The following is a 56,939-nucleotide window of genomic DNA, read 5'->3' as shown; positions in this document are numbered from 1 at the left end:
TTCGGGGCATCCTACGATGGGAGCAAGATACACTTGTGGTGAAATCATTGAACTTGAGTCAAGCCTCTCTAAGAGACTTGGTGGCGCTCTTCTCTCGATACGAGATACCAATGAATCAGCTTGCCCAATTTAGAAATGCCAGAAACGAAGCATGGTTTGCGTCTCCGCAGATGTACTGGCACACAAGAGTTTTTGGAAAGGCTGGAACCGGCCATCAGTAGACCTAAAGGGCGAGGTCGCACAATTTTCATGAAACGTTGGAGATTAAAATGTCTGTCGGGTTGCGCCCATTCCTCATGCTTGTTTCGCTCTCGTTGGCATTGGCATCGATACTATGTCCATTGATCGCGCTAGCGTGTAAAGATCGAATCTATCCGACGACGTTTCCTGCCGTAGAGCTTCAAGCTTATGAGCATGTGTATGTGATTCGGGTGGACCAATTGATTTATGCAGCTTCGTCGGGAGAAGGCCGATATGCCAAGCCTTTCAGCTTCGGGGGGGAAGTCATTCGTGTAATCAAAGGAACGAAGCATGCAGGCGATGTAATTCGCGGAGCCACCAGCACCGGTGAGGAAGCTCATGCGCGCTGCCCAATTTCTTTGGAGTCTGGGAAAACATATTTGTTGATGCTCAATGGCAGCGGATTGACCTACACATTGCCGCGCTACGGATCGCTCTACGTCGCGTCTGACAGGCCCGAGTTTAAAAGCTATCTCTCTGACCTGACAAAGAAATCGCGATAGGTGCTGCATGAAAGTCCCGATTCGGCCAGCAGCAGCCGTTCGAATATTGCTTAACTCACCCATTATCGAAAATAGTGCCGGACTGAATATCCGAAAATAATGAAAAAATCTGCTCGTCTTAATCTTGCACTACAGGCTTTTGAAACCGTCCCTCTCGCCAACAATCCCACACAAGCAATGCTGCAGCTTCGAAATGCGCTTGAGCAGACTGAGCGTCTTCACTCGGGCCTACCAGACTATAAGCTGGACTATGGGTATGCCGGGAATCAGCTTCACGTGTTCTCTTATCATAGCGACAGCCCGTTCTGGAGAACGAGCGATACAGGCAGGCTTATTTGTCAACTGACATCTCACTATGCGGTCTTTGAACCAGACGGTTCCGTAATTATTTTTACGCGAGACGGAGATAACGGAGGGCAGCACGTCTTTTCAAAACCAGCGCTAGCACTACCCTTTCCGAAGAATTTACCGCTTTGGTAGAGTCGTTAATATCCATTTTTTCCAATCATCGTAGTTTGCTCAATAAAAAACCTCCGCTTTGGGACGGTACCGGCCCAGTATGAGATTTATAAGTTTTGCAGATGAGCAAACTGCTATCCTGAAAACCTTCGGCCGTGTTCGGCCAGGAACGGATATTCATGGAAAACATTTGCAGGCCGCGATGACTAAGAAATTGTACGGTGTGGTATTTGGCTCTGCGGCAGACGAAGAATATGAGGGCTTGGCTCATGTCTGGGTGCGTGACGCGAATACTGGATACTGGTTTTCCATGTCTCGTGCTGTCGAATCCGACTGCATTGAAGTCATGGTTTCGGACCAACTCAGCTGTTATGATGAGGTTGACGTAACACTCTCAAAAACTGGAATTCTCGTTCGGCTAAACGATGTAGGAACACAATCGCTCGACGGCCATCGTGAATATGCTATCGAATTTCATCTCGAGAGCGTGGACATAGCTGAAATTAGAGAGACTTTGGAAGTTATTTTCAGGGGGAAATCAGGATTGCTGCTACATGTCTGAACATCACCGCCGCAACCGGCCACAAGCAGACATTGTAGTCGCCGAAATCGCTTTGCTAGAATTTCTTCCATTTAAAGATGTAAGGACAGTTTTATGAGTGAGTTCAAATTTTTGGCAGATGATGTATTTACCATTTGGAACAGGGGTATCGTATTTCGAGGCAAGGTCGTGAGTGGGAGCATTTCTACCGGAGCGCGGGTATTGATTCAATCCCGAAATGCTGAGCTTGAGGCAACAGTGGGGCTAATTTCAGTAGACAGGAATATCGTATCCACTTCAATAACCGGCTCGGAAGTCAACCTGCTTCTGACGGATTTCGAACGTGAGTCGATTAACGAGCGCATCCGGTTACATGCGGATGAATCAGATTGGGACAACGTGCCTTCCATGGAGTGTGACCTCGATATAGATTTGCCCGTCGTTCTCCAGATAAAGGGTGGATGAAAAATCTGTCCGCAGTATCGATGTCTGCCAAAAAGTAAGCGATGTTGGATTCTACCTGTTCCTTCGTGCGCTTGAGCTTAGCCGAGCGTTAGCCACGATGCCCTCCCTTGAATTTCTCCGATAAATTTTTTTAAGGAAGATTACCGCACTACCGCTCTGTAAAATTCTTTTTACAAACGTCGGCTGAGTGGTAGGCAATTTTGCAGGTAATGTCGTTTTTTTGAAGCCGACGCGAGGACGTCCGATTTGGGGCGACTCCCGCCCAGCGTGACAATCGGTGAATTTTTCACACGGGCAAGATGCTATCCTGAGTGCTATTGGCCGAGTTCGGCCAAAACCAGACATCTGCAACTGCATTACTCATAGACCCTCACTAATCAAAAACTGATGACAACAGTTCTTCAAGACGTAGTTAATACCGCGAGACGGGCTGTAGACACCTTTCATGACCGGTCGGGCGGCAGTTTAGATTTCTGTGAGAGTAGTCTTTCAATGGTGGAAGATATGCTCGCGGAAGCCTCAAGCTACATCAGCGAAATGTCCCAGCCTGAGATTTCGAGCTTGGTTCAGCTCCTTGGCTGCTACGTCCTTGAAGTTGCACGCACCACGCATGGAGGCGAGTACGCGTGGCTCGACGAGGCGAGAGGCCCAGTGCTTATTGTCGGCGAACCTACGACGCACATTGCCATTGCCACCTGGGTAAAAGTACGTGGTCGTTTGAGCGGTGACCTTGCCGATAACATCCCGTTTTTCTACCAAGGCTTTGCGGACATGGCCAGTACGCTACCTGCTGGAAAACGTACGCTGTTCGTCTGATTCTACTGCCGTCGAATGACGGCTTCGGGGCGAAAGCGGCCGATCGCCATATTCGGGAGACCTTGAATATCGTGCCAAACTTTATTATTCATCCACACTTATATTCGTGCCGTCTTCGTCACGGCGCCTGGCTCTGAACGCCAGGCGCTCTGCAACCTTACAGCGCCTTGGAGCACAGGCGGAAATCCGGATCATCCTCGTACGGCCGGATCTGGAATCCCAAACTGGCCATCAATTTCAGCATGCCGCTGTTCTTGACCAGCACCAGGCCGTTGAGCTCCTTCAATCCCTTATCGCGCGCCACGTCCATGATCGCCAGCATCAGCCGCGTGCCCAGGCCCTGGCCGCTGAAGCGGTCGTCCACTACCAGCGAGAATTCGCCGCTGCTGTCGTCCGGGTTGGCGATGTAGCGCGATACGCCCAATATCCGTTCGGCTTCGACGAAACCGCCATCGGCGCCCGGAGTGCGCAGGGTTTGCACGGCGACCAGCGCCATTTCGCGGTCGTAGTCGATCAGTGTGTACTTGGCCAGCATCGGCACCGACAGTTCGCGCAGCGATGATGCGAAGCGGTAGTAGCGCGACTTTTCCGACAGGCCGCGCACGAATTCCTGCAGCATGAAGGCGTCGTCGGGCTGCACCGGCCGCAGCGTATATAAACCGCTGCCGCGCAGCGGCCATTGTTGGGTGTAGGCGGCCGGGTAGGGCAGGATGGCCAGGTGGTCGTATTTGTGCGACGACGGCGGCGCGGCATCGATGACGATGCGCGCATCGACTGCCAGCGCGCCGTATTCATCGACGATGAGCGGGTTGATATCGACTTCACGCAGCTGCGGCAGCTCGCACACCATTTCCGATACGCGCAGCAGGATATGTTCGATCGCCTCGCGCTGGGCCGGCGGTGCGCCGCGCCATTCGCCCAGGGTATCGGCGGCGCGCACGCGGCCGATCAGGCGCTGCGCCAGGAACTGGTTCAAGGGCGGCAGCTCGGTGGCGCGGTCGGCGATCAGTTCGATCATGGTGCCGCCGGCGCCAAAGCTGATCGCGGGGCCGAACAGGCGGTCGGTGGACACGCCGATGAACAGCTCGCGGCCATGGCGCTTGCCGGCCATTTTCTGCAAGGTCACACCGTTGATGGTGGCGTCGGGACGCAGGCGGCGCACGGTGGCGAGCATGTCGTCGTAGGTGTCGCGCACGCCGGCGGCGGTGAGCACGTTGAGCGCCACGCCCTGCACGTCGGATTTATGGCTGATGTCGGGCGAGTCGATTTTCATCGCCACCGGGTAGCCGAGCTGGCTGGCGATCAGCACCGCTTCGGTGGCGCTGCGCGCCAGCATGGTGGGCGTGATCGGGATGTGGAACGCAGCCAGCAAGGCTTTCGATTCCATTTCGGTCAGCACCTTGCGGCGTTCGGCCAGCACGCTTTCGATCAAGAGGCGGGCGCCGTCGAGGTCGGGGTCCGCCAGTTGCGACAGCGGTGGCGGGGTTTGATGCAGCAGTTGCTGGTTCTGGTAGAACGACGCGATGTTGGAAAAACCATCGACCGCCGCTTCGGGCGTGCGGAATGTTGCCAGGCCGGCCGTGTTGATCACCTGGCGCGCTTCGATCACCTGGCTGTCGCCCATCCAGCAGGTGAGCAGCGGCTTGCCGAGACCGGCGTTGAGCGCGCTGACGGCACGCGCCACGCCGGCCGGATCGCCACCGAGCTTGGGCGAATAGATGACCAGGATGCCATCGACCTGGCTGTCGCGCGCGCAGGCCAGCACCGCTTCGCGGTAGGCGTCGGCGCTGGCGTCTTCGCCCAGGTCGAGCAGGTTCGACAGCGTGGCGTGCTCCGGCACCAGCGGTCGCAGCGCATCGACGCTGGTGGTGGACAGGTGCGCCAGTTGCAGGCCCAGTTCGTGGATCCAGTCGGCCGCCAGCACGCCGGGACCGCCGCCGTTGGTGACCACGGCCAGCCGTGGCCCCACCGGGCGGTAACGCGACGCCAGGCACTTGGCGGCCGAGAACAGCTGGACGAACGATTTCACACGTACCGCGCCGGTGCGGCGCAGCGCCGCATCGAACACCACGTCGCTGAGCACCATCGCACCCGAGTGGGTCAGCGCCGCCTGCGAGGCGGCGGTGGCGTTGCCCGCCTTGAGCACGATCACTGGCTTGGTATTGGCCGCGCCACGCAGCGCCGACAGGAAGCGGCGCGCATTGGTGAGCCCCTCCATGCAGATCACGATGCTGTGGGTAGCCGGATCGGTGGCGAGAAAATCCAGCGTTTGCGCCAGGTCCACCGCCGTGTTGGGGCCGAGCGAAACGACCGCAGACAACCCCACGGCGTTCTTGTCGGCCCAGTCGAGAATGGCGGTGGTGAGCGCGCCCGATTGCGAGATCAGCGCCAGGCTGCCGGGACGGGCCAGCGGCCCCGCCACGCTGGCGTTCAGGTGCAGGCGCGGGCGCTGGTAGCCGAGGCAGTTGGGACCGAGCAGGTGGATCTCGTGGCGCTTGGCGATGGCGACCAGCGCCGTGGCCAGCGCCGGATCGACGCTCGACGACAGGATCAACGCCGCGCGGCACTGGATGCGGCCGGCCACCTCGAGCGCAAACGCCAACTGGTCGTGCGGCAGCGCGATCACGGCCAGGTCGGCGCGCGACTGCGCCAGGTCGGCCAGGGTGCCGGTCATGCCGATGTCGAGATAGCTGACCGGGCCGGTGAAGCCGCCTTGTTCCAGCTGCGCGCGGATGCTGCGGCCGTACGTGGTCTGGCTGTCCGGCTGGTCATCGCGGCCGGCAAAGACGACGATGGACTTGGGAGCGAACAGCGGGGTGAGGTAGTGGTTATCCATGCGGCGATGATAGCGCAAAAGCCCATAAAAAAACGCCACCCGGTGGGTGGCGAAATCGCTGCGGAGAGGAACTCGCCGGGTACCCCGGCACTACCAGGGAATTATTTTGGCATCAACACGGTGTCGATCACGTGGATCACGCCGTTGTCGGCCGCGATGTCGGTCTTGGTCACGTGAGCCTTGTCGACCATCACCTTGTCGCCCTTGACGGCCACCTTGACCGAGGCGCCTTCGACGGTCTTGACGTCGCCGGACTTCACATCGGCTGCCATCACCTTGCCCGGCACCACGTGGTAGGTCAGCACCTTGGTCAGGGCGGCCTTGTCTTTCAGCAGTGCGTCGAGTTTGGCTTTAGGGATCTTGGCGAACGCCGCATCGGTTGGCGCAAACACGGTGAACGGACCCGGACCTTTCAGGGTGCTTTCCAGGCCGGCCGCCTGCACTGCCGTGACCAGGGTGTTGAAGGAACCGGCCGCTTTCGCGGTATCGACGATGTCTGCTGCCTGGGCGGCGCCGAATGCCATGGTGAACGCTGCTGCCATCAAAAATTTCTTCATTTTCCTGCTCCTTGGAGTGGTGGTTGAACCGGTCTTTGAACCGGCATGTGTGTCAATTTATCCATCAAACTGTGGCATGTATACCGTGCGCAGGGTGAGGATGTGCCGATATCGGTTCAAAGGCGGTTCGATGACTGTTGCAAACTCATCCTATTGCCAATGGGAAAAATGGGTCTTTTCGTTTATATTGGCCGTCTCACCTTATTCGGAGCAAGTCATGGCAAGTGCAGGCATCACCTTCGACGCCGTCGCGGCAGCGGCGGCCGGTTTGCAGGGCAACGGTCAGCCGGTCACCATTGAGACCGTCAGCGCCGCGCTGGGCGAGCCGGCGTCGATCGGCCTGCACAAGCACCTGGCGGCCTGGCGCAGTGCGCAAGCGCAATCTGCGCCGGTGCCCGCGCCGGAAATGCCGGCCGAGCTGGTGGCCGCGCTGGCCGGTTGGGCCAAGCAGTATGCGGACGAGGCGGGCGCCGCCAATCGCGCCGGGCTGGAGCAAACCGGCGGCGACCTCGACGCCTTGCTCGACGCCAGCGCCCAGCTCGAAGCCGAACGCGACACCGTCACCGCCGCCCGCGACGAGGCGCTGGAAATCCTCGCCGAGCGCGACGAACAGATCGAACGCCTGCAGGCCGAACTGCGCAACGCGCGCCAGATCGCCACCGACGCCCTGGTAGGTAAAGCCAAGGATCACCTGGCCATCGAAGGCAAGGACAGCCAGCTGGCCGACCTGCGCGCGCAGCTCGAGCGCAACGTGGCCGCCGCCGCTGCCGATTCCGACCGCCGCCTGGTAGCCGAAATGGAACTGGTGGGCGCGATCACCGCACGCGACAACTTCGCTGCCGAGATCCAGGAACTGCGCGCACGGCTCGATGCCCGCCAGGTACGCGGCATAGGTTAAGACTCCCTTCATCTTCGATCCTCACACTCGCTTCCATGCGCATCCTGTTAGTCGAAGACGACACCTCCCTTGGCGAAACCATCCTGGCCTGGCTGCGGCTCGACCAGCACGCGGTCGACTGGGTGCGCCGGGGCGACTCGGCGCAAACTGCGCTCATGACGCACCGCTACGACTGCGTGCTGCTCGACCGCGGCCTGCCCGGCATCACCGGCGACGCCCTGCTGGCCGAGCTGCGCGGCGCCGGCAACCGCGTGCCCGTGATCCTGATCACCGCCTTCAACGCCCTGGCCGACCGCGTCGAGGGACTGGATCTGGGCGCCGACGACTACCTGGTCAAACCGTTCGAGCTCGAGGAGATGTCGGCCCGCATCCGGGCCGCCGTGCGGCGCGGCGCCGACCAGGTCAGCAACGCGCTGGTGCACGACGACCTGGCGCTCAACCTGGAAACCAAGCAGGCCAGCCTGGCCGGCCAGCCGGTGGCGCTCACCGCGCGCGAATACAACGTGCTGTACGCGCTGATGCTGCGCAAAAACAGCATCGTCTCGCGCGCCCAGATCGAGGAAACCCTGTACGGCTGGGGCGACGAGGTGGAGAGCAACGCCATCGAGGTCTATATCCACAACCTGCGCAAGAAACTCGGCGGCGAGCGCATCGTCACCGTGCGCGGGCTTGGGTACCGGCTCAAGCACGATGGCGACTGAACCGCCGGCCGGAGCCCCGCCAACTGGTACTCCGGCGGCCGGCGCTCCGGCGGCCGGCGCTCCGGCGCCAGCACCAATGCCGCCGCAGCCACCGCAGCGTCCTTGGTCGCTGCGCCGGCGCCTGCTGGCCGCCATCGTGGCTGCCAGCACCGTGCTGTGGCTGGCCAGCCTGGGCATCGTCACGTATATCGCGTGGCACGAAACCAACGACGTGTTCGACGATGCGCTCGAAGAATCGGGCTATATGCTGCTGGCCGCCACCACCGACTGGAACGAGCGCGGCCTGCTGTCGCGCGCGCGTGCAGGCGGCACCAGCGAGCGCAAGGTCGATATGCAGTACCAGATCGTGGTCGATGGCCGCGTCCTGCAACGCACCAGCGGCGCGCCGGCCACACCGTTCGTGGCCGGCTTCGACGACGACCACGGCTTCGCCGACCCGCGCCTGGGCAAGCAGCGCTGGCGCGTGTTCGTGGTGCGCGATGACGAACGTCGCTTCGAAGTACAGGTGGGCCAGTTGCACAAGAAGCGGCTCGACATCCTGGAAGAACTGGCGGAACACCTGTGGCTGCCCGTCGCCGGTTTCCTGGTCTTGCTGGCGCTGGTGTGCTGGCTGCTGATCCACCGCGTGCTCAAACCGTTGCGCCGGACCGCTTCCGCGATTGCCGCCAAGACGCCGCACGACCTGGCGCAGGTGGCAACCGCTGGTCAGCCGCGCGAACTGCTACCCATCGTGCAGGCGCTCAACGGCGTGCTGGGCCGGCTCGATGCTGCCTTGCAGGCCGAACGCCGCTTCACCGCCGACGCTGCGCACGAACTGCGCACGCCGCTGGCCGGCCTGCACATGCACGTGCAGCTGTTGCAGCGCCAGCACCCGGATACCGCGCTGGCGGCGCCGTTCAAAAAGCTGCGCGACGACATTTCCCGTGTGACGGCGCTGGTGGACAGCCTGCTGGCGCTGGCGCGGCTCGACCCGGTCACGCGCGAACAACTGGCGACCGAGGCAGTGCCGCTGGCGCCGCTGTGCGAACAACTGCGCGCCACGCTGGCCGATACCGCCGCCCGGCGTGGCCTCACGCTGGTGCTGCGCTGCGCCGACGCAGTGGCGCAGGCCAATCCGGCCATGCTGCAAATCGCCGTGCGCAATGTGCTCGATAACGCGGTGCGGTATTGCCCGGACGGCGCCCGCATCGAGCTCGATGCCGTGCAGGCGGCCGGGCGTATCGTCATCACGGTGCGCGATAACGGTCCCGGCGTCGATGCGGCCAGCCGCCAGCGCCTGTCCGAGCGGTTCTTCCGCGTGCTTGGACATGAAGCAGGGCAGGGCGGCAGCGGGCTCGGACTGTCGATCGTGCAGCGCATCGTCGAGCTGCATGGCGGCACGCTGGGCTTCGGAGCCGGCCTGGATGGACTTGGCCTCGGGGTGACGTTCGATGTGCCGGCGCATTAAAGGAACCTCGAAAAACCTACTGCGCGGTCCGCTATCGCCGTTCCGTTGCTCAGCGTACCTCCGTACGCTTCCGCTACTCGCGACGATAACGAACCGCTCGCTACGGTTTTTCGAGGTTTCGTTAAGATACGGTTAATGTCCAGTCGGTGTAATGCGTCCAAGCCCATCACGAAAGGACCACACCATGAAACGCTTCATTCAAGTTACCTGCCTGACCGCACTGCTCGCCGGTTCGACCTTCGCCATCGCCCAGTCCGGCGGTTACACCGGCCCGACGTCCAAGCCTGCCGCTACCGGCTACACCGGCCCGTCCAGCGTAGCGATGACCACCGCCAAGGAATTGCTGGCCAACGGCAAGGACGACCAGTACGCCAAGCTCAAGGGCAAACTGACCAGCCACAAGGGCGGCGAAGACTACGAGTTCACCGACGCCAGCGGCAAGATCACGGTGGAAATCGACGCCAAACACTTCCCGCAGGGTGTCAACATCGACCAGAACACCGTGGTCGAACTGACTGGCGAATTCGACAAGGAAACCTTTGGCGAATCGACCTTTGACGTCAAACAGGTCAAGATTGCTCAATAATTGCCAAGAATTTGAGCGGAAACTGTCTCATTTTGACATCAAAAACCGGAGCGCCCGTGCGTTCCGGTTTTTTTTCGCACCCCGCAAAAGCCCGGTTTTGCACGGAAACGGTGCGAAAGACCCTATTGAAATAGTAGTTTCGGTATCGGAGCGCGCAAAAATTTGATTGGTTCAGAAAATCCGCGCTCTCTAAGATGGCACCGGTTGCATTGGGTCATCGGTCCAGTGCACCAACAAAAAAATAGAACACTGGAGAGAGATATCATGAGCGCACACCCAACCGGGCGGCACGCAGCGTCCCCACGCATGCAAATCAAACTGACCGTCGCCATCCTGGCCGGCGCCGGCATCCTGAGCAGCGCTTCGGTCTGGGCGCAGAACGCCCAGGTCGTCGCCGAGCAAGAAGCTGCCGCACCGGTGAGCGCGGTGACCTCGGTCACCGTTACCGGCGTGCGCCGCGCGGCGCAGAGCGCCCAGAACATCAAGAAAAATGCCGACGACGTGATCGACTCCATCGTCGCCGAAGAAGCCGGTAAATTCCCCGACAAAAACGTCGCCGAAATTCTTGGCCGCGTGACCGGCGTGCAGGTCCTGCGCGCGGGCGGCGAGGCCAGCTCCGTGATCATCCGTGGCTTGCCCGGCCTGACCACGCTGCTCAACGGCCGCGAAGTTTACACGGCCAACAACCGCAACCTCTACCTGGCCGATATTCCCACCACCATGCTTTCGCGCATCGACGTCTACAAGACGCAAAGCGCCGAGATGGTGGAGGGCGGTACTGCCGGCGTGATCGACGTGCGCACTGCGCGCCCGTTCGATTTCGCCGGCTTCTCGGGCAACCTGGCCGCGCGCGTGGAAGACCGCGACAAATCGAACACCCGCGACCCGCAGGTATCGGGCATGGCCTCGAACCGCTGGAAAACCGCGTACGGCGACTTCGGCGCGCTGTTCGGCCTGTCGTACCAGCTGGGACGCTACCACGACGAAGCGACGTGGAGTTCGCCACCATCGAATACCGTGACCAGCGACCCCACCATCACCGGTCCGTTCGACGTGGGACACACCAACGGCCGGGGCGAACGGACCCGCTACACCGGCAACTGGGCGTTCCAGTGGCGGCCATCGAACACCGTTGAACTGTACGCGGAAGGCTGGTCCACCCGCATCGATCACGACATGGAACGCCAGTTCATGATCAGCGGCCTGGGCTGGAACGCCGACAGCAAGTACACGCTGTTCCCCGGCACCAAGCAGGTCGATACCGTAACCTCGACCGGCAACCTGAACGCGCTGAGCTCGAACCAGACGCCGCAGGACGATTCGGAAACCCACCAGGCCGCCATTGGCGGACGCTGGAACGTGTCGCCGTCGCTCAAGGTCAGCAGCGAATTCGTACACACCTACAGCAAGTGGAAGCAGGACATGCCGATCATGGAGATGAACGCGCATCCCACCACGATCACGGCCAGCACCTACAAGGACGGCGGCGCTTATTACAACTACCCTGGCTACAACATGCTGGATCCGAACAACTACACGCTCGGCGCCTTCATCGATAACTGGCAGCGCTCGGGCGGCAGTTCGAACGACTGGCGCGGCGACGTCACCTGGAACGCCGGCGAAGAGCACTTCTTCCGCGAGTTCTCGGGTGGCGTACGCCTGGCCAAGCGCAAATCGTCATACCAGCACGAGAGCAACAACTTCCTGGACGTGCCAAGAGCAGGCACTCCGCCAGTCTCAACCTTGCCAGCCGTTTCATCGTTGCCAGGACTGACCTGCCCGTCAATGCCGCTGGCCAACGATTACGGCATGAACCGCTGGCTGGTGATCTGTGAGCAGTACCAGCACGCCAACATCGACGCCTGGCGCAAGCTGTACGGCCGCGAACAGGCCGGCCGGAGCCCTGCCGATCCGTACTCGCTCTACACCAACAGCGAAGACACCAGCGCGTTCTACGGCAAGACCCGCTTCGGCTTCGACGCCGGCCCGGTACCGATCGAAGGTACGCTGGGTGTGCGCGTGGTCAAGACCGACCTCGACGTGAATGGCTTCAGCAACATCGGCGGCAAACAGGTGGCCGTACACCGCAACGTGTCGGACACTGACGTGCTGCCCAACCTGACTCTCAAGGCCAGCCTGACCGACAAACTGATTGCCCGCTTCAACGCCGGCAAGGCGATCCAGCGTCCCAACTTCGGCGATTTCAACCCCGGCGTCTCGCTGGGCACGATCAAGGATAGCCAGGGCAATCTCGCCGGCAGCGGCGGCAACCCGGACCTCAAGCCGGTGACCGGCAAGAACGCCGACATCGCGCTGGAATGGTACTTTGCGCCGACCGGCAGCCTGACCGCCACCGTGTTCAAGCACAAGTTCGAGAACTACATCATCCCCGCGACGGACCTGGAGATGATCGACGGCCAGCCATATCTGATGACCCGTCCGCGTAACGTCAACAAGGGCCAGCTCGAGGGTGTGGAATTCGGCTACCGCCAGTTCTTCGATTTCCTGCCTGGCTGGCTGGGCGGCTTCGGCATGGAAGCGAACTACACGTACCTGAAGGGCCACCTGGTCGATCAGGGCGTGGAAAAGCCGTTCCAGGGCCTGTCCAAAAACTCGTACAACATCGTTGGCCTGTATGAACGCGGACAGTGGTCGGCACGCCTGGCCTACAACTGGCGTAGCAAGTTTGTCGATGTTTTCAACTATCGCAACCTGCCGGCCCCGGTGGGCCCGCTGGACCTGATCGTCGATCCGATCAAGACCGCCGATGCGTCGATCTCGTACCGCGTGACCGACAACCTGGGCTTCACGCTGGACGTGGAAAACCTGCTGAACCGCACGTACCACGACTACCATGGTATCGCCAGCAACCCGCGCGACATCCGCCGTTATGACCGCGTCGTAGGTCTGACCATGCGCCTGAAGTTCTAAGCAGTCATCAGCGTCAAACCAGCGCACTGTGCGGCCTCCAGCCCACAGTGCGTTTTAATTTGCTTGCCACTCATCCACTTTTAAATGATAATAGTTCTCATTTAATTCTGGATGGGCAGGGCCGATAGTGGATGTCAGTGTAGAAAGTTTGTATCGCGAGCACCGGCCGTGGCTGACCGGCTGGCTGCGCGCGCGCCTTGGACACTGCTCCGACCGCGCTGCCGACTTCGCGCAAGATACTTTCGTGCGCATCCTGCAATCGGGCGCCTGCGTGGCCGACGTGACGCAGCCGCGTTCCTATTTAGCCACCATCGCGCGCGGCCTGATGATCGATCATTTTCGCCGCCACGACATCGAGCAGGCCTACCTGGCCGAGCTGGCGCTGGTGCCGCCCGCGCTGCAACCATCGCTCGAAGAACGCGCCATCCTGCTTGAAACTTTACTCACCATCGACCGCCTGCTGGCCGACCTGGGCCCCAAGGTGCGCCAGGCGTTCCTGCTGGCGCAGGTGGAAGGGCTGGACCAGGCCACCATCGCCGCGCAGCTCGGAGTGTCGGTGAGCAGCGTCAAAAAATATATGCAGCAGGCGGTGGTGCAATGCCTGAAGTGTCTGTGATGACGTCAGCGCCGTCCATCGCCGCCGCTGCCGACTTGCCGCTGGAAGCGGCGGCCGACTGGTTCCTGCTGTTGGCCGAGGATGACTCGTCCGAGAACCGGCGGCGCTGGCAGCGCTGGCACGACGCGGATCCGTCCAATCGCTGGGCGTGGGAAAAAGTGGAAAAGCTGCAAAGCCTGCTGGCAGCGGCGCCGCGCCAGGCGCCGCACGTATTCCAGCAAACCGACCGCAAGCAGGCCGAACGCCAGAGCCACAGCACCCGGCGCCAGGTCCTCGCCATGCTGGGCGTGATCGCCACCGGCGCCATCGGCTACCGGCTGGCGTCCAGCTGGCAGGGCGCGCCGGATGTGCCGCACATCGAATGGATCGTCGCCGCCAAAGGCGAGCGGCGCGAAATGGCCTTGCCTGACGGCGGCCGCCTGTGGCTCGCGTCCGGCACCCGGGTGGGAATCGCCTACGATGCCAATCACCGCGACCTGTACCTGACCGCCGGCGTGCTGCAACTGACCAGCGGGCGCGATCCGCAGGGCCGCACGCTGCGCATCCTGGCGCGCGACGGCGTGATCCGGCCGCTGGGCACGCGCCTGACCGTGAGCCTGTTCGATACCCACACCGTGCTGGCAGTGCAGCAAAGCGCGGCCGAGGCGCAACCGCTGTCCGGTTCGCGGGTGCGAGTGGAAGCGGGGCAGCGCGTGCTGTTTTCAAAAACCGCCAGCGGCCGCCCGGAAACCGCGCTGTTCCCGGAAGACGCCTGGACCCGGGGTCTGCTCACCGCGCTCAATATGCCGCTGACCGAATTTGCCGAGCGCTTCGCGCTGTACTCGGGGCAGCGCATCGAGGTGGCGCCGGCGCTGGCGGTGCGCCGTGTTTCCGGCACCTTCCGCATCGACGCCGCCGAGCGCTCGCTGCACACCCTGGCCGACGGCCTCGGGCTGCGCCTGGACCAGGCCGGCGACGGCTGGCGCCTGCGGCCCAGATAGGCTTGCCCGAAGGGCGCAAAAAAATATTTTGCAAAAAGACGGTACTTTTTGACTGGTGATCCGGCCTACAGGGAAGTCGATCACTTTTCCATAAAAAATGAACCTTGTCCTCCAGAGTGCCGTAACAGGCCGAGCGCGCAATCGTCAACTGCGTATCCGCCCCTTGCTGGCCGCCTTGCTCAGCGCCGGCATCCTGCTGCCGGTCACCGTGGCGATTGCTGCCGATGGCGATGCCTTGCGCAGCCAGACCGCCAAAACCTACGCCATCGCTTCCGCGCCGCTGGCCGATGTGCTGAACCGCTACGCCGCCGAAGCGGGCGTGGTACTGGTGTTCGACGCCGGCCAGCTCGGTGGCGCCCAGTCGAAAGGCTTGCAGGGCAAGTACGATGTGCAGGGCGGCTTCCAGGCGCTGCTGGCCGGTACCAAATACGATGCTGTGATGAACAAGTCGGGCGGCTTCGTGCTGCGCGAACGCCCGGCCGCTGCCGCTGCGCGTGGCGACAAGACGGCTGGCGCCGAACCCGAATCGACGCTGCAGCCGATTCACGTGCAGGCGTCCTCGCTGGGGACGGTGGAACGGCTCGACCGCGAAATGATCAGCAATGCCGCCGCCGTCAACGGCGACATGACCAGCATGCTGCGCATCAATCCGAACGTGCAGTTCGACGACGCGCTGCTGTCATCGGCCACCGGCGGCGAGATTGCGCCGGCCGAGATCAGCATCCACGGCGCCAAGGCCTACCAGAACGAAATCCTGCTCGATGGCGTATCGATTTCCAACGATATCGACCCGGGCAACAAGATCACTACCACCAGTCCCGACCTGATACCGGGTTCGGCCCAATCGCTGGCGGTGGACGCCAGCATCCTGTGCGAAATCGAAGTACTCGACTCGAACGTTTCGGCCGAGTATGGCCGTTTCGTCGGTGGCGTGGTCAAGTCTCGCATCTGCTCGGCGCGGAAGCAATTCGGCGGCAAGGTCGCTGTGGGCTATACCTCGTCGAGCTGGAGCAAACTGCTGATCGATCCGGCGCGCGAGCAGGACTTCGAAGAGTCGTCGAACGCCGACCTGCAGCCGCGTTTCAAGAAATGGACCTATAAAACCACGGCGGAAGCCCGGTTTGGCGACGCCTGGGGTGTGTTGGTGAGCGGTGTGCGCCGCACTTCCGAAATTCCTCTCAACCGCTTCACCACCAGCAACGAAGGCACCACTGTCAGCCGCGAAGTGACGCAAAAGCGCGAGCAGGATACGCTGGTGGTCAAGGCCGACTACACACCCGCGACCGGTATCCACAAGGGTGAAATGACGCTCGCTTATGCGCCGTCGAACAACAGCTATTTCATCGAAAACTACCGCGACAGCGACTACACCATCAAATCGGGCGGCCTCAATCTGAGCGGACGGATCGAATCGCGCTACGACCTGGCGACCGTGACCAACCAGCTGTCCTGGTCGCGTAACAAGCAATCGCGTCGGGGCGAAGCGGACACCTATATGAACTGGCGCTGGTCGGCCGACAAGAACTGGGGCGACCCGACCCTCGGCATCAACCCGATGAGCGGCGAGGGCGCACAAGGCGATGTGGACCAGGAAATCAAGACCGCCGAATACAAGCTGCGCGCCGCCTTCACGCCTTTCAACACCGGACCGATCAGGCACCGCGTGGCCAGCGGCCTGGAGCTGCGCAACCAGGAAGGCACGTATGCGCGCCTGAAAACCCAGTATAACTATTCCACCGTCTCGGTCCTGCCGGCCACCGGCATCATGGCGCGCTGCCTGGGCACCGATGGCATCACCGATACCGTGGCTTGCTCCGCCGCGCCCACCCGGCAAGGCGTGGGACAGTACTTCCGCACCGAGCTTGTCTACAACGTCGGCGCCATCGACGTCAAAGCCCACTCGTCTTCCGCCTATCTCGAAGACGAAGCCACGTGGGGCGACTTTTCGCTGCGGGCCGGCGTGCGCGGCGACCGCGACTCACTGATCGGCAAGACCAACATTGCACCGCGCGTCAAACTGGGCTGGCAGGCCAGCGACGTGCTGGCGCTGGACCTGGGCGCCAACCGTTATTACGGCCGTAACCTGTTTGCTTTTGCCATGCAGGAAAAGGTTAATGCGCTCAAGACCCAGCGCACCCGCAGTTCGTCGTCGCTGGTCTGGGGCGCTCCGACCACCACCAAGCCGTCGAACCGCCTCGAGGACATGGATTCGCCTTACGACGATGAGCTGACCGCCGGCCTGACTTACGAGTCGGATTTGCTGGCCGGGCCGCTGAGCGTGCGCTATACCCACCGCGACGGCAACGACCAGATCGTGCGGGTGTCGAGAACCAACCAGTCCGACTGCGCCAACAACAGCTGCTTCATCTTCACCAACAACGGCCAGAGCACCACCAAGGACATCACGGTCAGCTGGTCGAACGCGCGCGCATTCAAGATACTCAAGAGCGCCAATCGGTTTTGGGTAGCTGTCAACAAGAGCGATACCAAGGCCAACTACTCGACCTATGCGGCCAGCTACAGCACCGCCATGCTCAACGACGCACTGGTGATGTATGACGGCACCGTGATGCGCTATTCGGATATTCCCGCGGCCAACTACAACCGCCCGTGGACCGCCCGCCTGGGCGCCATGACCACCTTGCCGGCGCAGCACCTGAGCATCAACAATATGCTGCGCGTGCGCGGCGGTTTCGAGCAGATCCTGCAACGCGGTTCGGCGGTGGTCGATGGCGTGAGCCTGGTCAATTTCGAGCGCACCAATATGCCGCGCTCGGTGGCGCTGGATACGGTGATCCGCTGGACGCCACGCATCTACAAGCGGCAGGAACTCGAAGTGAAACTGACCATCGAAAATATTACCAACCACAAGAACATGATCGCGGTAAACGATACCTATGCGAGTTACGAACGCGGCCGCACCATCGCACTGGAGATCGGCTATGACTTCTAAATTCAAACTGTTTGCCGTCGTCGGCCTGTGGTTCACCATGTCGGCTGCCACGGCGGCCGAAGCGTTCCGCTGGGACGAACGCGTGCAGCGCGGCCAGCTCGATAACGGCTTTACTTATTACATCGTCGATGGCAAAACCATGGGCAACACGGTTTCGCTGCAACTGGTCGTGCGCGCCGGTTCGCTCGACGAGCGCGACGACCAGTCCGGCGTGGCGCATATGGTCGAGCACATGGTGTTCAAGGCGTCTGCCGCCCACCCCGAGGGCGTGGGCAAGTACATGGAAAGCCAGGGCTGGCGCATCGGCAAGCACTACAACGCGCAGACCAATTTCGAGCGCACCCTGTACCAGCTGATGGCCGATAAAAAGCCGGACACGATCGCGGCCGGCGTGAACGCGCTGGCGCAAATCGCCGGCGGCGCGCAAATCCCGGCCGATGCGCTCGAGCGCGAACGCCAGGTGATCCTGGAAGAGTGGCGCGGCAAGCTCGGTGTGCGTGAGCGCATGGACCGTCAGCGCCGCGCCATGCTGCGCGAAGGTTCGCTGTATCCGCAGCGGCCCACCATCGGTACCGAAGCAAGCATCCGCACGCAGCCGGCCGAATCGCTGCGCAAGTTTTACCAGGACTGGTACCGTCCCGGCAATATGGTGCTGGTGGTCGTGGGCGACGTCGATGCCAAGACCCTGCGTACGCAAATCGCAGCCGCCTTCAACGGCTTGAAGCCGGCCGCGCTGCCCGCACGCAATCCCGCCGATCCGGTGTTGCGCGACCAGTTGCAAATCCTGCGCCTGCAGGATTCGGAAAGCGGCACCAGCCAGGTGGGCTTCGTCAACCGCTTTGCGGTGGACAAGCGCCAGGACGACGAAGGTTTGCGTGCACGGCTGGTGGACCGCGTGGCCGAACGCAGCCTGCGCGCACTGGTGCGCCAGGCTGCAGAGAGCCTGCCGGCGGGCGTGTCGTCGCTCACCAGCAGCAAGGGCGAGCTGGGCGAAGCCACGGCGTCGCTGGGCTTTGCGTCCAGCGTGGCAGTCGGCAGCCACCAGGCCGGCCTGCGCCAGATCCTCGTGATGCGCGAGCGCGTGCGCCGCGATGGCCTGCGTGAGGACGACATCCGCAGCGAGATCGCCGAGATCCGCCGCCTCAACGCCAAAGGCCCGCAGCAGCAGGCCGCGCGCGATTTCCAGGGCTGGCAGCAAATGCTGGTCGGCGCGGTGCAGGCCGAGCGCGTGCTGCAAGACCCGCAGCAAAAGCAGGTGCAGATCGCACGCATCGCCGATGCCATCACGCCGGCCGAAGTGAACGCACGCGTGCGCCAGTGGATCGATGCCCCCGACCGCGCCGTGTTCATGCTGGCGCCGGGCCTGAGCCCGCTCACCTTGCCGACCGCAGCAGAAGTACTGGCGGTGCAGAAGACGCTGGCTGCGGAACCGTTGCCGGCACTGGTGAAGGTGAACAAGGAGGCGCAGGCCGCCTTGCCGGCAGTGGTGCTGCCCGAGATCGAATCGTCGGGCGCCGTGGTGCGCCAGGACGACCTGGGCGAGGGCGTGCAACGCTGGAGCCTGGGCAATGGCGACGTGGTGGTTTGGCGTCACACGCCGAACGACACGGTGATGCGGTTTGCCGCCCAGTCGGGCGCCGGCTACCGGATGCCGGGTGCGCCCGGCTGGCAATGGCAGCTGGCTGCGCAACTGGGCAACGCCGCCGACCTCGAAGGCCAGGAGCGTGGCGAGATGGCGCGCTGGAGCACGGCCAACAAGGTGCGGCTGTCGCAACAGCAGACCGAAACCCAGCTGACCTACACGGCGCAAGTGCCGGCGGCGCAGCTGGACGACTTGTTGCTGCTGTACGCGGCGGGCCAGGCGCAGTCCGAGATATCGCAGGCGGCCCTGAGCGACGCCAGCGAACAACTGGCGCGCGTGAGCGCACGCCGCCCCGACAGCGCCGGCGACCGCGCCAGCCGCGAAATGAGCCGCCTGCGCTATGGCGAACGGCTGCCGGCCGACGCCATGCCGGACGTGGCGGCGGTGCAGGAACTCGACAGCCAGGCCGGCTTGCAGCTGGTGCGGCGCCAGTGGCAGCAGCTGGGCGCGCTGCCGGTGACATATTTCGTCAGCGGCCCGGCCGATGCCGCCACCGTGAAAGCGCTGGTGGAACGCCGCTTGGCCGGTATTTCGCGCCAGGCTGTATCAGCGTCTGCCACGGCGATGCAGCAGGTGGGCGGCTACCGCGAGAGCCGGCTGGCGATCGGCATCGAGCCGCAGGGTAGCGTGCGTGCGCACGGCAGCCAGCCCCTGGCGTGGTCGCCGGAGCGGGCCATGCGCACGGCCATTGTTTCGCGCATCGTATATCGCCAGCTGCGCACCGAGCTGCGCGAAAAAGAGGCGGGCATCTATCGCCTGAACTACAAGCTGAGCCTGGAGCCGCAGGGCCGCCTCACCAGCGAACTGTCGTTCACCGCTGCACCGGAACGGCTCGATGCGCTGTGGGCGTCCGCCAGGGCGGTGCTGGAAAAATTGCCAGCGCGGATAGACACCGCCATGCTGGAAGAAGAAATCCGCCAGATGCGCAGCGACGAAAGCACGCGCAAGACCGACGCCACGGCCCAGTTCAATCGCCTGCAACTGAGTTACGCGCGCTACGGCGACGCCCGGTACCTGAAAGACAGCCAGCAACTGGCCGTTGGCCTCACGCCCGAGAGCGTGCGCGCACTGGCGCAGGAGTTCAAGCTGGCCGGCGACCTGGTGGTGGTGAAGGTACTGCCGAAGGATGCAGTACCGCAGTAAGCTGCCAGTGTGCGGCGGGGCGCGTCCGGTTGGGTTGGCCAGGCGCGCTTCTGCGCCGAATCATGGTCAAATCATCGTATCGGGTTGATACGGGAGCGGCCATGAAGCACGCATTCAAAGTCGGCGACAAGGTGCAATGGGAATCGTCGCAGGGCACGGTGCACGGCACCATCAAACAGAAACTGACCGCGCCGACGGACATCAAGGGCCACCACGTGGCGGCGTCGGCCGCGCACCCTGAATACCTGGTGGTGAGCGACAAGACCGGGGCAGAGGCGGCGCACAAGGCGCAGGCGTTGAAAAAGGTGTGAGGATGACGCTACCGCTGCCCGGCGATGGTGGCGTCCAATATGCCGATGATTGTATGTTGAAATTTCTCGGCTTCTTCCTGGTGTATTTGATGGCCTGAATGCTCGAACAGGAATAACTGCTTGTTCGGAGCGCGGAGCTTTTCAAAATACCCGGTCGTGATACCAGCGGAAGTCTGGATATCGTTCTTGCCGACGAAGAAATACACCGGGCACTGAACCGCTGGTAAAGTCTGGCGCAGATCGATGCGCATCACGTCGGTCCACACCGGCGTCCAGGTCTTCGCCCATTCGCCAAAAAAGGCTTTGAATTCCGGGTCGAATACGAATTTCTTACCTTCTTTGTAGAACAGCCATTTTCTGAGGTAAAACAGATCCTGCTCGGTAGCGAAGGGAGCGGCTACCTGAGCAAGTTCCTTGCTGGCGGCGGGATTATCCTTGAGATGAAGTTTGAGCGTTTGCAGCAGTTCATTTTCACTGTCCATCTGGCTGACGACGGGATTGACTGCAAGGTAGGCATGCAGCCATTCCGGGTGGTTTTTCACCATGTCGAAACCCAGTACGTTGCCCCAGGAACTGCCCAATAAATAGATCTTTTCCTGGTGCAGTGTTTTCCTGATGAATTCGACCACCTGGCGCGTATCTTCTGTCATTTGCGCCAACGTTGGCTGGTCTGGAGACGGGTTGAGCTTGAGCGTTTTTCCGGCATCGCGCTGATCCCATTGAATAATGGTGAACCTGCTTTTTAATATTGTGGTGAACGCATCGGCGTTCTTCATCATGGAGCTGCCGGGGCCGCCGGACAGGAATAGCAGCACGGGCTTGCGCGCATCGTCCGTTTTGATCTCGATCGCCTGCTTAATGCCGCCGATGTCGGGCGTCAGCAATACGTCCATTTTTTCCGCCTTTACCGTTTCTTGCGCCAGGCAGGCAGCATTGACCAGGGCCAATATCAACATCAGCAGGTATTTTTTGATCACGGGGGGACCTTGTTAGCGGGACAGGCGGGGTGCCCGGCAGCCGGGAATATTATCAATATACCAGCAATTTCAAGTGGCAGCGGTCTTAGCAGGTGCGTCCGTCGAACAGCATAGGATGGCCCTGGTCGTTCGACCAGCCGGATACCCGGAACAGAATCATGCCTTGTTTGCCAGCCAGTGCGCCGCCATCGGCAGCCGGAATTTGCACGACCTCGGCTTTGCCCCAGCGTCGCTGCAAGAAGTCGATCAGGTCGCGCGCCGGGGACAGTATTTTTGGATTATCCGGACTCTAGTGCCGCGACATTGGAGAGTGTTCCATTGCTTCTGCGGGCGCACCAGCCCGCCGACACCGCTCCGAGCAATACTTCACCTGCGCCCAATCACGCTCCCACTTCTTGCGCCACGTAAAAGGCAGCTGGCAATGCGCACACAGCTTGGTCGGCAGCTCCGATTTTTTGCGCATTTTCGCCATGCGATGTTCTCCTTAGTTGCTCTTGCCGAGCTCCTTCTTCAGGAAGGTTTCCAGGCCTTCCAGCGACTTGCCCCTGGTTTCCGGCAGACAGGTCGTGACAAAAATCAGCGATAGCACATTGATGCCGGCAAACACGAAGAACGTCGCGCTGCCGAAGTGCGCCATGGCAATCGGGAACAGCAGCGCCACCAGGCCGTTGAATACCCATTGGCACGCCACAGCAGTGCCGGTCAACACGCCGCGCACATGCATCGGGAACAGCTCCGACATGAGCAGCCAGTACACGGGCGAAATGAGCATCTGCATGAACAGCAGGAAGCACAGGATGCAGGCCAGGGCGGCGTAGCTTTTGAACAGGCCCTCGGGCATCAACAGCAGCACCGCGCCGAGCGCGGCCTGGGTGGCGATCACGAAGCCGAGGCCCGTCATCAGCATTGGCCGGCGGCCATGTTTGCCGATCAGCCAGATGCCGATAAAGGTGGCGATCAGTGCGACCACGCCGTTGCCGATAGTGGCAGTCAACGCCGCATTGGTGCCGAGTCCGGTTGACTTCAAGATGATCGGCGTGAAGTACATGAAAGCGTTAACGCCCGTGAACTGGGCCACGAAGCCCAGGCCGATGCCGATCCACAGCAACTTGCGGATCCACGGTGTGCCCATCACGGCAGACCAGCCGGCCTGGTCGCGATCGATCTCGTTGAGCTTGACCATTTCGTCGAGCTCACGCTCGACTTGTTTTTCGCTCGAGCGTATCTGTTCCAGCACGGCGCGCGCCTCATCCATCCGGTTCTTGCTGGCCAGCCAGCGCGGCGAGGCCGGCACCATCAGCATGCCCAGTCCCAGCAGGATGGCCGGCACCGCTGCAATCGCCAGCATGTAGCGCCAGACGTCGGGCGAACCATAAAAGTGTGCGAGCGCTGCGTTGAGGATATATGCGATCAACTGGCCGCTGACGATCATCAGCTCGTTCTGGCTGACCAGCCGCGCGCGCCGGCTGGGGCCTGCCATCTCGGCAATGAACACCGGCACGGTGGACGAAGCGCCGCCCACGGCAAGGCCGAGCACGAAGCGCATTGCCACCATGATCGCAACCGACGGGGCAAATGTTGTGCCCAGTACGCCAATCAGGAACACCAATGACAAGCCCATCAGAGTGCTACGGCGGCCATATTTATCCGACAGCGTACCGGCCATCAGCGAACCGATGGCGGCACCAAACACCAGGGCAGATGTGACGATGCCGTCAGTGACCGGGGTCAGGCCCAGGCCGCCCTGTTCGAGCGGCGCGCTCATGAAGGGCAGGGCGCCGGAAATGACGCCGGTGTCGTAACCGAACGCCAGCGCGCCCATGGTAGCGGCGATGGCTACCTTGAAAACGAAGCGGCTTTCCTTGGTATCGGGCGGGACCGCCTTGGCGGGCGGTTCTGAATGGGAGGGCATGACTGAATCCTTAGCAATTTCTTAGCATCAATCTTGTGCAGATTAATTGAAATTGCTGAGGATGTAAGTTCGGTGGGAGACATATGGCAACTGCCAGCGGTCGCTCAGGAACCTGTCAGTTCGCCGTATAGTGCCAGGTATTCCTGGCTCAGCTTGTGATTCCGGTCGAGGTGGATCATTGGCAGGTTGCGCTCGTGCGATTCGCGGATGCGGATTGAACTCGACAGCTTGTTCTCGAAGACGGGCAAGCCTTCTTCCGTGAGCTGCTCGACCATGCGGCGCGGCAAGCTGGCGCGCGGCTGGAACTGGTTGACCACGATGCCCTCGATGATGAGGTCGGCATTGTGGTCGGCCTTGATTTCCTTGATGTTGTTGATCAGGGTGTACAGCGCCTGGCGTGAAAAATCGTCGCAATCGAACGGAATCAGGCAACTGTCCGCACCAATCAGGGCAGCCTGGCTGAAGAAATTATAGGCGGGCGGCGTATCGATAAAAATGTCGTCGTATTCCTTGCCCAGTTCCCGCAGCAAGTCGCGCAGCTTGTAGATCTTGTTGCGCGATTCGAGCTTCGACTGCAGATCGCCCAGTTCGGGGTGAGCGACGATGATGGACAGGTTCTCGAACGGCGTGGAATGAACGTAGTGGCCGGCCGGCTGGGCAAACTGGCTGAAGCTGAGCACCTGTTCAAAATAGTCTTTTAAAGTCGGCGTCGCCTCGTGCGCCGCCGCGCCCAGCACGTAGCGGCTGGAATTGCATTGCGGGTCGATGTCCATCAGAAGCGTGCGCTTGCCTTGGCTGGCAGCGATCGCTGCCAGGTTTACCGCGATGGTCGATTTACCCACGCCGCCTTTTTGATTGAAGATCACCCGTTTCATCGCACGCCCATGTAGTGATGGAAATGCAACCATTCTAGATGAACTGGCGTGGGCGAGGGATATAAAGATGGCGCGGTCACGGATTACCTGGCACTACCACGGCAGTTCGGCGCCGTTGTACGACCGGAACGACCCGCTGTCGGCCGGCGTGAGCGCATCGAGCACATGCAGCATGTCGGTGGCGGCATCGTGCGCCGGGCGGCCGATGGCGTCACCGCGAAACGGCTGCGACAGGTGCGAGTTGACAGTGCCCGGATGCAGCGCGACCAGCACGCTGTTCTTCTGCTGGCGCGCCACTTCGATGGCTGCCGTCCTGACCATCATGTTGAGGGCCGCCTTCGAGGCGCGGTAGCTGTACCAGCCGCCGAGCCGGTTGTCGCCGATGCTGCCGACCTTGGCCGACAGCATGGCCATGACGGCGCGCTGGCTATCGAGCAATGGTACGAAGTGGCGCAGCAGCAGCGCCGGGCCGAACACGTTGGCCGTGAACGTGGCCTGCATTTGCACGGTATTGAGGTCGGCGAGGCGTTTTTCCGGCATGAACGCGGGCGTGTGCAGCACGCCGGCGGCGTTGATGACCAGGTGCAGGCGCGGACCGGCCGCGCACTGCCGCGCGGCCTCGGCGACGCTATCCTCATCGGCAAAGTCGATTGGCGGTAATGAGTGGCGATGCAGTTCGCGCACCGATGCGCAGCGCGGCGAGGCGCGCAGCAGATCGACAAAGGCGGCGCCGATGGTGCCGGAGGCGCCGATTACCAGCGCGTGAAATTGGTCGGGAAGGCTGTCCATCATGGCGGGTTCCTTGTGCATCTCGAAAATGGTTCAGTGTTCAAAGCGTAAAGGGCAGGGTAGCAGTTGTTTCAACGTGTCGCCGATGAGCAGCAGGTTACCGGGCACGGGGAAAATGAATTGCCCCAAAAAAAACGCCAACCGGCGATGGTTGGCGTTTTTTTCTAGCGGTTATCGAAGTCCTCCATCGGTCAGAGCCATGGCAGGCCTCCTTTCGGGGCAACTCTGACCCCGAAAGGGCCACTCGGGCTTGATGTTGCCCTGCCAGGTGCATGGCTGAAGGCGGACTCTGCTGGATTGTTTGGGACGTAAAAAAACCGCAGTCTCCCATGAAGAATGCGGTTTTTCAGACTGCTCAAGACGAACTGAGCGATGTTCTTGGTGGCCCGGGGCGGAATCGAACCACCGACACAAGGATTTTCAATCTTCAGGTCTCCGATGTCCGCACCGCGCGGTTCGATCAGATTTCGCTCGGTTTGATATGGGCTAGCGGCTGCAACAAAGCGTTATCGAATTCGGTCAGCGGTTCGTTTCGCAGGACCTTTTGCGGCCAATCGCGGTCTGCTAGCGCGCCTTTGCCAAGCGCAATGACGTCAACGGTGCCAGTGGCCAGCAGCGCGGCGGCTTTGGCCGGTTCCTCGAGCTGACCATTTGCAATGATCGGCAGGCCTGCGTAGCGTTTGGCCAGCTCGACCAGTGCAGGCCCGGTGCCAAAGCCTGGTTGGGTCGCATCGTACTCGGTGACATGAATATAGTCGAGGCCGGCTTTACCCAAATTTCCGAAAATCACGCTCGCATCGTCTACTCCGTTCCCCCATTTGTATACGAAATCGTTGACCTTGCCCTGTGAAATGCGGATGCCAACTGGGAACTCCGGTCCGACAGCATGCCGTACCGCCTGGCTTACCTCGACCAGCAGCCGCACACGGTTTTCAGTGGCGCCGCCATAACGGTCCTCGCGCTGGTTGCTGTAGGCGGTCAGGAACTGGTCGAGAATATAGCCGTTGGCGCCATGGATTTCGATACCATCAAAGCCGACGGCCTTGGCACGGGCCGCGGCATCGGCGAAGTCTTGTATGAGTTGCGTAATCTCATCGGGCGTTATCTCCCGCGGAATTGGATAGGCTCCCTTACCGCGATAGAAGCTCATCTGTTCCCCGACCGGTTGCACGGCAGATGGCCCAATCGTTTCCGTGCTCCAGTGACTGCCCTGGCTCAGCGCGCCCGCATGCATCAGCTGGATAAAGATTTTTGCCCCTTCCGCATGCACGCCTTCGATCACCTTGCGCCACGCGCGTGCCTGGGCATCGTTCCCAATGCCGGGCTGGTATAGATAACCCTGGCTATGCCGTACATCCGGGTACACCCCCTCAGTAATCAAAAGACCGTAACCACCGCGCGCAAAGCGCGCGTAATAGCGCGTCATGTCGTCACTCGCCAAGCCTTCCGCTGATGCGCTAATACGGGTCATCGGCGCGACCGCGAGGCGGTTCTTCAATGCCAGCTTGCCTATGCTGGTCTCCGTGAATAGAATCGGGTTGCTGGTCATGTTTGGTTCCTTTAGAAAAGCATGGTTGCTACCTGTGCAGCAAAGCCAGGTCGTTCAAATCTCTTTAGTATTTTTTGCGAAGCTGCCTATTCGTGAGCAAGCGGGCGTGACAGTCAATCGACGATCTGTTGACACGTGTTTTTGGAGAAGTGCTTACTCGAAATTCCAGCATCTGAACCTTCCCGATGCTGGTTTGGTGATGAAATACCGTCGGCTTAAAGTTTGTGCAAATGCGCCAACTCAGCGAGGCCGCTGCTTCCATCCGCGTATGCGCGTTGAAAGCCGGGACGCGTCTTCCATCGTTGCCATATCGCGTCAAGATGTTCGAACCGCTCATCAAGAGGCGTGGCATTCACTGGAAATTTAGAAAAAGCGATCGCTGTACATAATGTAATGTCGGCGAATGTCGGTTCGTCGCCGCCAAGCATCCATGCACGGCCGTCGGATAAATGGCGATCTACCAGAGCGGCGTGTGCCAACGCCTCTTTGCGACAATGTTCGCCCCACTGGCGGTTCTGCGTCAGCTCGAGTTTCGGACCTAACCCTTCGTGCATGACGTGAAACATGGTCACAATACGGTACAGAATGTGCGTGAAGATCCGGTTTTCCCACATGGTGTCCATCCCCTGCTCTAGCGGCGACTGCCCCATGATTTTTCTACCGTCGTGCAGTTGGTCGAGGTAACGCGCGATCGCTGCTGCTTCTGACAGATAGTGCCCGTCGGATAACACCAAAGTGGGGGTTTCACCCCACGGATTCATCTTCAGGTGTGGCCACTTGCGTTGATCTCCGCCAGGCGACATATCGTAAATTGTTTCCTCAAATTGCTCCGCGATCCCTTTCTCATGCAGGAACAAGCGCAGGCGCTGGGGATTGGGAAACGCTGAGGGTGATGTATACAGTTTGAGCCGTTCAGTCATGGAAATCTTTCGTGTATTAAGAGCCTATTCCTATAGGCCGGAGTCGCTGCTGGCGCGCCTGACAAGCGGGTGCTGCGTTGCTCGTCGTTGCATGCCTAGCCGTGCGGCCCTCTCGCGCGATGAGTGAGCCTGTCATCCGGTTTGCCGGGGCTTCATAGCCCCCGGCCACTTTTTTGGCGCGCCTGTTCAGGCCGGAGCACCTATCTGACGACTCGGCTTGGCTTCGATGAACGCCGGATGGGTGTCGCAAGCTTCCATGATCCGGTCGATCGTCGGTATATCCGGGATCGTAATCTTAAAAATCCGCACCATTTCCACAATGCTGGCAAGACAGATGTCGGCCATCGTCGGCGTGTCGCCATGACAAAATACGCCTGTCTGCGGCTCGGCGGCAAGACGTTGCTCGAGCGCGGCCAAGCCGGTCCCAAACCACTGGATCTGCCATGCACGCCAAGCCGTGTCGTCCATTCCAGTGGCGGCAGTCAAGTATTTTTTGACGCGCCCCGTGATCAACGGATGGGTATCAGCAGCGAGCATTGCAGCGATTGAGCGGACTCGGGCGCGCCCATGCAGGTCCTGCGGCAGCAACGGGGGCGCCGGCTGGTATTCGTCCAGAAATTCCAGGATCGCCAGCGACTGTGTCAGCGGCGCATGGCCGATCTCAACCAAGGCTGGGATCGCGCCAAGGGGATTGATCTTCAAAAATTTCTCGTCGCGCTGCTCGCCGGCATCGATATTGACGATGCGTTCGTTCGCCGTCAGCCCCTTTAGATTGAGGGCGACGCGTACCCGGTAAGTGGCCGACGTGCGCCAGTAAGCATACAGCTCGAAAGTGGTTGGGGTGGTCATCGCTGATTTCCTTTGAGGTTAGACACACATTGTGGACTGATCGATCTATAATTATAGCCATGTCCAGACTTACACGCCGCTCCACACATAACCACACGCAACCGACCTCCCCAATGCTGGGGCGGCCACGCCAGTTCGTGCCTGCCGAAGCACTCAGGGATGCACTGGAGGTGTTTTGGGAAAAAGGGTACCAGGCAACCTCACTTGACGATCTGACCGCTGCCATGCACTTGAGCCGGTCGAGTTTTTATGCCTGCTTCGGTTCCAAGCACGCCGTGTTGATGGCCGCTGTCGAACTCTATGCCGATGAGCTATTTGCCAGGCTCGAGGCCATGGCGTCGTCCATGCCTGCCCTCGAGGCCGTCCATGCCGTACTGGCCGCGATTGCCGCCGTCGATGCAGGCCGCCGTGGCTGTTTTTTTGTCAATTGTGTGACTGAACTTGCACCGCATGATGCGGCCCTGGCGGCCTTCGGTCAGCGTCACGTTGCCCGCATCGGCAAGCTGGTCGTCGGCCTGCTCGAGCGGGCCGGATTTACCCCGGAGCTGGCGCAAACGCGCGCCGCCGCCTTGTTGGCGCTGGTGATCGGCACCATCACGCTGCGCAAGGCCGGCCTGCCAGCACCGGAGCTACTGACAATCCTGAACCAGGCGCAGCTGTTGCTCGCCGATACCACTTCTTCTATTTAATGGAGCCACCCATGTCACCACGCCTGCCCACTGTCTTCCTTCCCGCCTTGCTGTGCGACGAAATGCTGTACCAGGATGTCATCGCCGCCCTCGGCGACGCTATCGAACCGCAAATCCTGATGTCGCCGCAAGCGCGCCTGTCCGATAGCGTCGCCGATATTCTTGCGCGCGCGCCGCGCACCTTTGCGCTGGTAGGCACCTCATACGGCGCCAATCTGGCGCTTGCAATTGCCGTTGCCGCACCGGAGCGTGTTTCCGCACTCTGGCTAATGGGCTGCAACGCCGGCGTCCCGGCCGCCGGCGGGCCCGATCTTGCCGCCGGACTCGAAGCGACGCCAGAGGCGATCATTGATTTTTTGGCGGGAATCGTCGTGCGCCCGGCTGATCACGCAGCAACGGCCGCCTTCAAAGCCATGGCGCACCGCGTCGGCGCGGCGGCTGGCGCGGCGCAGGCGCGTGCGCTGGCCAGCCGGGACGATATCTGGGCCAGGCTGGGCGAGCTGCGCATGCCTGCGCTGATCCTGTCTGGTGACGAAGATCCGATTGCACCGCCGGCGTGCGGGCAGCAGCTCGCTCAAGCGATGCCGCACGCGCGCTTCGAATTGCTGTCGCAATGCGGTCACTTGCCGGCGCTGGAGCAGCCGAAGCAGGCTGCCGCGTCGTTCCACGCTTTTATCGGCGAGGCTGCAATGCAGCGCGCACGATAGGGTGGGTAGGACGACTGGCAAGATCTTGTACCGAGGCTGCTGAAGGCGCCTCGGGTTACGCAGGCGGCAGGGCGATAGCTTCGGCCTGTGCTGCAATGTAAGCGGGAAAGTCGCAGTCCGGACTTCACCCATCGCTAATGGGTAAAGGTACCGGAAATAAACCGGACCCAAGGACCGTGGAGTCCACAAACGACAACGCCCACTTGCATGAGTGGGCGTTGCGTGAACGATGTTCTTGGTGGCCCGGGGCGGAATCGAACCACCGACACAAGGATTTTCAATCCTCTGCTCTACCAACTGAGCTACCAGGCCAAGGACCAGAATTATAGCAGGCTCCCATAAAAGCGCAAGCACCAAATTCTGTTGCCGACAAACGCTATAATGGTTGGATGAATAAATCCATGTCCCTGTCCGCCTCCGCCGCCGCCACCGCCTCCACGGTCAGCGCCGAGATTTGCATTGTTGGCAATGGTGCGATTGCCAAGACCACGGCACTGGGCCTGGCGAACGCCGGGCTCAAGGTTATTCTGCTGGGGCCGCCTGCGCCGCCGGTCGCGCCACCGGCCGAGGCAGGGTGGGACGCCCGCGTGTACGCTCTGAATCACACCGCGCACCGGCTGCTGTCGTCGCTCAAGGTGTGGGGCGCGCTCGATGCCGCGCGCGTCACCCCGGTCGATGCGATGATCGTGCATGGCGACGGTCCCAATCCCGGCGGCCTGGCATTCGATGCCTATGGCGCCCATACCGATACGCTGGCGTGGATACTGGAAGAGCGCAATCTGAACCAGGCGCTCGACGCCGCACTGCGCTTTGCCCAGAACGTCACCATCGTCGGCGGCCGCGCGGCAGCGCTGCAGCGTGGCGATGACCATGCCACCGTCACATTGGGCGATGGCAGCAGCATCGAGGCGCAACTGGTGGTCGGTGCCGACGGCGCCGAGTCGTGGGTGCGCGGCCAGTGCGATATCGGCCTCGATTACCGCAGCTACGGCCAGCGCGGCGTGGTCACCAATTTTGCCTGCGAAAAGCCGCACCACGGCGCGGCGCACCAGTGGTTCACCGGTGAGCAGGGTATCGTGGCGCTGCTGCCGCTGGCGGGCAACCAGGTGTCGCTGGTGTGGTCGGCGCCCGATGCGCTGGCCGATACCCTGCGCGCCGAGTCGGCGCAGCAGATCGCCGACCGCCTGGCCGTGTATGCCGCCGACAAACTCGGTGCGCTCACGCCTCTGCAGCCGGAGCTCGTGCGCGATTTTCCGCTGCGCCTGATTCGGCCGCACGCCATGACGTCGCCGCGCGTGGCGCTGGTGGGCGACGCCGCCCACGTGGTTCATCCGATGGCCGGCCATGGCATGAACCTGGGCTTTGGCGACGTCGCCCAACTGATCGAAACGCTGGCCGCTCGCGAGCCGCAACGCGGCGTGGGCGACGCCCGGGTGCTGGCGCGCTACGAGCGCGCGCGCAAGGAAGACGTGCTGCTGATGCAGGTCACCACCGACGGCCTGGCGCGCCTGTTCGGCGCCGATGCCGAGCCGCTGCGCGCGGTTCGCAACCTGGGCTTGAATCTGCTCGATAAAATCCCGGTGCTCAAGCGCCGGTTGATCGCGCACGCCATGGGCAAATAAGCTTAAATGAAGTTATTGGAGAAGTTATGAGAAAGAGTAAGTTGGCATTGGTGCTGATGTCGGTGTTGTTGGCGTCGTGCGGCAATGCGCAAGATGCGCAAAAAGCGCCGTCGGAAGAAGCGCTGCGCAAGATCGTCGAGCCGCGCCTGGGCGAGGGCGTCAAGGTCGATTCGATCAAGGCTACGCCGTATAGCGGCCTGTATGAAATCCGCATGGGCAGCGACATCCTGTACACGGACAAAACCGGTACCTATGTGTTCAATGGCCATATCTTCAACCTCACCACCGGCAAGGACCTCACGCGCGAGCGCATCGACGAGATGACCCGCGTGAAGTTCTCGGATCTGCCGCTGGCCAAGGCGCTCAAGACCGTCAAGGGCGACGGTTCGCGCGTGATCGCGGTGTTCGAAGATCCGAACTGCGGCTACTGCAAGCAGTTCCGCAAGACCACGCTCACCGAAATCGACAACGTTACCGTCTATACCTTCCTCTATAACATCCTGCGTGAAGACTCGTTTACCAAGTCGGCCGGCGTGTGGTGTGCGCCCGACCGCAACAAGGCCTGGGACGACTGGATGTTGAACGGCAAACAGCCACCGGCGGCGCCGGCGTCTTGCGCCACCCCCAACCAGGAAATCGTCGCGCTGGGCCGCAAGATCGGCGTGACCGGCACCCCTACCATCATCTTCAGCGATGGTTCGCGTCTGCCAGGTGCGGTAGACACCAAGACGCTGGAAGCGAAATTCGCACAATTAAAATAGCAGTCCGTTTGTCCAACACCAGCAGTACGTCCTCCAGGAGATTTTTTACATGATCACTTTGAATATCAACGGCAAGGACGTACAAGTCGATGCCGATCCGTCCACGCCCATCCTGTGGGCGCTGCGTGACAACCTGAATATGACCGGCACCAAGTTCGGTTGTGGCGCGGCGCTGTGCGGCGCCTGCACCGTGCACCTGGCCGGCGAACCGGTGCGCTCGTGCGTGATGCCGATTTCGGCTGCCGTGGGCCAGAAGATCACCACCATCGAAGCGATGGAGTCCGACGCTATCGGTAAAGCGGTGCAGGAAGCGTGGGTCAAGCTCGACGTGCCGCAATGTGGCTACTGTCAGAGCGGGCAAATCATGAGCGCCACCGCGCTGCTGCGCACCAATAAAAAGCCGAGCGACGCCGATATCGACAACGCTATGAGCGGCAATATCTGCCGCTGCGGTACCTATCAACGCATACGCGCCGCCATCAAAGACGCCGCCAGCACCATCGCTTAAGGGGGACGTATGCGTATCGAATGGATCAATAAGGATAACGTCGATGCCGCGCTGGCATCGCAGACTGCAGCCCCTGCCGGCGTGTCGCGCCGCGGCTTCATGAAAACCGGCGCTGTCGCCGGCGGTGGACTGGTGCTGGGCTTCTTCATGCCCGGCGCCGGTCGTTTCGCCCATGCCCAGCAGCCGCCGGCCAAGGTCTATGAGCCGAACGCGTTCCTGCACATCGCCCCCGACAATACCGTGACGGTGCAGGTGAACCGCCTGGAATTCGGCCAGGGCGTGCAGACGTCGATGCCGATGCTGATCGCCGAGGAACTGGACGCCGACTGGTCGAAGGTCAACGGCGCGCTGGCGCCGGCTGGCGACCAATACAAGGACCCGGCATTCGGCATCCAGATCACCGGCGGCTCGGGCAGTATCGCCCACTCGTACATCCAGTACCGCGAAATCGGCGCCAAGGCGCGCGCGATGCTGGTCGCTGCCGCTGCCGAACAATGGCAAGTGGCGCCCGCTCAAGTAAAAGCCGCCAACGGCGTGCTGACCGGTCCTGCCGGCCAGACTGCCACCTTCGGCGCCATGGCCGATGCGGCCATGAAGCAGCCGGTGCCCGCCACCGTCGTGCTCAAGGACCCGAAAGACTTCAAGATCATCGGCAAGCCGGTCAAGCGCCTGGACGCCAGGCTCAAAGCCACCGGCAAGCAGCAGTTCGGCATGGACTTCAAGGCGCCCGACAGCAAGGTTGCGTTAGTCGCCCGTCCACCCGTGTTCGGCGCCAAGGTGGGCAAGCTGGACGCCAGCAAAGCGAAGGCCATCAAGGGCGTGCTCGAGGTGCTGGAAGTAAAAACCGACCGTGGCGGCAGCGGCGTGGTGGTGGTGGCCGACGGCTACTGGCCGGCCAAGATGGGCCGCGATGCGCTGGTGATCGACTGGGACACCAGCGCGGTGGAAAAGGTCAGCAGCGAACAGCAGCTGAAGGATTTCAAGGCGCTGGCGCAAAAGCCGGGCGCCTCCGCCCGCCGTGCCGATACGTCGAAGCTGGCCGGCGCACCGAAGAAAATCAACGCCGTCTACGAATTCCCGTACCTGGCGCACGCGCCGATGGAGCCGCTCAACTGCGTGGTCGATCTGCGCGCGGACGGCTGCACGGTGTGGGCCGGCACCCAGTTCCAGACCGTGGACCAAGGCGCGATTGCCGCCACGGCCGGCCTGAAGCCGGAACAGGTGGTACTGAACACCATGATGGCCGGCGGCGGTTTTGGGCGCCGTGGCGTGCCGACGTCCGACTACCTGGTTGAAGCAGTCAACGTCGCCAAGGTGTGGCGCGCGGCCGGCAAGACCGACCCGGTCAAGGTGGTGTGGAGCCGCGAGGACGACATCAAGGGCGGCTACTACCGGCCGTCGCACGTGCACCGCGCCGACATCGGCCTCGATGCCAAGGGCAATATCGTCGCGTGGGACCACGTGATCGTGGGGCAGTCGATCGCCGCCGGCACCATGTTCGAGCCGATGATGATCAAGGGCGGCGTCGATTCCACCATGGTCGAAGGCATGGGCGAGCCGTACGACGTGCCGCTCAACCTGAGCGCCCACATCGCCAAGGCCAATGTGCCGGTGCTGTGGTGGCGCTCGGTGGGTTCCACCCATACCGCCTACGTGATGGAAACGCTGATCGACGAAGCCGCGCACGCGGCCAAAATGGACCCGGTGGCGTACCGCAAAAAAATCATGGGTGAGAAAGGCAAGCGCCACGTCGCCGCGCTGGACCTGGCCGTGGCCAAGTCGGGCTATGGCAAAAAGGCGCTGCCGAAAGGGCAGGCGTGGGGCGTGGCCGTGCACGAATCGTTCAATACCGTGGTGGCCTACGTGGTGGTGGCGTCGGTCAAGGATGGCGTGCCGAAGCTGCATAAAGTGACGGCCGGTGTGCATTGCAATACCGCCGTCAACCCGCTCACCATCGAAGCGCAGGTGCAGGGCGCGGCGCTGATGGGCCTGGGCATGACGATACCCGGCGCGGCCATCACGCTCAAGGACGGCGTGGTGGAGCAGCAGAACTTCAGCGACTACTCGGTGGCGCGCATGACCGATATGCCGGCCATCGACGTCCACATCGTGCCATCGAACGATGCGCCGACCGGCATGGGCGAACCAGGCTTGCCGCCACTGGCGCCGGCGTTTGCCAATGCACTGTTCAAGATCACCGGCAAGCGCTTGCGCAAGCTGCCGTTCGATCTGGCGTCCGCGTAACGGGACCTTATGGCGCTGACCGGTATTTTGCTGGCGGCCGGACGGGGCAAGCGGTTCGACCCGTCCGGTGTGCAAAACAAGCTGCTGCAGCTGGTCGATGGCGAGCCGGTGGTGGCGCGCAGCGCGCGCAATATGCTGGCAGCGCTGCCGCGCGTGCTGGCCGTGGTGCGCCCCGGCGACGACCGCGTGGCAGCGCTGCTGGGTCGTTTGGGCTGTGAGGTGCGCGTGGCCGACAACGCCGACCTGGGCATGGGCGAATCGCTGGCCACCGCCATCGAATACACGCGTGGCGCCGAAGGCTGGCTGATCGCGCTGGGCGACATGCCGTGGGTACAGCCGGCCACCATGCGTTCGCTGGCCGCCGCCATCGAGGGGGGCGCCAACATCGCCGCGCCGGTCCATCGAGGCCGGCGCGGCAACCCGGTCGCGTTCAGCGGTTATCATTTACCCTTGCTGCTGGCGCTCGACGGCGACCAGGGCGCGCGTGCCATCGTCAACAGCCATCCCGTGCACGAGGTGGTGGTGGACGACAGCGGCGTGGTGCGCGATATCGATATGCCTGCCGATTTGACATAGTAAACACCAGGATCAAGATGAAGAAAACGACTAAAACCCCGGCCATCGTCTATACCATCGTGGGCCACGACCTGGCGGCCCACCTGTTCCACGTGACCTTGACCGTGGCGGCGCCGTCCGAAGCAGGGCAGGTGTTCGCACTGCCAGCCTGGATCCCCGGTAGCTACATGATCCGCGAGTTTTCGCGCAATATCGTGCGCATCCGCGCCGAGTCGGACGGCCAGCCGGTCGAACTGACCAAACTCGATAAACACAGCTGGCAGGCCGCGCCACTGAAAGACCAGGCGGCGCCGCTCACGCTGCACTACGAAGTTTATGCCTGGGACCTGTCGGTGCGCGCCGCCCACCTGGACCAGAACCACGCCTTCTTCAACGGCACCAGCGTGTTCCTGCGCGTGCTGGGCCAGGAAGAAACGCCGCACGTGGTCGATATCCAGCGCCCGGAGGACGATGCGGCCAAGACCTGGCGCGTAGCCACCGCGCTGCCGGAATTGAAAGCGAAGCGCTACGGCTACGGCACCTATATCGCCGCCAACTACGACGAATTGATCGACCACCCGGTGGAGCAGGGCGACTTTGCGCTGGCCACCTTCAAGGCGCACGGCATCCCGCACGACGTGGTGGTCACCGGTCGCGTACCCAACCTCGACCTGAACCGCCTGTGCACGGACCTGAAGCGCATCTGCGAAACGCAGATTACCTTCTTCGAGCCCAAGACCAGGCAGGCGCCGATGGACCGCTACGTGTTCATGACCATGGCGGTAGGCGACGGCTACGGCGGCCTCGAACACCGGGCCTCCACCGCGCTGATCTGCAATCGCGGCGATTTGCCCACCACGGCAGCGGTAAACAAGGACATCGGCGACGGCTACCTGCAATACCTGGGCCTGTGCAGCCACGAGTACTTCCACACCTGGAACGTCAAGCGCATCAAGCCGGCCGCGTTTGCGCCGTACAACTTGCAAGTGGAGAATTATTCGCCGCTGCTGTGGCTGTTCGAGGGCTTTACCAGCTACTACGACGATTTGATGCTGGTGCGCTCGGGCCTGATCGCCGAACCCAGTTATTTCAAATTGCTGGGCAAGACCATCAGCAGCGTGCTGCGCGGCAGCGGCCGCACCAAGCAAAGCGTGGCCGAGTCGAGTTTCGACGCCTGGGGCAAGTACTACCGCCAGGACGAAAATGCGCCCAACGCCATCATCAGCTATTACACCAAGGGTTCGCTGATCGCGCTGGCGCTCGATCTGACCATCCGCGCCAAGACCGGCGGCAAGAAGTCGCTCGACGATGTGATGCGCGCCTTGTGGGAGCGTTTCGGTCGCGACTTTTACCAGGGCGGTGGCCGGGGCGTGACGCCGGCTGAAGTGGAAGCGCTGTTCGACGAAATCGGCGGCGCGCGCTTCAAGCCGTTCTTCGACAAGTACATCCGCGGCACCGAGGACGTGCCGCTGGCCAAGCTGCTGGCGCCGTTCGGCGTCAAGTATGCCGACGACCGCAAGTCGTCCAAGCCTAGTCTCGATGCCAACCTGGGCCGCGACGGCAGTGACTGCAAGTTAGCGGCCGTGCACGAAAACGGCGCCGCGCACCTGGCCGGTTTGTCGGCCGGCGACCTGCTGGTGGCGGTCGATGGCTTGCGCGTGACCGCCACCAACCTGGACAATCTGCTGGCGCGCTACGCGGTGGGCAGCACGGTGCAAATCCATGCCTTCCGCCGCGACGAGCTGATGGTGTTCAGTGCCGTGTTGCAGGGCGAGCGGGTGCCCGGCATCACGCTCACGCTCGATCCAGTCGCGAAGAAATCGTCCGGGCCGTTACGGCCGAGCGCTGCGCGATAAAGCGCGGGCCGCATCCGGGCCGCCCCCGCTCATCGATGGCCGCACCCACCGTGCGGCCATTTTTTTCATACTGGATGTGCCAGATTCCGGCATAAACACGCCATCATCCGGCACAAAACCCCGTAATCGGTCCCATCCACTGTCCCTTTTGGCATAAAGATGGTCACCGAGCACCCGGTAATGCTGCTATCATGCGAATAATTCTCATTCGCTAAATTGCCCTTATCATGGCCACTGCATCGATTTCCCGCTCCGACATCGTCTGGCGGACGCTGGCTGCCGTCTTCGGCGGCTATGCCTTTACCTGGGGGCTGATCGCCTTCGGCATGGCTGCAATGGTTGCCGCCGACATGGAATTCCATGACGCCGAGCACCTGACCGCCATCATCGGTTTCCTGGTGTTTTTGACCATCTTCCTGACCGCATTCGCTGCGCGCAATATCGTACGCGTGTGGCTGGTACTGGCCGGTGGCGCCGTGGTCATGGCTTCGGCTGCCGAACTTATCAAGAACCTGATCACGTAACCAACGCTGACACTACGGAGTTTTCCAATGCTGCAGAATTTCAGACAGTCGATGGCCTGGGTGCATACCTGGTTCGGACTGGCCCTCGGATTTGTACTGGTGGTTGTATTTTTCTTCGGTTCGCTGTCGGTGTTCGACCGCGAAATCGACCGCTGGGCCATCCCCGCTTCGCGCTTCGAACCGCAGCCGATGCCGTCGTTCGACAAGTTGATGCGCCCGATTTTCGAAGACATGCAGCCGTTGCCGCAGGCGCGTGCTTTTACCGAACCGCTGGTCAATGGCCCGCTGCCTGATCATTTCGACAAGGTGAAAAGCTGGGGCGCGTACACCACCCACCGCGATCCGGTGCTGACCATGTTTGCCGGTTACGAGGTACCGAACGCCAAGGATCCGGAAACCATGATCTTCGCCCAGCGCACGGTCGATCCGCGCACCGGTGCCGCATTGCCCGACGACCGCCTCAAGGTCGGCAGCGGGTTCTTCTACCCGCTGCACTACAGCCTCACCTTTTACTGGAAAAACGTCGGCTACTGGATCGTCGGCTTTGCCGCCCTGATGATGCTGGTCGCGCTGGTGACGGGCGTGGTCATGCACCGCAAGATCTTCCGCGAACTGTTCACGTTCCGGCCGAAAAAGACCACCCAGCGCAGTATGCTCGACCTGCATAATCTCACCGGCGTGGTCGCGCTGCCGTTCCACTTCTTCTTTGCCTTTACCGGCCTGGTGATTTTCGCCGGGATCTATTTCCCGATCGGCCACACCCAGCTGCAAGCCTTGCACGACCAGCACGAGATACACGAAGCGCTGGAAACCGGCTTGCCGCACGACCCGGCCGGCGTTCCGGCAAAAATGGCATCGGTCGATGCCATGGTCAAGGAAGCGCAGCGCCGCTGGGCCGAGAAGGGCATGGCTGGCGACGTCGGTTTCCTGCAAGTGCAACACGTGGGCGACGCCAACGGCTATGTCAGCATCTACCGCGCCGGCACCGACCGTATCGCGCTCACCGGGGAGGGCATCCACTTCAAGGCGTCCACCGGCGTCGTGATGCGCGAAGACCCGCCGCCGACCGCCGTCGGCCGCATTAACGAATTCCTCACCGGCCTGCACTTGCAGCACTTCCGGCACTGGCTGTTGCGTTGGCTGTATGTGCTGGGCGGCCTGCTCGGTTGCGCGTGTATCGCCACCGGCTTCCTGTTCTTCGTTGAAAAGCGCAAGCGCCAGCACGCCAAGCAGGGCAGCAGCGGCGCCCGGGTTGTCGATGCCTTGGGCGTGACCACGCTCACCGGGATGATGATCGCGGCGCTGGGCATGCTGATCGCCAACCGCCTGCTGCCGGACGTCATGCCCGACGGCTGGCCGCTGCGCGGCGACATGGAAAAATACTGCTTCTGGGGGGCCTGGATGGTGGCGATGGCGCACGCGTTCTGGCGCACCGCGCCGGTGGCCGAAGGGCGCATCGCCCCGGCCTGGCGTGAGCAATGCCTGGCGATTGCCGTACTGGGCGTGACCGCGCCGGTACTGAACTGGGTCACCACCGGCGACCACCTGCTGCGCACCATCGGCAACGGCTACTGGCCGGTGGCCGGCGCCGACCTGTTCATGCTGACCGGCGCGGTGCTGGCAGTATTAGCCGCGCGCAAGCTGCAATTGCGCGCCGAGAGCAAGGTTACTGCGAACACCCCCGTGATGGAGGCAGGTCATGCCTGATGCATTGATGTTGTTGGCGGCGCTGGTCGTCACCGTGATGGGTATGGCCTGGCTGGCCCTGTCGATGGAAAACCACTGGGAGCAGGTACGCGGCAAGGCTGCCTGTCCGCCGGCCACGGTCAAGTCGCTGCGGGTGCTCGGCGCGGTGGCGTTGGTGACGTCGCTGGTGCTGTGCCTGATGGTCGACTCGGCGTCGATGGCGTCGCTGGTGTGGGTGATGAGTGTGGCAGGGGCGGCGGTGATCGTCGCGTTTACGCTCACCTGGAGAGCCAGCGCGCTGGCCCCCCTGGTGTTCTGGACGAAGGCTTAATTAAACAGGCGGGCCAGTTCTGCGCCCGGGTCTTCCGCGCGCATAAAGGCTTCGCCGACCAGGAACGCGTGCACGTTTGCTGCGCGCATGCGTTCCACGTCGGCCGGCACCATGATGCCCGACTCGGTGATCACCAGCTTGTCCTCGGGGATGCGGTCCAGCAGCCCCAGGGTATTTTCCAGCGATACCTCGAACGTGCGCAGGTTGCGGTTGTTAATCCCCAGCAGCCGGGTTTTCAGGCGCAGCGCGGCGGTCAGTTCGTCGCCATCATGCGTTTCCACCAGCACGCCCATGCCCAGTTCGTGGGCAACCGCTTCCATCTCCGCCATCAAGCCGTGATCGAGCGCCGAGACGATCAACAGGATCGCATCGGCCCCCATCTTGCGCGCTTCATAGATCTGGTAGATGTCGATCATGAAGTCCTTGCGCAGCACCGGTAGTGCACACGCGGCGCGGGCTTGCTCCAGGTACGCCACCGAACCCTGGAAGAACTGCTCGTCGGTCAACACCGACAGGCACGCGGAGCCATTGGCTTCATAGGTTTTGGCGATGTCGGCCGGGCGGAAGTCGGCGCGGATCACGCCTTTCGACGGCGACGCCTTCTTGATTTCGGTGATCACGCCCGGTTTGCCGGCATCGATTTTTGCACGCAGGCTCGCTTCAAAGCCGCGCAGCTGGGCGCGCAGTTCGGTGTGCGATTCGACGTCGTCGCGCAGGCTGGCGAAACTGCGGTGTTTTTTGGCGGCGGCCACTTCGTCGGCTTTGACGGCGAGGATTTTGTTGAGGATGTCGGACATGGTCGGCGGTTCGTTTATTCGGGTGTTCTATGGATCCCCGCGTTCGCGGGGATGACGGAATTGCGTGTGGTGGACGTGTTGACGGGGCCTGCTTCTGGACGACGCTCTTCTGTTCGTCGTCATTTGGCCTCAGTTGGCAGCGCCCAGGGTTTGCGTCACGCTCACAAACTGCTCGACCTTCTTCAACGCATCGCCCGAGGTAATCGCCGCGCGCGCGCGTTGCAGGCCGTCTTCGATCGAGCTGGCCACGCCGGCCGCGTACAGCGCGGTGCCGGCATTGAGCGCCACGATATCGAAGGCCGGACCCGGCTCGCCGCGCAGCGCTTCCATCATCTTTGCTTTCGATTCGGCGGCGTCCGCTACCTTCAGGTTGCGGCTGGCGATCATCGGCAGGCCGAAGTCTTCCGGGTGGATTTCGTATTCGCGGATTTCGCCGTTGACCAGTTCACCGATCATGGTACCCGCGCCCAGCGACACTTCGTCCATATTGTCGCGGCCATACACAACGATCGCATGCTGCGCACCGAGGCGTTGCAGCACCCGCACCTGGATACCCACCAGGTCGGCATGGAACACACCCATCAGGATATTCGGCGCGCCGGCCGGGTTGGTCAGCGGCCCCAGGATGTTGAAGATCGAGCGCACGCCAAGCTCCTTGCGTACTGGGGCTACATGGCGCATGGCCGCGTGGTGGTTTGGCGCGAACATGAAGCCGATGCCGGTTTGCGCGATCGACTGCGCAATCTGCTCGGGTTTCAAATTGATGTTGGCGCCGAGCGCCTCGATGACATCGGCGCTGCCCGACGACGACGACACACTGCGCCCGCCATGCTTGGCCACACGCGCGCCGGCCGCCGCTGCCACGAACATGGCGGTGGTGGAAATATTAAACGTGTGGGCGCCATCGCCGCCGGTGCCGACGATGTCGAGCAGGCCGGTGGTGTCGGCCATCGGCACCTTGGTGGAAAACTCGCGCATCACTTGGGCGGCGGCGGCGATCTCGCCGATGGTTTCTTTTTTGACGCGCAGGCCCATGGTCAGGGCCGCGATCATGGTGGGCGACATTTCGCCGGACATGATCTGGCGGAACAGGTGCAGCATCTCGTCGTGGAAAATCTCGCGGTGTTCGATACAGCGCAGCAGTGCTTCTTGATGGGTAATCGCCATGACCAATCCTTCTCTCAAATTTTTACGCAGGTGTACGACAGCGGAATGCTTAACGAACCAGGAAGTTCTTCAGCAAGGCGTGGCCGTGTTCGGACAGGATCGACTCGGGGTGGAACTGCACCCCCTCGATGTCGTAATCCTTGTGCCGCACGCCCATGATTTCGCCGTCATCCGTCCATGCCGTCACTTCGAGGCAGGCTGGCAACGAGCTGCGCTCGATGGCCAGGGAGTGATAGCGGATCACCGTAAACGGCGAGGGCAAGTCCTTGAAGACGCCCACGCCGGTATGCGCGATAAGAGAGGTTTTGCCGTGCATGACCTGCTTGGCGCGGATCACCTTGCCGCCGAACGCTTCGCCGATGGCCTGGTGACCGAGGCATACGCCCAAAATCGGCTTCTTGCCGGCGAAGTGTTTTAATACTGCGATCGAAATGCCGGCCTGCGCCGGGTCTTTCGGGCCGGGCGAGATGCAAATGCGGTCGGGGTTCAGCGCTTCGATCTGTTCGATCGTGATTTCGTCGTTGCGGTACACCCGCACGTCTTCACCGAGTTCGCCGAAATACTGGACGATGTTGTAAGTGAAGGAGTCGTAGTTGTCGATCATCAGCAGCATGTCAGAACTCCCCATCCAGGCCATCTTGTACTTGTTCGGCAGCGCGCAGCACGGCGCGCGCCTTGTTTTCGGTTTCCTGCCATTCCATTTCGGCGATCGAGTCGGCCACGATGCCGGCGGCGGCCTGCACGTACAACATGCCGTCCTTGATCACGCCGGTGCGGATTGCAATGGCCACGTCCATCTCGCCGCCGAACGACAGGTAGCCGCAGGCGCCGCCGTAAATGCCGCGCTTGGAAATTTCGAGCTCGTCGATCACTTCCATGGCCCGCACTTTCGGCGCGCCGGTCAGCGTGCCGGCCGGGAAGGTGGCGCGCAGCACGTCCAGGTTCGACAGCCCGCTTTTCAGCTTGCCCTCGACGTTGGACACGATGTGCTGCACGTGCGAGTATTTTTCGATGACCAGGCGGTCGGTGACCTTGACGGTGCCGGTGTCGGAGATGCGGCCCAGGTCATTGCGCGCCAGGTCGATCAGCATCACGTGTTCGGCGATTTCTTTTGGATCGGCCAGCAGTTCGGTGGCCAGTTCGGCGTCGCGCTCGGGCGTGGCGCCGCGCGGGCGGGTGCCGGCGATCGGGCGCAGCGTGACCTTTTTCTCGCCGTCTGGCAGGGTCTCGTTGCGCACCAGGATTTCGGGCGACGCGCCGACGATCTGCATGTCGCCGAAATTGTAGAAGTACATATACGGCGACGGGTTCAGCGAACGCAGCGCGCGGTACAGCGACAGCGGCGAATCGACGTACGGTTTGCGCAGGCGCTGGCCGATCTGCACCTGCATCAAATCGCCGGCCATCACGTATTCGTGGGCGCGGGCTACCGCCTTTAAATAATCTTCCTTGGCGAAGTCGCGCGTGATCTCGGTGCGTACCGAGGCGCTGGTGACCGGCGCTTCCACGCCCCGGCGCAGCATCATGCGCAAGTCTTTCAGGCGCTGGCGCGCTTTGCTGAACGACTCGGGCTGCGTCGTGTCCGCATACACGATCAGGTACAGCTTGCCGGACAGGTTGTCGATCACCGCCAGTTCCTCGGTCACCATCAGCTGGATGTCGGGCAGACCCAGGTCATCTTTCGGCTGGTTGGGCGAGTTGGCCAGGGTTTTTTCGATGTGGCGCACGGTGTCGTAGCCGAAGTAGCCGGCCAGGCCGCCGCAGAAGCGCGGCATGCCGGGGCGTACCGCTACTTTAAAGCGCTTTTGATACGTCTCGATGAAGTCGAGCGGATTGCCGTCATGGGTTTCGATGACGGCGCCGTTTTTCACGATCTCGGTGCGGGTGCCGAACGTGCGCAAAATCGTGTTGGCCGGCAGGCCGATGAACGAGAAGCGGCCGAAACGCTCGCCACCGACGACCGATTCGAGCAGGAACGTGTTCTTGCCGGCGTTCTGGGACTGGGCCAGTTTCAGGTACAGCGTGAGTGGGGTTTCGAGATCGGCAAAAGCTTCGGCGATCAACGGGATGCGGTTGTAGCCTTCGTTGGCCAACGATTTGAATTCGAGTTCGGTCATGTGTGCTCTCCATGGCGCCGCGCGATCACGCTAGGGTGAGGGGAGAGGGCGGCGCTGTTCAAAAAACCTGCCGGGCACGCGAGGTGCGGGCGGCAGCAATACGGCTCGGGCGATTAGCCCTGCCAGGATTGCCAGCGTCGCCAAAGCCAGGCCTCAATCGAGCCTGGTTGGTTGACGGTGTGTTTTTTGGTGAGAGACATTTCGGTCAGGTGTTCTGCTAAGTTGGTATATTTTGCGAACGAATCAGGCTAGCCGCTTCTAGCAGCGTGGTAACTATACCATCGGAATCGATATCGTGTACAGATTCACCGTGGTTGTAACCATACGGTACCGTCAACACCGGGCAACCCGCAGCCCGGGCCGCTTGCGCGTCGTTGGACGAGTCGCCGATCGCCACCACTTGCGCCGGTTGCAGGCCAAAGTCGGCGCACACCGTCAGCAAAGGCAGCGGGTCCGGCTTCTTGCGCGCCAGCGAGTCGCCGCCGTACACCACCTCGAAAAAGCCGCTCAAACCCTTGAGTTTTAACAGCGGGGTGGTAAACGCGATCGGCTTGTTGGTCACGCAGGCCAGGCGCAGGCCGGCTGCTTTCATGGCGGTCAAGCCTTCGAGCACGTCCGGGTACAGTGCGCTGTGCTGGCCGTTGATCGCCAGGTAGTGGCGCTCGTACGCTTCCATCGCAAAGTTGAAGCGCGCTTCCACCGGCGGCGAATGCGGCGCTTCGTTCAGTTGCAGTGCCAGCACGGCGCGGATCAGGTTTTCCGATCCCTTGCCCACCATGACCGCGATCTGCTCTTGCGCTACCGGCGGCAGGTCCAGTTCCGCCAGCATGCCGGTAATCGCCACGTGGAAGTCGGGAATGGTGTCGAGCATGGTGCCATCGAGATCGATGATGGCTGCGCGTACGCCTGCCAGCACGGTAGCCTGCACGGTAGCCAGCATGTTAGCCATTACGCGCCGACCTTGGCCAGGTTGGCGCGCATGGCATCGATCACGGCCTTGTAGTCAGGCTTGCCGAAGATGGCGGAACCGGCGACAAAGGTGTCGGCGCCGGCAGCAGCGGCAGCGGCGATGTTCTCGATCTTGATGCCGCCATCGACCTCGAGCATGATGTCGCGGCCCGATTCATCGATCAGGCGACGGGCGTCGGCGATCTTTTTCAGCGCATGCGGAATGAACGACTGGCCGCCGAAGCCCGGGTTGACCGACATGATCAGGATGATGTCGACCTTGTCCATCACGTGCTCGAGGTAGCTGAGCGGCGTGGCCGGGTTGAACACCAGGCCAGCCTTGCAACCGTGGTCGCGGATCAGCTGCAGCGAGCGATCGACGTGATCGGACGCTTCCGGGTGGAAGGTGATGATGTTGGCGCCGGCCTTGGCGAAGTCCGGGATGATGCGGTCCACCGGCTTGACCATCAGGTGGACGTCGATCGGTACCTGCACGTGCGGACGGATCGCTTCGCACACCAGCGGGCCGATGGTCAGATTGGGAACATAATGGTTGTCCATCACGTCAAAGTGAATGATGTCGGCGCCGGCGGCGACGACATTGCGCACTTCCTCGCCCAGGCGGGCGAAATCGGCGGACAGGATGCTGGGTGCGATGCGGTATTGGGTCATGGCAGGGGGCCGCAATGGGCCTGGCGTAAAAAAAGATGCGTCATTTTACGCTGGTCGCGGCCGCTCTGCCTAATTAGAGAGCAGATAGGCCCGATTTGTCCCAAGTCGTCCTTGCGCAGGTTGCCGATTTGCGGTGCAATGAAGGACTTGCATTCAAAGACATTGTATCTATTAAGGAAAGTTGATGGCCACTTACGAATTCACTGTATCAGTCAGAACCCAGTACCTGCCTGAGCAGTCGGACCCGGAGCGCACGAGTTTCGTGTTCACCTATTCCATCACCATCAAGAACACCGGCACGGTGGCGGCGCAGCTGATCTCGCGCCACTGGGTGATTACCGATGCCAACAACCATGTCGAGGAAGTGCGCGGCCTGGGCGTGGTGGGTCACCAGCCGCTGCTGCAACCGGGCGAGCAGTTCGAATACACCAGCGGTTCGGCGCTGCAAACGCCGCAGGGCTCGATGGTCGGCGAATACTTCTGCGTGGCCGAAGACGGCCACCAGTTCGAGGCGAAGATTCCCGAATTCGTGCTGTCGCTGCCGCGCACGCTGCACTGATTACTGTTTGTCCCGGCCCCGGTGCTTGTTCTTGCGCCGGGTCCGGCCGTGGAACATCGTCCACCACACCAGGAACACCAGCAGGCCCAGCGCCACGCACACTTCCAACAACAATATCCACATAGCGATTCCCCATGAACTTTTCCCGCCGTAGTCTACTCGTTCCGGCGAGTGTTGCCATGCTCGCGCTGGCCGCTTGTACCACCACCCCGATTCCACCCGACCAGTCCGCAACGGCGGCACCGGCTGCAAAACCCGCGCAGCCGGCCACGCCAGCGACGCCCACCACGCCGGCCACCCCGTCCACCGCGCCGGCCAAGCTGCAACTGGTGCCCAGCACCTTCTCGGCCCTGCCAGGCTGGGACCGCGACGACGTTCGCGCCGCCTGGCCCGCCTTCATGGCTTCGTGCACGTCGCTGGCCAAGCAGGCCATCTGGAAAGAATCGTGCAGCATCGCCCGCACCGTCAATGGCAACGACGACAAGGCCATCCGCACCTTCTTCGAGGCGTTCATGGTGCCGAGCCAGGTGGTCGCGCCCGATGGCGCCACCGACGGCCTGGTCACCGGCTACTACGAGCCGCTGCTGCGCGGCGCCCGCAAGAAGGGCGGTCCATACCAGACGCCGCTGTACAAGGTGCCCGACGACATGATCACCGTGGACCTGGCCAGCGTTTATCCCGATTTGAAAGGCATGCGCCTGCGCGGCAAGCTGGTGGGCAAGAAGCTGGTGCCTTATTCCAGCCGCGCCGAGATCGATACGGGCGAACTGAAGAACAAGGAGTTGTTGTGGGTCGATGATCCGGTGGAAGCGTTTTTCCTGGAAGTGCAGGGTTCGGGCCGGGTGCAACTGACCGATACCCAGGAAACCGTGCGCGTGGCGTACGCCGACCAGAACGGCCATCCGTATAAGTCGATCGGCAAATACCTGGTAGAGAAGGGGGAGCTGCGGCTGGACCAGGCGTCGGCACAGGGCATCAAGGCGTGGATCGCCGGTCACCCCACCCGCATGCAGGAACTGTTCAACGCCAACGCGAGTTATGTATTTTTCAAGGAAGAGCGGCTGCCAGATCCGAAGATCGGCCCGAAAGGCGCGATGGGCTTGCCGCTGACGCCGCAGCGCTCGGTAGCAATCGATCCGACCCAACTGCCGCTGGGCGCGCCGATTTTCCTCAACACCACCCAGGCCAACAGCGATATCCCGATGCAGCGCCTGGTGATGGCGCAGGATACGGGCGGGGCCATTCGTGGCGCCATCCGCGTCGATTACTTCTTCGGCTTCGGCACCGAGGCGGCTGAAAACGCGGGCCGCATGAAGCAGCGCGGCAACGTCTGGGTGCTGCTGCCTAAATAATCAGCGCAAAAATTAACGCAACACCAGTACCGGCAGGGTGGTGTTCGACAACACCTTGTCGGTCTGGCTGCCCAGCAGGAATTTATCCAGCCCCGTGTGGCCGTGGGTGGCCATGATGATCAGGTCGCAGTTGAAGCGTTTCGATGCTTCGATGATTTCCTCGAACGGCACGGTGGACGTGGAAATGATGCCTTCGAACGGCACGCCGGCGATATTGGCGGCAGCGGCCAGCTTGTCGATGTGCTCGCGCGCGGCTTCCTGCATCTGTACCGAGAAGTCGCCCACGTCCACCACCACGCCCACGTCGCTGATCGGGGTCATGGCGATCGGTTGCACGACCGTGATGCCGATCATGCGGGCCTGGTGCAACATGGCGAATTGCACCGCAGTGGCGGTGGCTTTTTCCGACAGCTCGGAGCCATCGGTGGGGAAGAGAATCGATTTGAACATGGCGCACTCCAGTTGGCGGTTGATGGCAGTGAGACTAATATCTCGGCGCGTTTCTTGTCGCACGTTATGGCACGACTGACAAGTTTTGCCCATCTCCGCTGACAGGAGGCCGATCATACCCGGCGCCGGGATAGACGCTACAATCGACGCCATACCTATGCCACCTTGGAGAACATCATGCAATATGCAGACCTGATCGTCGAAGTGCACGGCAAGACCGCGCTGATCCGCCTGAACCGTCCCAAGGCGCTCAACGCGCTCAATGACAACATGATGGACGAACTTGGCGACGCCTTGCGCACGTTCGATGCCGATCCTGCCATCGGCTGCATCGTCCTCACGGGCAGCGAAAAAGCCTTTGCCGCCGGCGCCGACATCGCCGCCATGGTCGATTACACGTATGCCGACACCTACCGCGACAACTACATCAGCCGCAACTGGGAGCACATCCTGAAGGTGCGCAAGCCGGTGATCGGCGCCGTGGCCGGCTTTGCCTTGGGCGGCGGCTGCGAGCTGGCCATGATGTGCGACTTCGTCGTCGCCGCTGATACCGCCAAGTTCGGCCAGCCCGAAATCAAGATCGGCGTGCCGCCCGGCGCCGGCGCCACCCAGCGCCTGCCACGCGCCATCGGCAAGGCCAAGGCCATGGACATGCTGCTCACCGCGCGCACCATCGACGCCGCCGAAGCCGAACGCATCGGCCTGGTGTCGCGCGTGGTGTCGGCCGAAAAGCTGATCGAGGAAGTGCTGGTGATTGCCGAGCAAATTGCCGCCATGCCCACCTCGGTGGCAATGATGGTCAAGGACGCCGTCAACCGCGCCTTCGAGACCCCGCTGACCGACGGCGTGGCTTACGAGCGCCGCCTGTTCCAGGCCGCTTTCGGCACGCCGGCGCAGAAAGAAGGCATGCAGGCATTCCTGGCCAAGCGCCCGGCCAACTTTGACGGACTGTGACGTCTCCTCCATGCGGATCCTGATCATCGAAGACAACCCGGACATTCTGGCCAACCTGTACGCCTTCCTGGAGCCGAAAGGCCATGTGCTCGACTCGGCCGCCAACGGCTATGCCGGGCTGGCGCTGGCGGCCCAGCACGAGTACGACGTGATGGTGCTCGATGTCATGCTGCCCGGGATGACGGGGCTGGAACTGTGCCACAAGATCCGCACCGAGCTGCGCCAGACGACGCCGGTACTGATGCTCACCGCGCGCGACACGGTGCAGGACAAGGTGGCCGGCTTCGACAGCGGCGCCGACGATTACCTGGTCAAACCGTTCTCGCTGGTCGAGCTGGAAGTGCGGCTCAATGCGCTGGTGCGCCGCGCGCGCGGGCAAACCGCCGGTGCGGCCGTGCTGGCCGTGGGCGATTTGCGTTTCGATACCGAGAAATTCGAGGTGCACCGCGCCGGCACGCCGCTGGTACTGACCAAGACCGGTTACGTCATCCTCAAGTGCCTGATGAGCCAAGCGCCCAAGCTGGTCACGCGCGACATGCTGGAACAGCAAGTATGGGGCGAGGACCGCCCCGACAGCGACGCCTTGCGCACGCACATCCATGCGCTGCGCCAGGTACTCGACAAACCTTTCGACTTCGCCATGCTGCGCACCGTGTCCGGCATTGGCTACAAATTGCTTGCTACCGATGCCCCAGTTTAAATCCCTGCGCCGCCGCATCGTCGTCGCCTACCTGCTGTTTGCCGCCGTCGCCAGCCTGTTCTTTGCCATCATCGCTGCTGTGGCGGTCGAAGGGATCGAGGTCAAGCTGGTCGATGAACGCCTCGAGGAAGTGGCGGCCTGGGCCTCGCCGCGCCAGGCCGGCGGCTTGCCGGTGGAAATGCCGGCCGGTCTCAGTTTCTTCCATGATGCCGAGATTCCCCAGTCGCTGCGCGGCTTGCCGCAGGGCGCCAATGAAATCACGGTCGATGGCGTCGACCTGCACGTGCTGGCCGGGCGCGATCCGGCCGGCGATTACGTGGTGGTGGACCACGCCAGTGCATATGAAAAAATCGAGCTGGTCGTGTACAGCATGTTTGCCGTCGGCTTTGCCGGTTTCCTGGTCTCGTCGCTGATGTTCGGGGCGTTTATCGGCAACAGCGTGGTGCGTCCCATCATGGACCTGGCCACGGCCGTGCAGGCGCGCCGCACCGACCTGCCGCAGCAGGACAGTCCCGACGAACTGGGCATTCTGGCCCGCGCCTTTGCCGCCCGCACCACCGAGCTGACCGAGGTGCTGGACCGCGAGCGCTTCTTTACCGGCGATGTCAGCCACGAATTGCGCACGCCACTCACCGTCATCAGCGGCGCGGCCGAGGTGATCATGGCGCAGGCGCCGGGCAACCCGGCGATCCAGGCCGCTTCCGAGCGCATTTATCGCGCTGCGCGCGATGCATCCGATTCGGTCACCGTGCTGCTGCGCCTGGCCCGTTCGCCCGAGCAGCTGGAGGCAACGCCGGTGTCGATGGCTGCGCTCGCTGCCGACGAGTGCGCGCGCAGCCAGCCGCTGGTGGGTGCTAAACCGTTGAGCTTGCGGTATGCGGGCGGCGCCGATTTCACGGTGACCGCGCCGCGCGAGCTGATGATTGCCGCCGTCGGCAACCTGGTGCGCAATGCCTGCCTGTATACATTGGAGGGCGAAGTGCTGGTGGTGCTGCAAGACCGGTCGCTGTTCGTCGAAGATACCGGCCCCGGCCTGCCGCCGGCCGCGCGCGCCCGCGTGCTGCACGAGGCGGCGCCGGTTGGCGCCAGCGGCTCGTCCGGTACCGGCCTCGGCTTGGGGCTGGTGCAACGCATCTGCGCCTACCTGGGCGCCAGCCTGCATTACAGCGAGCGGGCAGGGGGCGGCAGCGTGTTCGAGATTCGTTTTCCACGCATATAAAATTGGTTTAACGCAATCTTAACGCCGCCATGACGGCGATTTGACCCCCGGGTTTGTAAGGTAGAGGCTAGACTTTTGGAGCCTCGCGTGAACGTTCACAACCTGACCTTGCAGTTGCCGCTGGCACTGCGCACCGCCATCCTGCCGCGACTGCGCAAGCTGACCTTGCATCCGATGCAACTAACGCTGGCCGCCTCGGTATTCCTGGTACTGGCTTACAACTTCAGCTTCTGGAAAACTTTCGTGGTTGCCACCGGTGGCTTGCACGCTTCCAATATTCCGCTGTACCTGGGCGCATTTACCATGCTGGCGCTGGTGTTCAACGCGTTTTTGAGCCTGGTCGGTTTCCGCTACCTGCTCAAACCGGTGCTGATCGTGCTGTTTTTCGTCACAGCCGGCGCCAGCTATTTCATGAACCGCTACGGCATCGCCATCGATGCCGCCATGGTCCAGAACGTGATGGAGACCGACCCGCACGAAGCCGAGGAACTGCTGAGCTGGGATTTGTTGTTCACCTTGAGCCTGCTGGGCGTGTTGCCGTCGCTGTTCGTATACCACGTCAAGCTGCGTTATCCGTCGTTGACCCGGAGCGTGGTGACCAATGCCATCGTGGTCCTGCTGTCCGTGTGTGCAGCCGGCATTTTGATGATGACCTTTTTCAAGACCCTGGCGCCGGCCGTGCGCGAATACCGCGAAATGCGCTTCCTGCTCACGCCCACCAATGTCATCCAGGCAACCAACAGCTATTTCAAGCATCACTTTGCCAAGCCGCTGGTGGTCGAGCCGATGGGCCGCGATGCCATGAAGGGCAAGCTGTGGTCGCAGCCCCCCGATCATCCGACGGCGGGCGTGCAGGCGCCGCGCCGCACGGTGACCATCATGGTGGTGGGCGAAACCGCGCGTGCCATGAATTTCTCGCTTAACGGTTACAGCCGTGACACCAACCCGCTGCTGTCGCACCAGGCCGGCCTGATCAATTTCAAGAATGTCTATTCGTGCGGTACGGCCACGGCGATTTCCGTGCCTTGCCTGTTCTCGGGCATGACGCGGGAAAAATATTCGGAAGACAAGGCCAAGTCCCAGGAGGGGCTGCTGGATGTGATCAGCCACGCCGGCATCGACGTGCTGTGGCGCGATAACAATTCCGGCTGCAAGGGCGCCTGCGACCGCGTCACCTACGAAGACATGTCGGAGGTCAAAGCCGGCGATCCGTTCTGCGGCAAGGACGAGTGCTACGACGAGCGCATGCTGCAAGGCTTGCCCGACATCATCCGCAATGCCCGGCGCGACCTGGTGATCGTGCTGCACCAGAAGGGCAGCCACGGCCCGGCTTACTGGAAGCGGTACCCGCCGGCGTTCCAGCGCTTTGGCCCCGTGTGCAGCAGCAATGAGCTGGAAAAATGTTCGCGCGAGTCGATCGTCGCGGCGTACGATAACACCATCCTGTACACCGACTATTTCCTCAGCAAGACCATCGACATGCTGCGCGCTGCCGGCGCCGAGAGCAACGTCGATACCGCCATGATGTATTTCTCCGACCATGGCGAATCGCTGGGCGAGAAAAATATGTACCTGCACGGTGCGCCGTACATCATTTCGCCCGAAGAGCAACGCCACGTCCCGTTCATGCTGTGGCTGGATCAGAACTTCCGCGACCGCTTCAATATCGACCAGCGCTGCATGGAAGCGCGGCGCGACCAGGATTTCTCGCACGACAATGTGTTCCACTCGTTCCTGGGCATGTTGAACATCAACACCGCCGTGTATAACCCGCAACTGGATATGTTCCATGCCTGTACCCTTGCCAACCAGCCTTGATACGCCCTCGACATCTCGCCGCATCGCCCTGCTGCGGCCGGTGGAGTGGGCGCTGCTGGTCTCTGCTCTGCTGATACTGTGGATCGGCAATAACACCGATATCGACCTGGCCCTGGCCGACGCCATGTTCGACCGCGCCCGTAACGTGTTTCCATGGCAGCACGCGTGGCTGGCCGAGCGCTTCAACCACGAAATTTTGAAAACCGTGCTGCAGGTACTGGGTTTTACGGTGGTCGGTGTGGCTAGCTGGGATTGCTTCAAGCCGTTCCGCAGCTGGACCGTGGCGCGCCGCACCGGCATGCGCGTGCTGGCGCTGTCGGCGCTGCTGGTGCCGGCAGCGATCAGCCTGCTCAAGCGTTTCAGCGATTCGCACTGCCCGTGGGATTTGCAGCGCTATGGCGGCAGCGAGCCGTATGTACGCTTACTGGAAATGATGCCGGCCGGGATACCTTCCGGTCACTGCCTGCCGGCGGGCCACGCGTCGAGCGCGCTGTGGCTGCTGGCGGTGGTCGTGTTCTGGCTGCCCGAGCGCCCGCGCATGGCAGCGGCTGTCGGTGCGGCCATGCTGGCGTTCGGCTTTGCCGTGGGTTGGATGCAGCAGTTGCGCGGCGCCCATTTCCTTACTCACACTCTGTGGTCGGTCTGGATCGCGGTCGCCATCGTCTATTTTCTGTATGAGATACTCGGCTCACGTAAAGGGCGTGCAGCGTTGGCTTGATTTCATAAAGTACGCCACAATCCCGGTTGTCAGGTTGTTTAACTCATAACGGGGATTCCATGAACGAGCTAATCGCGAGAGATGTGGTGATGGTCCGCGCCATCGAGACCACCGATCAAAAGAAAGAAATTCTCAGCGAGGACGACCGCCTGTACGCCAGCCGCAGCGCGCGCGAACTGGCGCAGTGGCAGGCTTCCGGCAAGCATGCCGAGGTAACCGGCGACGATTTCCTGCAGCAGCGTTCCGAATTGCTGCTCAAGCGGCTGGCCGAGCGCAATCCTGCCTTTGCCAGTTTCTCCAAGCGCCGCTACGGCCTGCAAGGGCTGACCTGGGCGCTGCCGTTGCTGGCCCTGGTACTGGGCGTGGCGCTCGACCGCATCACCGATCCGCACCGTGTCGATCTGCTTTCCGCTCCGTTGCTGCTGATCCTGGCGTGGAACTTCGTGGTTTACATAGGATTGCTGATCAGCCTGGTGGTTCCATCGCGCTCGCCTGGCTGGCCCAAGGACGGCATGGTGCGCCGCCTGAGCGTGGGCAAGCTGGCGCTGCCGCGCAAGATGCCGCCGGTACTCTCGACCGCCTTGCTCAGCTTTATGGGCGAATGGGCGCAACTGAGTGCCAAGCTGACGGCGGCCCGTCTCAACCGTACCGTGCACCTGAGCGCGGCGCTGTTTTCCATCGGCGCCGTCGCCTCGCTGTATGCGCGCGGCTTGTTGGCCCAATACGGCGCCGGCTGGGAAAGCACCTTCCTCAATGCCTCGCAAGTGCATGGTCTGCTGTCTTTCCTGTTCGCGCCGGCGATGTTTGTATTTAACCTGCAAGGTTTCACTCTGGCCGAGATCGAAGCGCTGCGCTTCCCGCAAACCACGGCGGCCGAGGGCGGAGCGCGCTGGGTACATTTATATGCGGCGACCATCTTCCTGTTTGTGGTGCTGCCGCGCCTGCTGCTGGCGCTGGCCTACAATCTGCGCGCGGCGCATTTCGCCAAACGCTTCCCGCTCGACCTCGACCATCCTTATTTCCGTCGCCTCAATGACACCATCGGCGTATCCACCGGCGGCCTGCTGCGCGTTCTGCCTTACAGCTTTACCGTGGACGAGGTGCGCCACCAGGGCCTGGTGCAGGTCGCGGTGATGGCGTTCGGCGAGCAGGGCCGCATGATGTTGCGGCCATCGAGCGCCTATGGCGAAGATGCACGCGAGCTGCTGCGTGAAGTCGATCTGACCGACCCCAACGTCAATATCACCGCCGTGCTGTTCAACATCACCGCCACGCCGGAGAAGGAAAACCACGGCGCCTTCCTCGACTATCTGGTCAAGTCCTCGCCGCGCGGCATTGCCGTCCTGCTCGATCAATCGAGCTACATCGAGCGCATGGGCGACCATCCCGACGACCGCGCCCGCCTGGCCGAGCGTGTGGCGTTGTGGCAGCAGTTCTGCCACTTCCATCACACCAGGGCCACGGTGGTCAATTTGCTCAACCCCGGCGCCCATCCGCTCGAAGCCGGGCTGCCACTCTCGACACCACAATGACCGTTTCCACGCAAAAAGACGGTGTGCAGATCCAGTTTGCCCTGATTTCGCATACCAATAATGGCAAGACCACGCTGGCCCGCACGCTGGTCGGCGTCGATATCGGCGAAGTGCGCGACGCCGCCCATGTCACCATCTTTGCCGAATCGCATACCTTATTAACCACGCCGCAGGGAGACTCGCTGCAACTGTGGGATACGCCGGGCTTTGGCGACTCGGTGCGCCTGCTCAAGCGGCTGGGCCAATCGGGTAACCCGGTCGGCTGGTTCCTGCGCGAAGTGATCGACCGCTACCGCGACCGGCCGTTCTGGCTCAGCCAGCAAGCGATGCGCACGGCGCGCGAATCGGCCGACCTCGTACTCTACTTGGTCAATTCGTCGGAAGATCCACGCGACACCGGCTACCTGCCGGCGGAAATGAAAATCCTCGAATGGCTGGACAAGCCGGTCGTGGTGCTGCTCAACCAGGTGGGGCGCCCGCGCCCGCTGGGCGAGGAACACGCCGAGCAGGAGCGTTGGCGCCAGCACCTGCGCCAGTATCCGGCCGTGCGGGAGGTGCTGGCGCTGGACGCCTTTGCCCGCTGCTGGGTGCACGAGCGCGTGTTCTACGACACGGTGGGCAAGTTGCTCGACGTGTCGTTGCAGGCAGGTTACGCCCGGCTATTTGCCACCTGGCAGGCGCGCAACACCGAGCGCTACGACCGCGCCGTTCACCTGCTGGCTGCGCAATTGTCCACGGCCGCACGCGACAGCGAGCAGGTCGTGGAAGAGGGCAAGAGCATGCTGAAATCCGCGCTCAAGGTGGTGGGCATCGGCAAGAACGAAGAACAGCAGCGCCAGGACCGGGCGATGGCCACGCTGGTCGCGCGGCTGAACCAGCGGTCGATCGACAGCACGCGCGAACTGCTGATCCTGCACCAGCTCGATCCCACCGACGCCGGCAAGATCAACGAGCGCGTGCGCGAGAGCTTTGCCGTGCGTGCACCGATCGACAAGGCGCAGGCCGGCTTGCTGGGCGCCATGCTCTCGGGCGCGGCCACCGGCTTGTCGGCCGACGTCATGGCTGGCGGCCTGACATTAGGAGGCGGCGCCATCATCGGCGGCGTGGTGGGCGCACTGACCTTTGCCGGCGCCGCCTGGGGTTTTAACGCCAGTACCGACCGCAACGTGGCCGCCGTGCAGTTTACTGACGCGTTCATGCGCAACCTGGTCATCGTCGGCGTGCTGCGCTACCTGGCCGTGGCGCACTTCGGCCGGGGCCGTGGCAATTTTGTTGAAAACGAAGCGCCGGCATTCTGGCAGGAAGAAGTGGAGCAGATCGTCAGCCAGCACGACGCCAGCCTGGTCGAACTGTGGACAGACGTGCGCCGCGAAAAGGTCGCCATCACCGGCGACCGCGCAGCATTACTGATCAAGCAAATCATTTCCGCGACCCTGGTACGACTGTATCCGGACGTTGCCGGCACCGTGTAAAAAAGCCTCTTGCCAAGCCCCTGCGGGCTAGCCTATAATTCGCCCCCTCGCAGAACACGGCATGCAAATGCTGAACGAAGCGAGAAAAAAAGAAGGTTGACGAAACAAGCTAAACGCTTCATACTCTTTCTTCTTCGCGGCAGACAAAACGATCGCAGCGAAACGCAACACCGAATAAGTTCTTTAAAAATTAACAGTCGATAAGTGTGGACGTTTGATGAAAGTGCACACGACGCTAGTCGTCGTGATACTTAAATTATCAAATGTTCACAAGAAGTAATGAAATAGGCGCTATGAAAATAGTGGCCTGTCAGTATTTTGAGTGAGCGACCCGTCGAAAGACGGTGCCGAGAAATCGGCAAATAAACAGAGATTAAACTGAAGAGTTTGATCCTGGCTCAGATTGAACGCTGGCGGCATGCCTTACACATGCAAGTCGAACGGCAGCGCGGGGCAACCTGGCGGCGAGTGGCGAACGGGTGAGT

Annotated in this window: 53 protein-coding genes, 1 tRNA gene and 1 rRNA gene; 35 read left to right on the top strand and 20 right to left on the bottom strand. The window is 61.9% G+C overall.

Features of this window, described 5'->3' with window-relative positions; genetic code table 11:
• Window positions 1-269 precede the first annotated feature (269 nt).
• The 4 genes from F8197_RS17470 (at window position 270) to F8197_RS17455 (ending at window position 3,024) form a co-directional block, all read left to right on the top strand.
• Window positions 270-743, top strand: a complete 474-nt coding sequence (locus tag F8197_RS17470; RefSeq protein WP_152882983.1) for a hypothetical protein — start codon at window positions 270-272, stop codon at window positions 741-743.
• 661 nt (window positions 744-1,404) lie between these two features.
• On the top strand, window positions 1,405-1,764 hold the full coding sequence (locus tag F8197_RS17465; protein ID WP_152882982.1) for a transcriptional repressor: 360 nt from the start codon (window positions 1,405-1,407) through the stop codon (window positions 1,762-1,764).
• A 93-nt stretch (window positions 1,765-1,857) separates the two neighbouring features.
• Window positions 1,858-2,208: a hypothetical protein gene (locus F8197_RS17460; protein ID WP_152882981.1), complete on the top strand. Its 351-nt coding sequence runs from the start codon at window positions 1,858-1,860 to the stop codon at window positions 2,206-2,208.
• Between the two features lie 387 nt (window positions 2,209-2,595).
• Window positions 2,596-3,024, top strand: a complete 429-nt coding sequence (locus F8197_RS17455) for a hypothetical protein (protein WP_152882980.1) — start codon at window positions 2,596-2,598, stop codon at window positions 3,022-3,024.
• Window positions 3,025-3,181: 157 nt separating this feature from the next.
• Here the strand turns inward: F8197_RS17455 and F8197_RS17450 are convergent, their stop codons facing one another.
• Window positions 3,182-5,860, bottom strand: a complete 2,679-nt coding sequence (locus tag F8197_RS17450) for a bifunctional acetate--CoA ligase family protein/GNAT family N-acetyltransferase (RefSeq protein WP_152882979.1) — start codon at window positions 5,858-5,860, stop codon at window positions 3,182-3,184.
• A 101-nt stretch (window positions 5,861-5,961) separates the two neighbouring features.
• Window positions 5,962-6,417: a fasciclin domain-containing protein gene (locus F8197_RS17445; protein WP_056147126.1), complete on the bottom strand. Its 456-nt coding sequence runs from the start codon at window positions 6,415-6,417 to the stop codon at window positions 5,962-5,964.
• 217 nt (window positions 6,418-6,634) lie between these two features.
• Here F8197_RS17445 and F8197_RS17440 point away from each other — a divergent pair, with 217 nt between their 5' ends.
• The 10 genes from F8197_RS17440 to F8197_RS17395 all read left to right on the top strand — a co-directional run bounded on the left by F8197_RS17440 (window position 6,635) and on the right by F8197_RS17395 (window position 20,625).
• Window positions 6,635-7,315 carry a DNA-binding protein gene (locus tag F8197_RS17440; protein WP_056147128.1) on the top strand — a complete coding sequence of 227 codons (681 nt, stop codon included), beginning with the start codon at window positions 6,635-6,637 and terminating at the stop codon, window positions 7,313-7,315.
• A 35-nt stretch (window positions 7,316-7,350) separates the two neighbouring features.
• The gene (locus F8197_RS17435; protein WP_152882978.1) at window positions 7,351-8,016 is read left to right on the top strand and encodes a response regulator; all 666 of its coding nucleotides are present in this window, start codon (window positions 7,351-7,353) and stop codon (window positions 8,014-8,016) included.
• Window positions 8,006-9,463: an ATP-binding protein gene (locus tag F8197_RS17430; RefSeq protein ID WP_227012306.1), complete on the top strand. Its 1,458-nt coding sequence runs from the start codon at window positions 8,006-8,008 to the stop codon at window positions 9,461-9,463. The genes F8197_RS17435 and F8197_RS17430 overlap by 11 nt, the downstream gene beginning before the upstream one ends.
• 184 nt (window positions 9,464-9,647) lie before the next feature.
• Window positions 9,648-10,049 carry a YgiW/YdeI family stress tolerance OB fold protein gene (locus F8197_RS17425; protein ID WP_152882977.1) on the top strand — a complete coding sequence of 134 codons (402 nt, stop codon included), beginning with the start codon at window positions 9,648-9,650 and terminating at the stop codon, window positions 10,047-10,049.
• 264 nt (window positions 10,050-10,313) lie between these two features.
• Window positions 10,314-12,980, top strand: coding sequence for a TonB-dependent receptor (locus tag F8197_RS17420; protein WP_227012305.1), 2,667 nt, complete (start codon window positions 10,314-10,316; stop codon window positions 12,978-12,980).
• Between the two features lie 127 nt (window positions 12,981-13,107).
• The gene (locus F8197_RS17415) at window positions 13,108-13,596 is read left to right on the top strand and encodes a sigma-70 family RNA polymerase sigma factor (protein ID WP_056147137.1); all 489 of its coding nucleotides are present in this window, start codon (window positions 13,108-13,110) and stop codon (window positions 13,594-13,596) included.
• Window positions 13,578-14,576: a FecR domain-containing protein gene (locus tag F8197_RS17410; RefSeq protein WP_152882976.1), complete on the top strand. Its 999-nt coding sequence runs from the start codon at window positions 13,578-13,580 to the stop codon at window positions 14,574-14,576. The genes F8197_RS17415 and F8197_RS17410 overlap by 19 nt, the downstream gene beginning before the upstream one ends.
• A 97-nt stretch (window positions 14,577-14,673) precedes the next feature.
• The gene (locus F8197_RS17405; protein WP_152882975.1) at window positions 14,674-17,529 is read left to right on the top strand and encodes a TonB-dependent receptor; all 2,856 of its coding nucleotides are present in this window, start codon (window positions 14,674-14,676) and stop codon (window positions 17,527-17,529) included.
• Window positions 17,519-20,314: a M16 family metallopeptidase gene (locus F8197_RS17400; RefSeq protein ID WP_193333467.1), complete on the top strand. Its 2,796-nt coding sequence runs from the start codon at window positions 17,519-17,521 to the stop codon at window positions 20,312-20,314. Before F8197_RS17405 ends, F8197_RS17400 begins: the two co-directional genes overlap by 11 nt.
• A 101-nt stretch (window positions 20,315-20,415) precedes the next feature.
• Window positions 20,416-20,625 carry a DUF2945 domain-containing protein gene (locus F8197_RS17395; RefSeq protein ID WP_152882973.1) on the top strand — a complete coding sequence of 70 codons (210 nt, stop codon included), beginning with the start codon at window positions 20,416-20,418 and terminating at the stop codon, window positions 20,623-20,625.
• Window positions 20,626-20,633: 8 nt separating this feature from the next.
• On the opposite strand, the gene F8197_RS17390 is transcribed toward F8197_RS17395, so the two are convergent.
• The 9 genes from F8197_RS17390 to maiA form a co-directional block, all read right to left on the bottom strand.
• Entirely contained in the window at window positions 20,634-21,602 is a 969-nt protein-coding gene (locus tag F8197_RS17390) for an alpha/beta fold hydrolase (RefSeq protein WP_373996905.1), read from the bottom strand.
• An 85-nt stretch (window positions 21,603-21,687) separates the two neighbouring features.
• Window positions 21,688-21,870: a T6SS effector amidase Tae4 family protein gene (locus F8197_RS17385; RefSeq protein ID WP_152882972.1), complete on the bottom strand. Its 183-nt coding sequence runs from the start codon at window positions 21,868-21,870 to the stop codon at window positions 21,688-21,690.
• A 21-nt stretch (window positions 21,871-21,891) separates the two neighbouring features.
• Window positions 21,892-22,065 (bottom strand): DUF2256 domain-containing protein, encoded by a 174-nt coding sequence (locus F8197_RS17380; RefSeq protein ID WP_227012346.1) that lies wholly within the window; start codon window positions 22,063-22,065, stop codon window positions 21,892-21,894.
• 21 nt (window positions 22,066-22,086) lie between these two features.
• Window positions 22,087-23,514, bottom strand: coding sequence for a sugar porter family MFS transporter (locus F8197_RS17375; RefSeq protein ID WP_152882970.1), 1,428 nt, complete (start codon window positions 23,512-23,514; stop codon window positions 22,087-22,089).
• A 104-nt stretch (window positions 23,515-23,618) separates the two neighbouring features.
• Window positions 23,619-24,389 carry a ParA family protein gene (locus tag F8197_RS17370; protein ID WP_152882969.1) on the bottom strand — a complete coding sequence of 257 codons (771 nt, stop codon included), beginning with the start codon at window positions 24,387-24,389 and terminating at the stop codon, window positions 23,619-23,621.
• Window positions 24,390-24,482: 93 nt separating this feature from the next.
• The gene (locus F8197_RS17365) at window positions 24,483-25,178 is read right to left on the bottom strand and encodes an SDR family NAD(P)-dependent oxidoreductase (RefSeq protein WP_227012345.1); all 696 of its coding nucleotides are present in this window, start codon (window positions 25,176-25,178) and stop codon (window positions 24,483-24,485) included.
• A 460-nt stretch (window positions 25,179-25,638) separates the two neighbouring features.
• Complete coding sequence (locus tag F8197_RS17360; RefSeq protein WP_152882967.1) at window positions 25,639-26,727, bottom strand: NADH:flavin oxidoreductase; 1,089 nt, start codon at window positions 26,725-26,727, stop codon at window positions 25,639-25,641.
• A gap of 215 nt (window positions 26,728-26,942) precedes the next feature.
• Window positions 26,943-27,647: a glutathione S-transferase family protein gene (locus F8197_RS17355; protein WP_056147155.1), complete on the bottom strand. Its 705-nt coding sequence runs from the start codon at window positions 27,645-27,647 to the stop codon at window positions 26,943-26,945.
• 186 nt (window positions 27,648-27,833) lie between these two features.
• Window positions 27,834-28,496: a maleylacetoacetate isomerase gene (gene maiA / locus F8197_RS17350; protein WP_056147157.1), complete on the bottom strand. Its 663-nt coding sequence runs from the start codon at window positions 28,494-28,496 to the stop codon at window positions 27,834-27,836.
• Window positions 28,497-28,633: 137 nt separating this feature from the next.
• Between maiA and F8197_RS17345 the strand changes: the two genes are divergently transcribed.
• Both F8197_RS17345 and F8197_RS17340 read left to right on the top strand, forming a co-directional pair.
• Window positions 28,634-29,185 (top strand): TetR/AcrR family transcriptional regulator, encoded by a 552-nt coding sequence (locus tag F8197_RS17345; RefSeq protein WP_193333466.1) that lies wholly within the window; start codon window positions 28,634-28,636, stop codon window positions 29,183-29,185.
• An 11-nt stretch (window positions 29,186-29,196) separates the two neighbouring features.
• Entirely contained in the window at window positions 29,197-29,892 is a 696-nt protein-coding gene (locus F8197_RS17340) for an alpha/beta fold hydrolase (protein ID WP_056147161.1), read from the top strand.
• 236 nt (window positions 29,893-30,128) lie between these two features.
• Here the strand turns inward: F8197_RS17340 and F8197_RS17335 are convergent.
• A tRNA-Phe gene (locus tag F8197_RS17335) sits at window positions 30,129-30,204 on the bottom strand.
• Window positions 30,205-30,281: 77 nt separating this feature from the next.
• Here F8197_RS17335 and F8197_RS17330 point away from each other — a divergent pair.
• The 9 genes from F8197_RS17330 to F8197_RS17290 all read left to right on the top strand — a co-directional run bounded on the left by F8197_RS17330 (window position 30,282) and on the right by F8197_RS17290 (window position 39,979).
• Window positions 30,282-31,514, top strand: a complete 1,233-nt coding sequence (locus tag F8197_RS17330) for an FAD-dependent monooxygenase (protein WP_152882966.1) — start codon at window positions 30,282-30,284, stop codon at window positions 31,512-31,514.
• A gap of 26 nt (window positions 31,515-31,540) precedes the next feature.
• A complete protein-coding gene (locus F8197_RS17325; protein ID WP_193333465.1) occupies window positions 31,541-32,275 on the top strand; it encodes a DsbC family protein in 735 nt (244 codons plus the stop codon).
• Between the two features lie 49 nt (window positions 32,276-32,324).
• Complete coding sequence (locus F8197_RS17320) at window positions 32,325-32,783, top strand: (2Fe-2S)-binding protein (RefSeq protein WP_019923862.1); 459 nt, start codon at window positions 32,325-32,327, stop codon at window positions 32,781-32,783.
• A 9-nt stretch (window positions 32,784-32,792) separates the two neighbouring features.
• Window positions 32,793-35,027: a xanthine dehydrogenase family protein molybdopterin-binding subunit gene (locus F8197_RS17315; RefSeq protein ID WP_152882965.1), complete on the top strand. Its 2,235-nt coding sequence runs from the start codon at window positions 32,793-32,795 to the stop codon at window positions 35,025-35,027.
• Window positions 35,028-35,036: 9 nt separating this feature from the next.
• Window positions 35,037-35,603: an NTP transferase domain-containing protein gene (locus F8197_RS17310; RefSeq protein WP_152882964.1), complete on the top strand. Its 567-nt coding sequence runs from the start codon at window positions 35,037-35,039 to the stop codon at window positions 35,601-35,603.
• Between the two features lie 17 nt (window positions 35,604-35,620).
• Complete coding sequence (locus F8197_RS17305) at window positions 35,621-37,438, top strand: M61 family metallopeptidase (RefSeq protein WP_152882963.1); 1,818 nt, start codon at window positions 35,621-35,623, stop codon at window positions 37,436-37,438.
• 227 nt (window positions 37,439-37,665) lie between these two features.
• Window positions 37,666-37,962, top strand: coding sequence for a hypothetical protein (locus F8197_RS17300; protein WP_056147174.1), 297 nt, complete (start codon window positions 37,666-37,668; stop codon window positions 37,960-37,962).
• A gap of 27 nt (window positions 37,963-37,989) precedes the next feature.
• On the top strand, window positions 37,990-39,669 hold the full coding sequence (locus F8197_RS17295) for a PepSY domain-containing protein (protein WP_152882962.1): 1,680 nt from the start codon (window positions 37,990-37,992) through the stop codon (window positions 39,667-39,669).
• The gene (locus F8197_RS17290) at window positions 39,662-39,979 is read left to right on the top strand and encodes a DUF3325 domain-containing protein (protein ID WP_152882961.1); all 318 of its coding nucleotides are present in this window, start codon (window positions 39,662-39,664) and stop codon (window positions 39,977-39,979) included. Before F8197_RS17295 ends, F8197_RS17290 begins: the two co-directional genes overlap by 8 nt.
• Here F8197_RS17290 and trpC read toward each other — a convergent pair.
• The 6 genes from trpC to rpe all read right to left on the bottom strand — a co-directional run bounded on the left by trpC (window position 39,976) and on the right by rpe (window position 45,680).
• On the bottom strand, window positions 39,976-40,776 hold the full coding sequence (gene trpC, locus F8197_RS17285) for an indole-3-glycerol phosphate synthase TrpC (protein ID WP_152882960.1): 801 nt from the start codon (window positions 40,774-40,776) through the stop codon (window positions 39,976-39,978). The genes F8197_RS17290 and trpC overlap by 4 nt on opposite strands.
• 129 nt (window positions 40,777-40,905) lie before the next feature.
• Window positions 40,906-41,943: an anthranilate phosphoribosyltransferase gene (gene trpD, locus F8197_RS17280; RefSeq protein ID WP_056147183.1), complete on the bottom strand. Its 1,038-nt coding sequence runs from the start codon at window positions 41,941-41,943 to the stop codon at window positions 40,906-40,908.
• Window positions 41,944-41,992: 49 nt separating this feature from the next.
• Window positions 41,993-42,556, bottom strand: a complete 564-nt coding sequence (locus tag F8197_RS17275; RefSeq protein WP_056147185.1) for an aminodeoxychorismate/anthranilate synthase component II — start codon at window positions 42,554-42,556, stop codon at window positions 41,993-41,995.
• Window position 42,557: 1 nt separating this feature from the next.
• Window positions 42,558-44,060 carry an anthranilate synthase component I gene (trpE, locus tag F8197_RS17270; RefSeq protein WP_152882959.1) on the bottom strand — a complete coding sequence of 501 codons (1,503 nt, stop codon included), beginning with the start codon at window positions 44,058-44,060 and terminating at the stop codon, window positions 42,558-42,560.
• Window positions 44,061-44,277: 217 nt separating this feature from the next.
• Window positions 44,278-45,009, bottom strand: a complete 732-nt coding sequence (locus tag F8197_RS17265) for a phosphoglycolate phosphatase (RefSeq protein WP_227012304.1) — start codon at window positions 45,007-45,009, stop codon at window positions 44,278-44,280.
• On the bottom strand, window positions 45,009-45,680 hold the full coding sequence (gene rpe / locus F8197_RS17260) for a ribulose-phosphate 3-epimerase (protein ID WP_152882958.1): 672 nt from the start codon (window positions 45,678-45,680) through the stop codon (window positions 45,009-45,011). The genes F8197_RS17265 and rpe overlap by 1 nt, the downstream gene beginning before the upstream one ends.
• Before the next feature lie 184 nt (window positions 45,681-45,864).
• Between rpe and apaG the strand changes: the two genes are divergently transcribed.
• Window positions 45,865-46,239, top strand: a complete 375-nt coding sequence (apaG, locus tag F8197_RS17255; RefSeq protein ID WP_019923875.1) for a Co2+/Mg2+ efflux protein ApaG — start codon at window positions 45,865-45,867, stop codon at window positions 46,237-46,239.
• Here the strand turns inward: apaG and F8197_RS29190 are convergent, their stop codons facing one another.
• On the bottom strand, window positions 46,240-46,362 hold the full coding sequence (locus F8197_RS29190; protein WP_255472991.1) for a hypothetical protein: 123 nt from the start codon (window positions 46,360-46,362) through the stop codon (window positions 46,240-46,242).
• 56 nt (window positions 46,363-46,418) lie between these two features.
• On the opposite strand from F8197_RS29190, the gene F8197_RS17250 reads away from it, so the two are divergent.
• Window positions 46,419-47,591 (top strand): murein transglycosylase A, encoded by a 1,173-nt coding sequence (locus F8197_RS17250; protein WP_152882957.1) that lies wholly within the window; start codon window positions 46,419-46,421, stop codon window positions 47,589-47,591.
• A gap of 12 nt (window positions 47,592-47,603) precedes the next feature.
• Here F8197_RS17250 and F8197_RS17245 read toward each other — a convergent pair whose 3' ends face one another.
• Complete coding sequence (locus F8197_RS17245) at window positions 47,604-48,041, bottom strand: universal stress protein (RefSeq protein WP_056147192.1); 438 nt, start codon at window positions 48,039-48,041, stop codon at window positions 47,604-47,606.
• Window positions 48,042-48,218: 177 nt separating this feature from the next.
• On the opposite strand from F8197_RS17245, the gene F8197_RS17240 reads away from it, so the two are divergent.
• From F8197_RS17240 to F8197_RS17205, 8 genes are all read left to right on the top strand, one after another.
• The gene (locus F8197_RS17240; protein ID WP_056147194.1) at window positions 48,219-48,995 is read left to right on the top strand and encodes an enoyl-CoA hydratase; all 777 of its coding nucleotides are present in this window, start codon (window positions 48,219-48,221) and stop codon (window positions 48,993-48,995) included.
• A gap of 10 nt (window positions 48,996-49,005) precedes the next feature.
• Entirely contained in the window at window positions 49,006-49,695 is a 690-nt protein-coding gene (locus F8197_RS17235) for a response regulator transcription factor (protein ID WP_152882956.1), read from the top strand.
• Complete coding sequence (locus F8197_RS17230) at window positions 49,682-50,914, top strand: HAMP domain-containing sensor histidine kinase (protein ID WP_152882955.1); 1,233 nt, start codon at window positions 49,682-49,684, stop codon at window positions 50,912-50,914. Before F8197_RS17235 ends, F8197_RS17230 begins: the two co-directional genes overlap by 14 nt.
• 87 nt (window positions 50,915-51,001) lie before the next feature.
• On the top strand, window positions 51,002-52,732 hold the full coding sequence (locus tag F8197_RS17225) for a phosphoethanolamine transferase (RefSeq protein ID WP_373996904.1): 1,731 nt from the start codon (window positions 51,002-51,004) through the stop codon (window positions 52,730-52,732).
• Window positions 52,704-53,450 carry a phosphatase PAP2 family protein gene (locus F8197_RS17220; RefSeq protein ID WP_152882953.1) on the top strand — a complete coding sequence of 249 codons (747 nt, stop codon included), beginning with the start codon at window positions 52,704-52,706 and terminating at the stop codon, window positions 53,448-53,450. Before F8197_RS17225 ends, F8197_RS17220 begins: the two co-directional genes overlap by 29 nt.
• Window positions 53,451-53,509: 59 nt before the next feature.
• Window positions 53,510-54,982, top strand: a complete 1,473-nt coding sequence (locus F8197_RS17215; protein WP_193333464.1) for a DUF2868 domain-containing protein — start codon at window positions 53,510-53,512, stop codon at window positions 54,980-54,982.
• Window positions 54,979-56,454: a GTPase domain-containing protein gene (locus tag F8197_RS17210; protein WP_152882952.1), complete on the top strand. Its 1,476-nt coding sequence runs from the start codon at window positions 54,979-54,981 to the stop codon at window positions 56,452-56,454. The genes F8197_RS17215 and F8197_RS17210 overlap by 4 nt, the downstream gene beginning before the upstream one ends.
• A 375-nt stretch (window positions 56,455-56,829) precedes the next feature.
• Window positions 56,830-56,939, top strand: a 16S ribosomal RNA gene (locus F8197_RS17205); the annotation flags it as partial.

This window comes from Duganella sp. FT27W (genome assembly GCF_009295655.1).
GTDB classification, from domain to species: domain Bacteria; phylum Pseudomonadota; class Gammaproteobacteria; order Burkholderiales; family Burkholderiaceae_D; genus Rugamonas; species Rugamonas zoogloeoides.
Note: the sequence above shows the minus strand (reverse complement) of the source record. Positions and strands in the feature narration are given on the sequence as shown.

Excerpts from the sequence above, each read along its gene's own strand:
- F8197_RS17265 (WP_227012304.1), bottom strand. The coding sequence starts at position 45,009 with ATGGCTAACATGCTGGCTACCGTGCAGGCTACCGTGCTGGCAGGCGTA.
- F8197_RS17235 (WP_152882956.1), top strand. The coding sequence starts at position 49,006 with ATGCGGATCCTGATCATCGAAGACAACCCGGACATTCTGGCCAACCTG.
- F8197_RS17250 (WP_152882957.1), top strand. The coding sequence starts at position 46,419 with ATGCTCGCGCTGGCCGCTTGTACCACCACCCCGATTCCACCCGACCAG.
- F8197_RS17295 (WP_152882962.1), top strand. The coding sequence starts at position 37,990 with ATGCTGCAGAATTTCAGACAGTCGATGGCCTGGGTGCATACCTGGTTC.
- F8197_RS17355 (WP_056147155.1), bottom strand. The coding sequence starts at position 27,647 with ATGACTGAACGGCTCAAACTGTATACATCACCCTCAGCGTTTCCCAAT.
- F8197_RS17440 (WP_056147128.1), top strand. The coding sequence starts at position 6,635 with ATGGCAAGTGCAGGCATCACCTTCGACGCCGTCGCGGCAGCGGCGGCC.
- F8197_RS17330 (WP_152882966.1), top strand. The coding sequence starts at position 30,282 with ATGAATAAATCCATGTCCCTGTCCGCCTCCGCCGCCGCCACCGCCTCC.
- F8197_RS17465 (WP_152882982.1), top strand. The coding sequence starts at position 1,405 with ATGACTAAGAAATTGTACGGTGTGGTATTTGGCTCTGCGGCAGACGAA.
- F8197_RS17420 (WP_227012305.1), top strand. The coding sequence starts at position 10,314 with ATGAGCGCACACCCAACCGGGCGGCACGCAGCGTCCCCACGCATGCAA.
- F8197_RS17245 (WP_056147192.1), bottom strand. The coding sequence starts at position 48,041 with ATGTTCAAATCGATTCTCTTCCCCACCGATGGCTCCGAGCTGTCGGAA.
- rpe (WP_152882958.1), bottom strand. The coding sequence starts at position 45,680 with ATGACCCAATACCGCATCGCACCCAGCATCCTGTCCGCCGATTTCGCC.
- F8197_RS17410 (WP_152882976.1), top strand. The coding sequence starts at position 13,578 with ATGCCTGAAGTGTCTGTGATGACGTCAGCGCCGTCCATCGCCGCCGCT.
- F8197_RS17300 (WP_056147174.1), top strand. The coding sequence starts at position 37,666 with ATGGCCACTGCATCGATTTCCCGCTCCGACATCGTCTGGCGGACGCTG.
- F8197_RS17375 (WP_152882970.1), bottom strand. The coding sequence starts at position 23,514 with ATGCCCTCCCATTCAGAACCGCCCGCCAAGGCGGTCCCGCCCGATACC.
- trpD (WP_056147183.1), bottom strand. The coding sequence starts at position 41,943 with ATGGCGATTACCCATCAAGAAGCACTGCTGCGCTGTATCGAACACCGC.
- F8197_RS17395 (WP_152882973.1), top strand. The coding sequence starts at position 20,416 with ATGAAGCACGCATTCAAAGTCGGCGACAAGGTGCAATGGGAATCGTCG.
- F8197_RS17310 (WP_152882964.1), top strand. The coding sequence starts at position 35,037 with ATGGCGCTGACCGGTATTTTGCTGGCGGCCGGACGGGGCAAGCGGTTC.
- F8197_RS17470 (WP_152882983.1), top strand. The coding sequence starts at position 270 with ATGTCTGTCGGGTTGCGCCCATTCCTCATGCTTGTTTCGCTCTCGTTG.
- F8197_RS17400 (WP_193333467.1), top strand. The coding sequence starts at position 17,519 with ATGACTTCTAAATTCAAACTGTTTGCCGTCGTCGGCCTGTGGTTCACC.
- F8197_RS17430 (WP_227012306.1), top strand. The coding sequence starts at position 8,006 with ATGGCGACTGAACCGCCGGCCGGAGCCCCGCCAACTGGTACTCCGGCG.
- F8197_RS17215 (WP_193333464.1), top strand. The coding sequence starts at position 53,510 with ATGAACGAGCTAATCGCGAGAGATGTGGTGATGGTCCGCGCCATCGAG.
- F8197_RS17275 (WP_056147185.1), bottom strand. The coding sequence starts at position 42,556 with ATGCTGCTGATGATCGACAACTACGACTCCTTCACTTACAACATCGTC.
- F8197_RS17320 (WP_019923862.1), top strand. The coding sequence starts at position 32,325 with ATGATCACTTTGAATATCAACGGCAAGGACGTACAAGTCGATGCCGAT.
- F8197_RS17455 (WP_152882980.1), top strand. The coding sequence starts at position 2,596 with ATGACAACAGTTCTTCAAGACGTAGTTAATACCGCGAGACGGGCTGTA.
- F8197_RS17315 (WP_152882965.1), top strand. The coding sequence starts at position 32,793 with ATGCGTATCGAATGGATCAATAAGGATAACGTCGATGCCGCGCTGGCA.
- F8197_RS17360 (WP_152882967.1), bottom strand. The coding sequence starts at position 26,727 with ATGACCAGCAACCCGATTCTATTCACGGAGACCAGCATAGGCAAGCTG.
- F8197_RS17325 (WP_193333465.1), top strand. The coding sequence starts at position 31,541 with ATGAGAAAGAGTAAGTTGGCATTGGTGCTGATGTCGGTGTTGTTGGCG.
- F8197_RS17240 (WP_056147194.1), top strand. The coding sequence starts at position 48,219 with ATGCAATATGCAGACCTGATCGTCGAAGTGCACGGCAAGACCGCGCTG.
- F8197_RS17290 (WP_152882961.1), top strand. The coding sequence starts at position 39,662 with ATGCCTGATGCATTGATGTTGTTGGCGGCGCTGGTCGTCACCGTGATG.
- trpE (WP_152882959.1), bottom strand. The coding sequence starts at position 44,060 with ATGACCGAACTCGAATTCAAATCGTTGGCCAACGAAGGCTACAACCGC.
- trpC (WP_152882960.1), bottom strand. The coding sequence starts at position 40,776 with ATGTCCGACATCCTCAACAAAATCCTCGCCGTCAAAGCCGACGAAGTG.
- F8197_RS17460 (WP_152882981.1), top strand. The coding sequence starts at position 1,858 with ATGAGTGAGTTCAAATTTTTGGCAGATGATGTATTTACCATTTGGAAC.
- F8197_RS17405 (WP_152882975.1), top strand. The coding sequence starts at position 14,674 with ATGAACCTTGTCCTCCAGAGTGCCGTAACAGGCCGAGCGCGCAATCGT.
- F8197_RS17230 (WP_152882955.1), top strand. The coding sequence starts at position 49,682 with ATGCCCCAGTTTAAATCCCTGCGCCGCCGCATCGTCGTCGCCTACCTG.
- F8197_RS17220 (WP_152882953.1), top strand. The coding sequence starts at position 52,704 with ATGCCTGTACCCTTGCCAACCAGCCTTGATACGCCCTCGACATCTCGC.
- F8197_RS17370 (WP_152882969.1), bottom strand. The coding sequence starts at position 24,389 with ATGAAACGGGTGATCTTCAATCAAAAAGGCGGCGTGGGTAAATCGACC.
- F8197_RS17425 (WP_152882977.1), top strand. The coding sequence starts at position 9,648 with ATGAAACGCTTCATTCAAGTTACCTGCCTGACCGCACTGCTCGCCGGT.
- F8197_RS17365 (WP_227012345.1), bottom strand. The coding sequence starts at position 25,178 with ATGGACAGCCTTCCCGACCAATTTCACGCGCTGGTAATCGGCGCCTCC.
- F8197_RS29190 (WP_255472991.1), bottom strand. The coding sequence starts at position 46,362 with ATGTGGATATTGTTGTTGGAAGTGTGCGTGGCGCTGGGCCTGCTGGTG.
- F8197_RS17340 (WP_056147161.1), top strand. The coding sequence starts at position 29,197 with ATGTCACCACGCCTGCCCACTGTCTTCCTTCCCGCCTTGCTGTGCGAC.
- F8197_RS17305 (WP_152882963.1), top strand. The coding sequence starts at position 35,621 with ATGAAGAAAACGACTAAAACCCCGGCCATCGTCTATACCATCGTGGGC.
- F8197_RS17445 (WP_056147126.1), bottom strand. The coding sequence starts at position 6,417 with ATGAAGAAATTTTTGATGGCAGCAGCGTTCACCATGGCATTCGGCGCC.
- maiA (WP_056147157.1), bottom strand. The coding sequence starts at position 28,496 with ATGACCACCCCAACCACTTTCGAGCTGTATGCTTACTGGCGCACGTCG.
- F8197_RS17435 (WP_152882978.1), top strand. The coding sequence starts at position 7,351 with ATGCGCATCCTGTTAGTCGAAGACGACACCTCCCTTGGCGAAACCATC.
- apaG (WP_019923875.1), top strand. The coding sequence starts at position 45,865 with ATGGCCACTTACGAATTCACTGTATCAGTCAGAACCCAGTACCTGCCT.
- F8197_RS17210 (WP_152882952.1), top strand. The coding sequence starts at position 54,979 with ATGACCGTTTCCACGCAAAAAGACGGTGTGCAGATCCAGTTTGCCCTG.
- F8197_RS17380 (WP_227012346.1), bottom strand. The coding sequence starts at position 22,065 with ATGCGCAAAAAATCGGAGCTGCCGACCAAGCTGTGTGCGCATTGCCAG.
- F8197_RS17450 (WP_152882979.1), bottom strand. The coding sequence starts at position 5,860 with ATGGATAACCACTACCTCACCCCGCTGTTCGCTCCCAAGTCCATCGTC.